Origin of the sequence: Mucilaginibacter limnophilus, from assembly GCF_004005815.1 — a bacterium.
Classification (GTDB): Bacteria; Bacteroidota; Bacteroidia; order Sphingobacteriales; family Sphingobacteriaceae; genus Mucilaginibacter; species Mucilaginibacter limnophilus.
The window spans coordinates 1-57,671 of record NZ_SACK01000006.1; the positions used below are offsets into that span (position 1 = coordinate 1).

51 protein-coding genes (1 of these 51 running past the window's edge) are annotated in these 57,671 nt (G+C 43.1%); 29 read left to right on the forward strand and 22 right to left on the reverse strand.

From position 1 onward, the window contains the following. Positions 1 to 477: 477 nt before the first annotated feature. Positions 478 to 1,617, reverse strand: a complete 1,140-nt coding sequence (locus tag EOD41_RS13460; protein ID WP_127705763.1) for a TlpA family protein disulfide reductase — start codon at positions 1,615 to 1,617, stop codon at positions 478 to 480. Positions 1,618 to 1,782: 165 nt separating this feature from the next. Between EOD41_RS13460 and EOD41_RS13465 the strand changes: the two genes are divergently transcribed. From EOD41_RS13465 to EOD41_RS13500, 8 genes are all read left to right on the forward strand, one after another. Next, entirely contained in the window at positions 1,783 to 2,577 is a 795-nt protein-coding gene (locus tag EOD41_RS13465; RefSeq protein WP_127705765.1) for a succinate dehydrogenase cytochrome b subunit, read from the forward strand. 61 nt (positions 2,578 to 2,638) lie between these two features. After that, complete coding sequence (locus EOD41_RS13470; RefSeq protein WP_127705767.1) at positions 2,639 to 4,573, forward strand: fumarate reductase/succinate dehydrogenase flavoprotein subunit; 1,935 nt, start codon at positions 2,639 to 2,641, stop codon at positions 4,571 to 4,573. Between the two features lie 73 nt (positions 4,574 to 4,646). Beyond that, entirely contained in the window at positions 4,647 to 5,000 is a 354-nt protein-coding gene (locus tag EOD41_RS13475; RefSeq protein ID WP_127705768.1) for a four helix bundle protein, read from the forward strand. A gap of 39 nt (positions 5,001 to 5,039) precedes the next feature. Next, positions 5,040 to 5,825 (forward strand): succinate dehydrogenase/fumarate reductase iron-sulfur subunit, encoded by a 786-nt coding sequence (locus EOD41_RS13480; RefSeq protein ID WP_127705770.1) that lies wholly within the window; start codon positions 5,040 to 5,042, stop codon positions 5,823 to 5,825. 225 nt (positions 5,826 to 6,050) lie between these two features. Continuing rightward, the gene (locus EOD41_RS13485) at positions 6,051 to 6,731 is read left to right on the forward strand and encodes a DUF4397 domain-containing protein (protein WP_127705772.1); all 681 of its coding nucleotides are present in this window, start codon (positions 6,051 to 6,053) and stop codon (positions 6,729 to 6,731) included. Positions 6,732 to 6,965: 234 nt separating this feature from the next. After that, complete coding sequence (locus EOD41_RS13490; protein ID WP_127705774.1) at positions 6,966 to 8,426, forward strand: circularly permuted type 2 ATP-grasp protein; 1,461 nt, start codon at positions 6,966 to 6,968, stop codon at positions 8,424 to 8,426. 76 nt (positions 8,427 to 8,502) lie between these two features. Beyond that, complete coding sequence (locus EOD41_RS13495) at positions 8,503 to 9,438, forward strand: alpha-E domain-containing protein (RefSeq protein WP_127705776.1); 936 nt, start codon at positions 8,503 to 8,505, stop codon at positions 9,436 to 9,438. Between the two features lie 10 nt (positions 9,439 to 9,448). Next, entirely contained in the window at positions 9,449 to 10,417 is a 969-nt protein-coding gene (locus EOD41_RS13500) for a transglutaminase family protein (protein WP_127705778.1), read from the forward strand. Between the two features lie 2 nt (positions 10,418 to 10,419). Here EOD41_RS13500 and EOD41_RS13505 read toward each other — a convergent pair whose 3' ends face one another. The 3 genes from EOD41_RS13505 to EOD41_RS13515 all read right to left on the reverse strand — a co-directional run bounded on the left by EOD41_RS13505 (position 10,420) and on the right by EOD41_RS13515 (position 12,720). After that, positions 10,420 to 11,019: a TlpA family protein disulfide reductase gene (locus tag EOD41_RS13505; protein ID WP_127705780.1), complete on the reverse strand. Its 600-nt coding sequence runs from the start codon at positions 11,017 to 11,019 to the stop codon at positions 10,420 to 10,422. A 4-nt stretch (positions 11,020 to 11,023) separates the two neighbouring features. Further along, entirely contained in the window at positions 11,024 to 12,040 is a 1,017-nt protein-coding gene (locus EOD41_RS13510; protein ID WP_127705782.1) for a Gfo/Idh/MocA family oxidoreductase, read from the reverse strand. Positions 12,041 to 12,123: 83 nt separating this feature from the next. Continuing rightward, complete coding sequence (locus EOD41_RS13515; RefSeq protein WP_127705784.1) at positions 12,124 to 12,720, reverse strand: DUF4142 domain-containing protein; 597 nt, start codon at positions 12,718 to 12,720, stop codon at positions 12,124 to 12,126. A 183-nt stretch (positions 12,721 to 12,903) separates the two neighbouring features. On the opposite strand from EOD41_RS13515, the gene gcvH reads away from it, so the two are divergent. The 4 genes from gcvH to EOD41_RS13535 all read left to right on the forward strand — a co-directional run bounded on the left by gcvH (position 12,904) and on the right by EOD41_RS13535 (position 15,133). Continuing rightward, positions 12,904 to 13,284 (forward strand): glycine cleavage system protein GcvH, encoded by a 381-nt coding sequence (gene gcvH / locus EOD41_RS13520; protein WP_127705786.1) that lies wholly within the window; start codon positions 12,904 to 12,906, stop codon positions 13,282 to 13,284. Next, positions 13,285 to 13,677 (forward strand): VanZ family protein, encoded by a 393-nt coding sequence (locus tag EOD41_RS13525; RefSeq protein WP_127705788.1) that lies wholly within the window; start codon positions 13,285 to 13,287, stop codon positions 13,675 to 13,677. Between the two features lie 83 nt (positions 13,678 to 13,760). Next, positions 13,761 to 14,108 (forward strand): PadR family transcriptional regulator, encoded by a 348-nt coding sequence (locus tag EOD41_RS13530; RefSeq protein WP_127705790.1) that lies wholly within the window; start codon positions 13,761 to 13,763, stop codon positions 14,106 to 14,108. Next, a complete protein-coding gene (locus EOD41_RS13535; protein WP_127705792.1) occupies positions 14,078 to 15,133 on the forward strand; it encodes a hypothetical protein in 1,056 nt (351 codons plus the stop codon). Before EOD41_RS13530 ends, EOD41_RS13535 begins: the two co-directional genes overlap by 31 nt. A gap of 198 nt (positions 15,134 to 15,331) precedes the next feature. Here the strand turns inward: EOD41_RS13535 and ispG are convergent, their stop codons facing one another. Then, positions 15,332 to 17,350: a (E)-4-hydroxy-3-methylbut-2-enyl-diphosphate synthase gene (gene ispG, locus EOD41_RS13540; RefSeq protein ID WP_127705794.1), complete on the reverse strand. Its 2,019-nt coding sequence runs from the start codon at positions 17,348 to 17,350 to the stop codon at positions 15,332 to 15,334. An 80-nt stretch (positions 17,351 to 17,430) separates the two neighbouring features. Between ispG and EOD41_RS13545 the strand changes: the two genes are divergently transcribed. Next, the gene (locus EOD41_RS13545; protein ID WP_127705796.1) at positions 17,431 to 17,646 is read left to right on the forward strand and encodes a hypothetical protein; all 216 of its coding nucleotides are present in this window, start codon (positions 17,431 to 17,433) and stop codon (positions 17,644 to 17,646) included. Continuing rightward, positions 17,643 to 17,921, forward strand: a complete 279-nt coding sequence (locus EOD41_RS13550) for a type II toxin-antitoxin system RelE/ParE family toxin (RefSeq protein ID WP_127705798.1) — start codon at positions 17,643 to 17,645, stop codon at positions 17,919 to 17,921. The genes EOD41_RS13545 and EOD41_RS13550 overlap by 4 nt, the downstream gene beginning before the upstream one ends. A 62-nt stretch (positions 17,922 to 17,983) precedes the next feature. Here EOD41_RS13550 and EOD41_RS13555 read toward each other — a convergent pair whose 3' ends face one another. From EOD41_RS13555 to EOD41_RS13565, 3 genes are read right to left on the reverse strand one after another with little or no spacing between them, the layout of a single operon-like run. Continuing rightward, positions 17,984 to 18,970, reverse strand: coding sequence for a LiaI-LiaF-like domain-containing protein (locus EOD41_RS13555; protein ID WP_127705800.1), 987 nt, complete (start codon positions 18,968 to 18,970; stop codon positions 17,984 to 17,986). A 5-nt stretch (positions 18,971 to 18,975) separates the two neighbouring features. Next, positions 18,976 to 19,584 (reverse strand): PspC domain-containing protein, encoded by a 609-nt coding sequence (locus tag EOD41_RS13560; protein WP_127705802.1) that lies wholly within the window; start codon positions 19,582 to 19,584, stop codon positions 18,976 to 18,978. Positions 19,585 to 19,604: 20 nt separating this feature from the next. After that, positions 19,605 to 20,309: an SDR family oxidoreductase gene (locus EOD41_RS13565; RefSeq protein WP_127705804.1), complete on the reverse strand. Its 705-nt coding sequence runs from the start codon at positions 20,307 to 20,309 to the stop codon at positions 19,605 to 19,607. Between the two features lie 112 nt (positions 20,310 to 20,421). On the opposite strand from EOD41_RS13565, the gene EOD41_RS13570 reads away from it, so the two are divergent. After that, positions 20,422 to 21,303 carry a PfkB family carbohydrate kinase gene (locus tag EOD41_RS13570; RefSeq protein ID WP_127705806.1) on the forward strand — a complete coding sequence of 294 codons (882 nt, stop codon included), beginning with the start codon at positions 20,422 to 20,424 and terminating at the stop codon, positions 21,301 to 21,303. A gap of 33 nt (positions 21,304 to 21,336) precedes the next feature. Beyond that, complete coding sequence (locus EOD41_RS13575; protein WP_127705808.1) at positions 21,337 to 21,966, forward strand: hypothetical protein; 630 nt, start codon at positions 21,337 to 21,339, stop codon at positions 21,964 to 21,966. Between the two features lie 59 nt (positions 21,967 to 22,025). Here the strand turns inward: EOD41_RS13575 and EOD41_RS13580 are convergent, their stop codons facing one another. Next, positions 22,026 to 24,098: a glycoside hydrolase family 97 protein gene (locus EOD41_RS13580; RefSeq protein WP_240663407.1), complete on the reverse strand. Its 2,073-nt coding sequence runs from the start codon at positions 24,096 to 24,098 to the stop codon at positions 22,026 to 22,028. A gap of 446 nt (positions 24,099 to 24,544) precedes the next feature. Between EOD41_RS13580 and EOD41_RS13585 the strand changes: the two genes are divergently transcribed. The 8 genes from EOD41_RS13585 (at position 24,545) to EOD41_RS13620 (ending at position 30,755) form a co-directional block, all read left to right on the forward strand. Then, positions 24,545 to 25,276, forward strand: coding sequence for an MlaE family ABC transporter permease (locus EOD41_RS13585; RefSeq protein WP_127705812.1), 732 nt, complete (start codon positions 24,545 to 24,547; stop codon positions 25,274 to 25,276). Continuing rightward, a complete protein-coding gene (locus EOD41_RS13590; protein WP_127705814.1) occupies positions 25,273 to 26,025 on the forward strand; it encodes an ABC transporter ATP-binding protein in 753 nt (250 codons plus the stop codon). Before EOD41_RS13585 ends, EOD41_RS13590 begins: the two co-directional genes overlap by 4 nt. 128 nt (positions 26,026 to 26,153) lie before the next feature. After that, positions 26,154 to 27,041, forward strand: coding sequence for a class I SAM-dependent methyltransferase (locus EOD41_RS13595; RefSeq protein ID WP_127705816.1), 888 nt, complete (start codon positions 26,154 to 26,156; stop codon positions 27,039 to 27,041). A gap of 62 nt (positions 27,042 to 27,103) precedes the next feature. Beyond that, a complete protein-coding gene (locus tag EOD41_RS13600; RefSeq protein ID WP_127705818.1) occupies positions 27,104 to 28,153 on the forward strand; it encodes a hypothetical protein in 1,050 nt (349 codons plus the stop codon). A gap of 123 nt (positions 28,154 to 28,276) precedes the next feature. Continuing rightward, positions 28,277 to 28,840, forward strand: a complete 564-nt coding sequence (locus EOD41_RS13605) for a PPC domain-containing DNA-binding protein (RefSeq protein ID WP_127705820.1) — start codon at positions 28,277 to 28,279, stop codon at positions 28,838 to 28,840. A 98-nt stretch (positions 28,841 to 28,938) separates the two neighbouring features. Continuing rightward, a complete protein-coding gene (gene sucD, locus EOD41_RS13610; RefSeq protein ID WP_127705822.1) occupies positions 28,939 to 29,811 on the forward strand; it encodes a succinate--CoA ligase subunit alpha in 873 nt (290 codons plus the stop codon). An 81-nt stretch (positions 29,812 to 29,892) separates the two neighbouring features. Next, entirely contained in the window at positions 29,893 to 30,150 is a 258-nt protein-coding gene (locus EOD41_RS13615; RefSeq protein WP_127705824.1) for a hypothetical protein, read from the forward strand. Next, positions 30,150 to 30,755, forward strand: coding sequence for a zeta toxin family protein (locus EOD41_RS13620; protein WP_127705826.1), 606 nt, complete (start codon positions 30,150 to 30,152; stop codon positions 30,753 to 30,755). Before EOD41_RS13615 ends, EOD41_RS13620 begins: the two co-directional genes overlap by 1 nt. Here the strand turns inward: EOD41_RS13620 and EOD41_RS13625 are convergent. The 7 genes from EOD41_RS13625 to ftcD form a co-directional block, all read right to left on the reverse strand. Further along, a complete protein-coding gene (locus EOD41_RS13625; RefSeq protein WP_205780563.1) occupies positions 30,710 to 31,321 on the reverse strand; it encodes a SprT family zinc-dependent metalloprotease in 612 nt (203 codons plus the stop codon). The two genes, EOD41_RS13620 and EOD41_RS13625, sit on opposite strands and share 46 nt — an antisense overlap. A gap of 33 nt (positions 31,322 to 31,354) precedes the next feature. Then, positions 31,355 to 33,469, reverse strand: coding sequence for a ferrous iron transport protein B (gene feoB, locus EOD41_RS13630; protein WP_127705828.1), 2,115 nt, complete (start codon positions 33,467 to 33,469; stop codon positions 31,355 to 31,357). Next, positions 33,466 to 33,693, reverse strand: coding sequence for a FeoA family protein (locus EOD41_RS13635; RefSeq protein WP_127705830.1), 228 nt, complete (start codon positions 33,691 to 33,693; stop codon positions 33,466 to 33,468). Before EOD41_RS13635 ends, feoB begins: the two co-directional genes overlap by 4 nt. A gap of 64 nt (positions 33,694 to 33,757) precedes the next feature. Further along, complete coding sequence (locus EOD41_RS13640) at positions 33,758 to 36,580, reverse strand: TonB-dependent receptor (RefSeq protein WP_127705832.1); 2,823 nt, start codon at positions 36,578 to 36,580, stop codon at positions 33,758 to 33,760. Between the two features lie 95 nt (positions 36,581 to 36,675). Continuing rightward, positions 36,676 to 38,565 carry a DNA topoisomerase IV subunit B gene (locus EOD41_RS13645; RefSeq protein WP_127705834.1) on the reverse strand — a complete coding sequence of 630 codons (1,890 nt, stop codon included), beginning with the start codon at positions 38,563 to 38,565 and terminating at the stop codon, positions 36,676 to 36,678. A gap of 75 nt (positions 38,566 to 38,640) precedes the next feature. Next, positions 38,641 to 39,297, reverse strand: a complete 657-nt coding sequence (locus EOD41_RS13650) for a hypothetical protein (protein ID WP_127705836.1) — start codon at positions 39,295 to 39,297, stop codon at positions 38,641 to 38,643. Between the two features lie 184 nt (positions 39,298 to 39,481). Beyond that, on the reverse strand, positions 39,482 to 40,468 hold the full coding sequence (ftcD, locus tag EOD41_RS13655; protein WP_127705838.1) for a glutamate formimidoyltransferase: 987 nt from the start codon (positions 40,466 to 40,468) through the stop codon (positions 39,482 to 39,484). Positions 40,469 to 40,563: 95 nt separating this feature from the next. On the opposite strand from ftcD, the gene pdeM reads away from it, so the two are divergent. Further along, positions 40,564 to 41,229, forward strand: a complete 666-nt coding sequence (gene pdeM / locus EOD41_RS13660; protein ID WP_127705840.1) for a ligase-associated DNA damage response endonuclease PdeM — start codon at positions 40,564 to 40,566, stop codon at positions 41,227 to 41,229. 221 nt (positions 41,230 to 41,450) lie between these two features. Here the strand turns inward: pdeM and EOD41_RS13665 are convergent, their stop codons facing one another. After that, positions 41,451 to 44,009, reverse strand: a complete 2,559-nt coding sequence (locus EOD41_RS13665; RefSeq protein ID WP_164849938.1) for an outer membrane beta-barrel family protein — start codon at positions 44,007 to 44,009, stop codon at positions 41,451 to 41,453. Positions 44,010 to 44,118: 109 nt separating this feature from the next. Further along, positions 44,119 to 46,908, reverse strand: coding sequence for a leucine--tRNA ligase (leuS, locus tag EOD41_RS13670; RefSeq protein ID WP_127705844.1), 2,790 nt, complete (start codon positions 46,906 to 46,908; stop codon positions 44,119 to 44,121). Between the two features lie 178 nt (positions 46,909 to 47,086). On the opposite strand from leuS, the gene dctA reads away from it, so the two are divergent. The 4 genes from dctA (at position 47,087) to EOD41_RS13690 (ending at position 52,361) form a co-directional block, all read left to right on the forward strand. After that, positions 47,087 to 48,334, forward strand: a complete 1,248-nt coding sequence (gene dctA / locus EOD41_RS13675) for a C4-dicarboxylate transporter DctA (protein ID WP_127705846.1) — start codon at positions 47,087 to 47,089, stop codon at positions 48,332 to 48,334. Between the two features lie 49 nt (positions 48,335 to 48,383). Beyond that, entirely contained in the window at positions 48,384 to 51,137 is a 2,754-nt protein-coding gene (locus EOD41_RS13680) for a hypothetical protein (protein WP_127705848.1), read from the forward strand. A 104-nt stretch (positions 51,138 to 51,241) separates the two neighbouring features. Then, positions 51,242 to 51,649, forward strand: coding sequence for an RrF2 family transcriptional regulator (locus tag EOD41_RS13685; RefSeq protein ID WP_127705850.1), 408 nt, complete (start codon positions 51,242 to 51,244; stop codon positions 51,647 to 51,649). A 61-nt stretch (positions 51,650 to 51,710) separates the two neighbouring features. After that, the gene (locus EOD41_RS13690; protein ID WP_127705852.1) at positions 51,711 to 52,361 is read left to right on the forward strand and encodes an NAD(P)-dependent oxidoreductase; all 651 of its coding nucleotides are present in this window, start codon (positions 51,711 to 51,713) and stop codon (positions 52,359 to 52,361) included. Between the two features lie 35 nt (positions 52,362 to 52,396). On the opposite strand, the gene EOD41_RS13695 is transcribed toward EOD41_RS13690, so the two are convergent. From EOD41_RS13695 to EOD41_RS13710, 4 genes are all read right to left on the reverse strand, one after another. Continuing rightward, positions 52,397 to 53,014 (reverse strand): RDD family protein, encoded by a 618-nt coding sequence (locus EOD41_RS13695; RefSeq protein WP_127705854.1) that lies wholly within the window; start codon positions 53,012 to 53,014, stop codon positions 52,397 to 52,399. A 45-nt stretch (positions 53,015 to 53,059) separates the two neighbouring features. Then, positions 53,060 to 54,067 (reverse strand): glycosyltransferase family 4 protein, encoded by a 1,008-nt coding sequence (locus EOD41_RS13700; RefSeq protein ID WP_127705856.1) that lies wholly within the window; start codon positions 54,065 to 54,067, stop codon positions 53,060 to 53,062. Then, a complete protein-coding gene (locus tag EOD41_RS13705; RefSeq protein WP_127705858.1) occupies positions 54,068 to 56,344 on the reverse strand; it encodes a glycosyltransferase family 4 protein in 2,277 nt (758 codons plus the stop codon). Positions 56,345 to 56,579: 235 nt separating this feature from the next. Next, on the reverse strand, positions 56,580 to 57,671 hold the 3' portion of the coding sequence (locus EOD41_RS13710; RefSeq protein WP_127705860.1) for an aspartate aminotransferase family protein. The gene runs 96 nt beyond the window's last position; only the last 1,092 of its 1,188 coding nucleotides appear in the window; its start codon lies off the right edge, out of view; it ends in the stop codon at positions 56,580 to 56,582.

Here is a 57,671-nt window from a genome sequence, read left to right on the forward strand (position 1 = left end):
AAAACAAGTTCAGCAAGCAGCAGGGTCTTCAATCTTTTGATAGGCAGGCACGCCTTAAAAGTAACATAAGAACATCCTGCTGCTTTTGGTTACTACTTCTTTAACAAAATAACAAGTCTAAGGGAAAGTAACCAAAAGAAAACCTGCCGGCTGCACCTGGCCCTGTTTAAGTTAGTGCAAAGGCCTTGCCTGTGCTACCCGGCCCAGCTGATGCCGGAATTGTTAGCTGTACGTTGGGTTCTTCAGGCTCTTTCGGAGATTGCAGTTGCGTTCACAGGAATTTATAGCGTAGCTGTCATCCCGAGTTTGTCTCGGGATCTCTCAGGGCAATTACTTTGCATGAGAGATGCTGAAACAAGTTCAGCACGACTGTCTGTTTTTTACTGTATATCTGCACATTTACACATGTAAAATTGCACATATCCGCACATCTGCACATCCACACATCCGCACATTCACATACCCGCACATCCAACATTACTTCTCCAAATACTCCGTTACTTCGTACGAAACATCATCAAAAGCGACATCGCGTTTAATAATTTCCCAGTTGCCATCAACAAGGTAATAGGTAGGAATGCGCTGTATACCCCATGCTTCGGCGTTTTTTGATTCGTTGCCTTTCAGGTCTGAGTATTGCGGCCAGTTCATTTTATCTTCCACAACGGCTTTGGTCCACCAGTCGCTATTATCATCCAGGTTAATGCTAATAACCCCGAAATCTTTTTTATTGTTTACCTGGAAGAATACCTTGTCTTTAATCAGTAAATGATTGGTACGGCTAACCTGATTACCCGCGCGCCAGAAATCTACCAGAATGATTTTTTTATTGCCGACTGATTTCGGGTCGAACGCCTTGCCATCAGGTGTTTTGCCATAAATAGCCGGGGCGGCTTGCCCTTCAACCAGTTTTGATAGACCGCCAAGTTTCTCGCCAAGCGTTTTACCTTCTTCGGTGTTTTTCGCCGCTTCACTCATTTTTGTGTAAACGGCATAATAACGGGCAGGGTCGCTCTTATAATCAAGATTATATAACAGGTGCGCGGCAACGGTGCTTTCAGGATATTTCTCAACAAATTTTTCAATAACTGATGCCTCAATATCCTTCTCTTTTTGCTGCAGCGCTTTAAATTTATCAACCCGGTTTACATAATCTAAACCGCCTAAGTTTTTGCCTGCGTCGCTTTTAAAAAAGGCAGTTTCATCCTTTATCTTCTGTTGTACACCAGCCAGCATTTCATCGCGCAGCGTATAATATGCCGACAGCTCGTTTTGCGTTTTTGACTCGGTTACTATCTTAGGGTATCTGGTAATGTCTTTATTTATTTCGAAGGTGTATTTGCCGTTTTCAAGGTACACTTCATAAGGTACATGCTTTTGTTTAGTGTCAAGCATGTTGCTTACTTTTATCTGGTAAAAGCCGGGGTATTCCAGTTGCTCTGATATTTTAAAAGAGCCATTCTCCATATTTACACCGTAAACAGGTTTGCCAAGTACATCGGCAACGCCAAAAACACCATTTTTTATAGCAGGGGCGGTACCATCAATTTCAATACGATCAGGTTTATTGCAACTGGTAAATATCAGTGCTGTAATAACAATATATAAGTATTTCATGTATAAGATTTACGTTCGGGCTAATATAATATTATCAATGTTAACACCAAATGAAGCTATGCTGCTTAGATTGTTTCTAAATAAATATTTGCCCTTTATATTATTACAACCATTTACATGGTTTTGGCATTTAATAAATACTTTTGCCGAATAATCTATTTTGTAATGAGTGAATTTAAACAAACCTTTAACTCGTCGCTGGGCAAGAAGCTGATAATGGCTTTAACAGGCTTGTTTTTGTGTACCTTCCTGATAGTTCACCTTAGCGGTAACCTAGCTTTATTTAAGCATGACAACGGGCAGGCTTTTAATGCCTATGCCAACTTCATGACGCATTTTCCGCCTATCAGGGTTATTTCTTACATCCTGTACCTCACTATTCTGCTGCACACCATTTATGCGATAGTGTTAACCATCAGGAACCGTAGGGCCCGCCCCATCAGTTATGTTTCAGGCAATGATTCGCCTCAGGCATGGTCGGCAAAAAACATGGGCATACTTGGCTCAATCTTATTTCTTTTCATTGTAATCCACATGAAAGATTTCTGGTTTAAGTACCATAAAGACGACTGGTCGGCAAAAGGCGCTTACACCATTCCGTTTAAAGAATACAAAACCAACCTGGTAACGGGTGAGCAAATATCGGCACGCGACCTGCCTCCGGGTGATTATGAATACGCCGTATATAACGAAGGCAGTGTTGAAACCATGATTGCTAAGGACCTTAACCAAACCGTTGAGGTAGCATTTAAGCAGTGGTGGTATGTGCTGTTCTATGTAATAGCTATGGTAACCTTGTCGCTACACCTGCTGCATGGTTTTCAAAGCGCGTTCCATACAATGGGCTGGATACACCGTAAATACAAACCTATCATCTACTTTATAGGTACATGGCTGTTCGCGGTTATTATTCCGGTAGGCTTTGCCGCTATGCCGGTTGTATATTATTTTTTTAGATAGACTTAAGTTGGATTAAGTTGATCAGGTTAAATTGATCAGCCACTCACTAAATATAAAGAGCATGACTTTAGATGCTAAGATTCCCCAGGGCCCCTTGGCCGAAAAATGGAGCAAGCATAAATTTAACCTCAAGCTGGTTAACCCTGCCAATAAGCGTAAATACGATATTATTGTGGTAGGTACCGGCCTTGCAGGCGCTTCGGCGGCGGCTACGCTTGCCGAGCTTGGTTATAATGTTAAAGCGTTTTGCTTTCAGGATAGTCCCCGCCGCGCGCACTCAATTGCCGCGCAGGGAGGTATAAACGCAGCAAAAAACTACCAGAACGACGGTGACAGCGTTTACCGTTTGTTTTACGATACCATTAAAGGTGGCGACTACCGTGCACGTGAAGCAAACGTTTACCGTTTGGCTGAAGTGTCGGTTAACATCATTGACCAGTGTGTTGCTCAGGGTGTACCTTTTGCCCGCGAATACGGCGGTTTATTAGATAACCGTTCATTTGGTGGCGCGCAGGTATCACGTACCTTCTACGCACGCGGCCAAACAGGGCAGCAGTTATTGTTGGGCGCTTACTCGGCGCTTAACCGCCAGATACATCATGGTAAGGTGAAACTTTACACCCGTCATGAAATGCTTGATGTGGTTGTGATTGATGGCCACGCCAAAGGTATTGTTACCCGTAACTTAAAAACCGGCGAAATTGATACCCATTCAGGTCACGCGGTTCTGCTGTGTACCGGTGGTTACAGCAACGTGTTTTACCTGTCAACAAACGCTATCGGTTCAAACGTAACCGCTGCATGGCGTGCCCACAAGCGTGGTGCTTACTTTGGTAACCCTTGCTATACGCAAATTCACCCTACCTGTATCCCGGTAACCGGTGATCACCAGTCGAAACTTACGCTGATGTCTGAATCGTTGCGTAACGATGGCCGTGTATGGGCGCCAAAAACTGTTGAAGTAGCCGAGCAATTGCGTAAAGGCACTTTAAAAGCTAATCAAATTAAGGAAGAGGATCGCGATTACTTCCTGGAAAGAAAATATCCTGCTTTCGGTAACCTTGTACCGCGTGACGTAGCTTCACGTAACGCTAAAGAAGCGGTTGACGAAGGTAAAGGTGTTGGTGGTTCGGGCTTTGCGGTATTCCTTGACTTTGCCGACGCGATACAGCGTTTAGGTAAAGAAACTGTTGCCGCTAAATACGGTAACCTGTTTGATATGTACTATCAGATAACCGACGAGGACCCGTATTCGCAGCCAATGCGTATCTATCCTGCCGTACACTATACAATGGGTGGCCTTTGGGTTGATTATAACCTGAGCACTACAGTACCGGGCTTATATGCTTTGGGCGAGTGTAACTTCAGCGATCACGGCGCTAACCGCTTGGGTGCTTCGGCGCTGATGCAGGGTTTGGCCGATGGTTACTTTGTTATTCCTTACACCCTTGGCGATTACCTGGCGACAGTTGGTCCGAAACCTATAGATAAAAATCACCCGGCTTTTGAGCAAACTAAACAGGATGTTCTGGCTAACGTAAAAAAGCTGCTTTCGTTAAAAGGTACCAAAACCGTTAACGAATACCACCGCGACCTTGGCCACATTATGTGGGAGTACTGCGGTATGGCGCGTACCGAAGAAGGTTTAACAAAAGCTAAACAGCTGATAAAGGATCTTAAGGCTGATTTCTGGAAAAACGCCATTGTAACCGGCGAGAACGAAGAGATCAATGCTTCTTTGGAAAGAGCAGGCCGCGTTGCCGACTTTATCGAGCTGGGCGAGCTAATGGTTACTGACGCGCTGATGCGCAGGGAATCATGCGGCGGCCACTTCAGGGTTGAATCGCAAACAGAGGAAGGTGAAGCGCTACGTGACGACGAGAACTTTGCGTTTGCCGCTGCCTGGGAATTTAAAGGCGAGAACATTGAAGAAGAGTTGCATAAAGAAGAGCTGATATTTGAAAACGTTAAATTGACGCAGAGGAGCTATAAATAAGATGTGAGATATTAGATTTGAGATATGAGATAAGCTCATGTCTTAAATTAGTATCAGCTAAACTATAAAAGCTATGCATAATCTGACTGAACTAAAAATATGGAATAAGGCTATTGATTTAGCTGTTGAAGTTTATAAAGCTACAGCTACTTTTCCTGCCGATGAACGATTTGGATTAACAAGCCAATCTCGCAGAGCCGCGGTTTCCATTCCTTCAAATATTGCAGAAGGAGCAGGCAGAAACTCCAATAAAGAATTTTGTAATTTTTTAGGAATAGCAAATGGTTCATCTTATGAATTGCAAACACAACTGGTGATATCCAATAAACTGAATTTATTATCAGATAATTTGAAAGAAGATCTGTTGCAACAAATAACTGAATTGCAAAAAATGAATTATGCATTTCAGCAAAAGCTAAAGCAATAAGTCTCAAATCTAATATCTAACATCTCATATCTAAAGAAAATGAGTAACGGAAATATGAACCTGACGCTGAAAGTATGGCGCCAGAAAGATGCAAAAACACCGGGTAAAATGGTTACCTATAAAGCCGAGAACATTTCGCCGGACATGTCTTTCCTTGAAATGCTCGACGTGGTGAACGAAAGCCTTACCCTTAAAGGTGAAGAACCTATATATTTTGACCACGATTGCCGTGAGGGTATTTGCGGTATGTGCTCGTTGTACATAAATGGTCGTCCGCACGGACCAAAACGCGCTATTACCACTTGTCAGCTGCATATGCGCAGCTTTCACGACGGGCAAACCATTACCATTGAGCCATGGCGCGCGGCTGCTTTCCCGGTTGTAAAAGACCTTGCAGTTGACCGCTCGGCGTTCGACCGTATTCAGCAGGCCGGTGGTTATGTGTCAATCAACACCGGTGGTGTACCTGATGCAAACGAGATACCTATTCCTAAAGTAATTGCTGATGAGGCGTTCAACTCAGCTACATGTATCCAATGCGGTGCCTGCGTTGCTGCTTGTAAAAATGCTTCGGCAATGTTATTCGTAGGCGCTAAGATCACACAATTTGCATTGTTACCACAAGGGCAAACCGAGCGCTGGAGCCGTGTACAGTCAATGGTAGCGCAAATGGACAAAGAAGGTTTTGGTAACTGTACCAACACCGGCGCCTGTGAGGCCGAATGCCCTAAAGAAATCACGCTGATGAACATTGGCCGTATGAACAATGATTTCTTCAACGCTAAATTCTTTAAAGAAGAAAAAGCACACGAAGGAGTTGAGTAATCAGCCGTCGTTGATCAATATTAAGCCGCTTAGTTAAGCGGCTTTTTTTGTGTAATTAAATTTCACACTTGCACAGATTTCTATACAAGTATTAACATTGTACAATGTCTTAATCTTCTGCTAAACAGTAATATTCTTGTTTGGAATGCGGTTTGCCTGTAAAGTTTCATCAAAACCTGGATAGTCACATCTATTAGTTTTTGTTTAATTAATTATTGAAGAATTATGAAATTTTTTGCACAAACCGGAAAACTTAAACACCTATCACTATTTGCATTATTATTCACTACAATAGCGTTTACTTCATGCAGTAAGGATGACGATGAAAAAGTAGACGCACAGGCACGTATTAAAGTGGTAAACGCGGTACAGGGCTCAGGCGATATTAACCTTTACCTGGATAACCAAGCGTTAGAGGGATCAGCAGTAGCCTATAACGAAGCTTCGGGTTACCTTTCAACCAAAGAGGGCGACCGCAAGGCACAGTTCAGGGCAGGCAGCGATGTTAAAACTAATTTCAATTTAAAGCTTGATGCAGGTAAATATTACACTGTATATTATACCGGTACTGCGGATGCTTCATCCAATCTGGTTACCGAGGATGACATGAGCAATCCGCCGTCAGGCAAAGCTAAAGTGCGCTTTGTGCATGTAAGCAATGCTGCTTCGGCTGTCGATCTTGGTGTATTAGGCGCAAGCAGCCGTTTGGCAACTGACCTTGCCTATAAAGCGTCAACATCATATCAAACCGTCGACCCAAATACTACATTCGTGCTTTATTCGGCAGGAACGGCTAATGTTGCTTTAACTATGCCTACAGAGATACAGGCCGGTAAGGTTTACACAATTTTTGTAAGCGGCGCTACAAATCTTACATTGAATTATAAAATCGTAGCACAAAATTAATTGTCATTTACTATTTGGATAAAAGGCCGGATTGACATATCAATCCGGCCTTTTTGTGTTTAATAGGATTATTAAAATTCTATTTAAAAGTGCCTAACAAATAAAATTCGTTGCATTTTTTTTAATAAATTTATAAATATTGAAATTTAACTTGTTTTTTACTGTAATATGTTGTTAAATTACAATTGTTAAAATAAGACGTACAAAAAAATATAGTATCGAGGCAGTAATTTTATGGAAGAACCGGCTTATTTTGAAAAATATTCCCCAATAAATGGTGTTTGGGATGAGATGTATGGTGAAAACAGCACTATTCGTGATCATTATCAAAAGGTGATCGAATATGTTTCGCGTGAATCAGCCGATGATCTGAACAAAAAAGAAGAATTAGCCAAGCGCCTGTTCATGAGCCAGGGTATAACCTTTACGGTTTACAATAGCGGCGAGGGTATTGAAAAGATATTTCCGTTTGATATTATTCCCCGTATTATTACCGCTGCCGAATGGGCCTTTGTAGAAAAAGGTATTAAACAGCGATTAACTGCGCTTAATCTTTTTTTAAAAGACGTTTATAGCAACCAGTTCATTATAAAAGATGGTATAATTCCCATAGATATCATTTACTCGTGCCCGCATTTTCTGCGTGAAATGTACAACCTGCAGGTACCGCATGATATTTATATCCATATTTCGGGTATCGACCTGATACGCGACCATGACGGTACTTTTTATGTACTTGAAGACAACCTGCGCACGCCATCAGGTGTGAGCTATATGCTGGAAAACCGTGAAATAACCAAGCGTTTGTTTCCTGATCTGCTGCCGCAGTGTGGTGTACGCAGCGTAACCGAATATCCAACTATTTTATACAAAAACCTGCTGGCGCTATCGCCAAGGCAAATACATAACCCAACCATTGTACTGTTAAGTCCGGGTATTTACAACTCGGCGTACTTTGAACATACCACGCTTGCGCGGCTAATGGGTGTTGAACTGGTTGAGGGCCGGGATCTGGTGGTGAATAACCATAAAGTTTATATGAAAACTACTACCGGCCTGCAGCAGGTAGATGTGATTTACCGCCGGGTTGACGATGATTTTCTTGATCCGTTGGTCTTCAATCCGGCGAGCATGCTGGGTGTAGCCGGTATAATGGGTGCGTATAGAAAAGGTAACGTTGCCATCGTGAATGCCATCGGTAATGGTGTTGCCGATGATAAGGCTGTTTACGCTTATGTGCCGCAGATGATAAAGTATTACCTGAATGAAGAGCCTATACTCAAAAATGTACCGACGTATCAATTGGGTAATGCCGATGAGCGCGAGGAAGTATTCTCCAGTATCAACAAAATGGTGGTAAAGCGTACCAACGGCAGTGGTGGTTATGGTATGCTGATGGGCCACGCGGCGCAGGAGCAGGAAATTGAAGATTACAAACGTGAGATATTGAAAAACCCGCGCGACTTCATTGCCCAGCCAACCATCAACCTTTCGGCGGCGCCATGTTATATGCAGGGATCGTTACAACCACGCCGCATCGACCTTAGGCCGTATGCGCTGTACGGTCCGGGTGGTATAGAGATAGTACCGGGTGGATTAACCCGTGTGGCGCTGAAAGAAGGCTCACTGGTGGTAAACAGTTCGCAAGGCGGGGGAAGCAAGGATACGTGGGTGCTTAACCCCCCAACCCCCTAAAGGGGGAGTAAAAAGGATTATATATATATGATAGGAATATTGAATACATTCCCCCTTCAGGGGGTTAGGGGGCTATATGTTAAGTAGGGTAGCAGCAAGTTTTTATTGGTTAAGCCGTTATATCGAGCGCAGCGACGGTATTTTGCGCATGCTGAAAATCAATTATGCCTCATCGCAGGACACCATACAGGAATTTACCTGGGAACCCGTTATACGTATTTTTGCCGGCTTGGGTGATGATGAAGCCCAAAAATTGGAGAACGACAGCCGTGCTGTACTGAAGTATATGGTTACGGGTAAAACCAACTCTAACAGTATTTTAAATATCATTACTCTGGCCCGCGAGAATGCGCGCAGCGTTCAGGAACATATCACCAAAGACCTTTGGCAATGCCTTAACGAGTATTATCATACGGTAAAAGATAATAAGCTTGAGCGTTTATTACAGCGCGAAGACCCCATAAGTGCACTGGATGTACTGATAAAACAGGTGATGCTGTATTATGGCACGGTTGAAATTACCATGGAGCGTGGCGAAGGGCGTGCGTTTATGAATATTGGTAAATACCTTGAACGGGCTATACAATCGGTGGATATATTGGATATGAAGTTTGGGTCGATAAGCGACAATCCTGACTTATTAACTGATACCAGTTACTGGAAACATCTGTTGCTTTCGTTAGGAGGATACGAACTTTACCTGAAAACATATCGTGAAGGCTTTGAAGCTGAAAATGTACTGGAACAGGTGGTGCTGAATGTGGATTTTCCGCGGTCGGTTATTTATTCAGTTAATAATATACAACGTTATTTTGACAGGCTGAAGAATGACAATAACCTGGAAAATTACCGGGAAATGTCTTTCCAGATAGGCAGGTTGCAAAGCCGCATAAAATACAGTTCGGTACGCAGTATAAGGCAGGAAGGGCTTCACCTGTTTCTAACACAAATACGCAGCGAACTATACGGGATAGGCAACGCGCTGAACGAATACTATTTCGCAAATTCTTAAATTTAACATTATGCCTGAATTTCAGATACAACATATCACCAAATATATATATGCGGGCCAGGTGCGCGACAGCGCCAACCAGATCATTCTTTATCCTATTGAAGATGATTACCAGGAAGTAGTGCGCCAGGAGGTAGTGATAACAGGTAACCCGGTGGTTGATATCCACACCGATTATTTCGGCAACAAGGTAGGCAGCTTTACTTACAGCGACCGCCATAATGTGCTGATGATAAGCTCAAACGTAGTGGTAAATACCCGGCACAGGGTACTACCGGTAAATGATATTTTCCCATCGCATCAGTGGGAAGACTTGAAACGCCTGCAGCATATGGTGCCGTACATCGATTTTTTAAAGCAGGAATATTTTGAAGGGCTTGATGAACTGAAAGTTGTAGTAGAAAATGAGCGAAAAAGCGACGATACACCCTACCAGATTGTTTTACGCTTTTGCCAGTATGTGTTTGATAACTTTGAATACATAAAGGGAGTAACCACTGTAGATACCACACTTGATGAGATATGGAAACTGCGGGCCGGCGTTTGCCAGGATTTTGCCCATATCATGACGGAAATGCTGCGTATTGTACAGATACCGGCACGATATGTAAGCGGATACATTTGCACCAACAGCAACGGTATGCGTGGCGAAGGCGCTACCCATGCCTGGGTTGAGGCCTACATTCCGGATTATGGCTGGCTGGGAATAGATCCTACCAACAATTGTATAGCAAACGAAACACATGTGCGCCTGGCTGTAGGGCGTAATTTTTCAGACTGTTCGCCGGTGAAGGGCGTTTATAAGGGCTCTTCAAATCACAAGTTAACGGTATCCGTAATGGTTGACGAAGAAAGTTTTAACAACCCCCACCAGATAATTGAAGTGCCCATAGCCGATCAGGTGACCGAATTCAGTAAGAACAGTTACCAGCGTTACATGGAAATGATACAGATGCAGCAGCAACAACAGCAGCAGTAATCTTAAGCTTTCCTGATAGATGACATCAGTTCGGCAACGGTAGGCGCCTTAGGGTATGCTTTAACCAGCTTGCCTGCATGATTATATACAGCTATGTAAGGTGTCTCTTTAACCCGAAAGTATTGCTGTAGCAAGTAAGTATAGTTGCCTTCGGTGCCAACAATAAAGTTTGGGTATTTCTGCAGCTTAAATGTGTCGCAAAAAGGCTTTAACGCCTCTACACGTATCCATGTCGCCATAACTATTTGTACGTCCTTCAGATTCTTAAATTCAGGTTCAAGATCATGCATAAACTTAGTGCAATGGCTGCAATCAGGAGAGAAGTAAATGATTAAAACCGATTTATTCTTTTTCAGATCACTTTGAGTAACCACCTTGTTGTCAACAGTAAGCAGTTTAAATGGCGGCAAATTTTCAATATCAGGCTGCGGCTCACTTTCTTCTTTCGTTACATATTTATTATCAACCTGCTGTTTATACGCTTGTTCCATAGCCGCGCTATCAGCGTTAACAATATTTATCTCAATATTTTTGTCGCTGTTTTTTGCTTGTGAGCAACCAACTGTCGCTATAATTAAAAGTGATGCTAATATCTTTTTCATATATCTATTGTTCCAGCATTTCTATTTGCCAGGTTATATGTTCTTCTGTTACCGGGAATAACGCGCCATTACGAATGGTATTATTAACAGCCTCAAACAAGTGGCGGTAATCGCCTTTTTTTGATGTAATATACTCCACTGTTTTCTGCTGATTTTCATCATAGGTTATCAGCCTGCCCTCGCTGTTTGCGGGTTCAATGCCGTATGCTTCATCGGTTGGCATCATACCGGCAATCAACTGATCTTCCTGCACGTCGGTACGGTTCTTTATAAAACTTCCCAGCTTGCCATGTAACACAAACGCAGGTAAAGCTTCGCCTATAAGCAACCCGGCCGTTAAATAAACATTTAACTGATTGGGGTAAATCATGTGCAGGTGAAAGTAATCAGCCACTTGCGAACCTTCACGGTACGAACCCAAGGTTTTATGGGAGCTTACAGGATTACCGAATAAAGCAATGGCATTATCTATAAGGTGTGGCCCTAAATCATAAGCGGTACCATTTGCCGGGTAAGAAGCCATTTCTTTAAACGCTTTTGGCCCTATCACCGGTTTATACCTGTCGAAACGGAAATGTACCTCGATCAAATCGCCCAGACGGCCGCTTTCTACAATTTCTTTAACAGAAAGAAAACCACTATCCCAGCGCCGGTTTTGGTACACCATCAGGTGCAGGCCTTTTTGCCGTGCAAGGTCAAACAGTTCCTTAACCTCGGCGCTTGTGGCTGCTGCAGGTTTTTCAAGCAGTACATGCTTGCCCGCGTTAAGCGCCTGTTTAGCTAACTCGTAGTGTGTATAGCTGGCAGTATTAACCACTACCAGTTCTATCTCATCATCGGCAAGCAGTTCATCAACACTGTTATAACTTATAACATCAGGGTAGATATCATTTGCCTTTTTCTGGCTGCGCTCAACAACCGCTTTCAGCCTGAAATCAGGACTGGTATGAAGAAACGGTGCATGAAATACCCTGCCCGACATGCCGAACGCCATTAGTCCGGCGGTAATAGGTGCTGCCATACTGCAATATTACAATTTATGCCATAAAAAAACAGGGGAAACAAATTGTTTCCCCTGTATAAATAATTTGAATAAGCAGTGGCTTATTTCATTTTATCCTTAATAGTTTTGATGTGAGCCTGATGCGCCTTTAAAACAGGAAGTGTTTTAGCAGCCCAAGCTTTAAGGTCGGCATTTTTAGCGTTTTTGGCGGCATCCTCAAACATAGATACGGTTTTGTCGTGGTCGGTAACCATTTGGTCAACATAGCTTTTGTCAAAGTCAGCACCCATTTTTTTACCAAGGTCAGCAGCAATCTTTTGGTTCTCTTCACCCGGAGCAGCTGGTAAAGTAACGTTGTTTGCAGTAGCCCATGCGGTAAGTTCGGTATTTGCTTTAGAGTGGTCTTTTACCATTTGAGCAGCAAATGCTTTTACATCAGCATTGGTTGCTTTTTGCTCAGCAAGATTACCCAAAGCAACTTCGGCCATACCGCCGTTTGCCGCGTCAACAGCAAATTTTGAATCATAATCTTCAATAGCTGCAGCACCCGCTGTGTCGGCGTTAGCTGCTGTCGAGCTGTCTGTAGCTTCATTTACGCTGTCAGCAGTTTCAACAGTGTCTTTAGTGCCCGAACCGCCGCATGCATATAGTGCAATTGCTGCAAATGCTGTAACGGCCATAATCTGTAGTTTTTTCATGGTATTTTGTGATTTTGTTTTATCCTGATTAAACACAATATTTTATATAAAGTTTGACACCGTTGTTAGTACAACTTTTAGTGATATGACTTTTAAGATAAGTATGAGTGAGAAAATTGCTTTTGTAAACAAACAGATTAGTAAAAGTTTTCTTTATTTTTGAGCACATAAAAATTAACTGATATGGAATTTCCGGCTGAATTAAAATATACCAAAGACCACGAGTGGATAAAAGTTGACGGCAGCGATGCTGTGATAGGCATTACCGAATTTGCACAGCGTGAGCTTGGCGACATTGTTTATGTAGACATTACCACCGTTGGCAGCGAGGTTGCTAAAGAGAGCGTTTTTGGTACAATTGAAGCCGTTAAAACCGTGTCGGACCTGTTTATACCTGTAGCAGGTACCGTGCTTGAAGTAAATCCCGCGCTTGACAGCCAGCCCGAATTAGTAAATACCGACCCTTATGGCGAAGGCTGGATAGTAAAGATAACCCCTGAGAATGTAGCTGATATTGATGACCTGATGTCGGCAGATGAATATAAAGCGCTTGTAGGCGAATAAATGAACACTACTTTACGATACTTTTGGCCCGCTGCGTTGTGGGCCATTTTTATTTTAATTATTTGCAACATCAGCCTGGGCAAAGTTGGCGGCTCGCCGTTATTTTTTGCCGGCTTTGATAAGTTTACCCACTGCGGATTGTTTTTTGTAATGACTGTGCTTTACTGCAGCGGTTTCCTGCGGAAGTATAATCTTGCTTATATACCGGTTGGCAAAATCATTTTAATTGCAGCAGCCATAATTTTATACGGCGGCATTATTGAAATACTGCAGGAATATATTTTTACTTGGCGCAGCGGCGACTGGAGCGACCTGTTTGCTGACACTGTAGGCACTTGCATGGGTGTTTTTAGTTTAATAGCAATTACTTCTTCTATAAAAAAGACTTACTAATCTATTTCCGATTGATACAATAAAGCGTGATATACCTGCGTTTTACTGATACATAGAATTTCTATGTATGTTATAAACCAATTATGGCTACTGTATCAAAAGAATTGCTGGCAGCTTCGTCAATTCCGCTTATACTTTCGGTATTGAAGCGTGGTGAAAGTTATGGGTATGAACTGATAAAGGAAGTAAAAGCGGCTTCGGGCGGAAAACTTCAGTTTTCAGACGGTACTTTGTACCCCATACTTCGTAAGCTTGAAGAAAAGGAGCTGATAACATCTGAATGGCGGATAGCGGAGAACGATAAGCGCAGGCGGTATTACCGCATCACCGAAAAAGGCAAAGATCAGCTGAAGCAGGAAAAAAAGAACTGGGAATTTTTAACCACCTTATTAAATACATTATGGGCACCATCAACAACCAGCTTGAGTTAAAAATGCGTATTAACCGCTGGAAAGAAAGCTTCGCCAATACCGCGCTTACCTCTGAGGATATTGATGAATTATCACTTCATTTAACTAATGTTTACAATGAAATGCAGGCACTGGGCCTAAGCGATCAGGAAGCCTGGATGGTTGCAACCAATCGTGTGGGCAAACCCGAGGCGCTGCATGAGGAATTTAAAAAGGTAAACAGCGATTTCGGCCTTAACCGTAATTGGATGCTGCTGCTTTGGGGCGCTGTAAGTTTGCTGATACTACAGGCCATTTTTATTGTATTGCCTTTGCTTTATAGTGGTGCCTTGTCAGATAAGTTGAAAACAGCTAACGAAAGTCAGTTTATAACAGGGTCATATTACGCTATTTCAATAGTTCTGGTAGTGTTGTTCATTTTTGCCATCGCGCGTAGCGGTTCAATTATCAGCCGGTTCACCAGTTCGTTAACCAAATATGCTTCGATATATGCCATAGTTGCTGTGGTGGCAGGTTTATGGGCAGCGTTTTTCAGCTATGTATTATTTGCCAACTATATGGCTTCAGATGGCGGGGAATATACCGAAGAGCGCCGCAGCCTGAGTTTCCTGATGTTCGGGTTTTATTTTCCGTTAATAGCTATAACAGCATTTGCAACATTGAGGTATTTTTCGAGCGAGATAACCTCATTTAAAGTGTTTAATAAAAACATCAACTGGAAACGCGCCTTAATAATCGGGTTGATCGCCCAAACACCTATCCAGTTCAGTCATGCTTTTCCGGGTGATGATAACACACGTGCAGGCATTGTTATATTGGTGTCATTAGTACTGTTCTTAATTATCGGATGGATGATCAGTTATTCGCCAAACGGCATATCAAGCTTAGTTGCTGCCCAGGTTGCGCCAATGGGCATTTTTATAATGGGAATAATTGTAAATGAGCAGGCAAGGTTACTGTTCTTCGTGTTTTACGTTGTTAAACTGATTGCTCTTGCCGCAGGGTATTATTTTAACAAACGGAAATTGATGCAAGCTGCTTATTGAGCTTCTAAAAACTTTACGGACGTTTTTACGTAAAACATATAAAGCTGAGCCCTGAGAGAATGAAGAATACTGTATATATAATTTCCGCCTGTTTAGTTGTTACCCTTTCATCATGCGGAATATTCAAAAAGAAATGCGATTGCCCGCACTTTGGTTATAAACAAGTGCAGGTTATTAAACATGTAAAAAGTTAAGCTATCAGTTTTGCGACGGCTCAATCCAGTTGCCGTCTTCTTTTATAATGCAAATCAACTCGTCGAGCGCGTTATCGGCATGTACATTCTTTTTCACCACCTCTTTGCCACGGTAAAGGGTAATCTTGTCGGTACCCGAACCTACGTAACCGTAATCGGCATCGGCCATTTCGCCCGGCCCGTTAACTATACAGCCCATTATACCAATTTTTAAACCTTTTAAATGACTGGTGCGGCTACGGATCATTTGTGTAGTAATCATCAGGTCGAACAACGTGCGCCCGCAGCTTGGGCACGAGATGTATTCGGTTTTAGATATCCGCGAACGTGTCGCCTGCAAAATGCCGAAAGCGGTTGAGGTAATGATATTTACCGGCATGCCCGGAGCGTCTATCCAAATACCATCGCCAAAACCGTCAACCAATAAAGCCCCAAGATCAGTAGCAGAGAATAATTGTAGGTTGGTTATTTGTTCATGGTCCATGGTCCATGGTCTATGGACTTCTTCAAACGCATAACTCCTTTTCACTATCACCGGCACATCCAGCCCAAACTCATTCAGTTTAAAGAAAAATGAACGCTGATCGGCCATGCCATGCAGTTCATCTGTTTCCAGCACAAACACCAGCGAATGGTCGAATGGCAAGGCGGCGAATTCATCTCTTTCAATATCGTTTGCCTTTATGCGCACCAGGTTTAAAGCTGATGAGCGGTTGGCATCTGCGGCAATATATTGCTGCAGGGTAAACAGCGGATGGGACAGTGTTTTGTTAGCCAGTTTCAGCCATGTATCGTAATTGTAAAGTTGCTTTAGGTTGCCCGGCAGCGTAAACGAAGGTAAATTATCGCCAAAGTACACAAAGTCAACTGACTGCTCGGCCATATTATATTTATCCAGTACAGGCGAATACAGGTAACCGGCATCATTTAGTATCGATGGGTCTTTCAGATTAGACTGCGACAGGTCGATCACCACACGCGGTACCATATGCCCGCCTATAAAAGCATTGGCCTCGTAAGTATCGCGTTTTTTGTATTCATATGGTGAGTGGCTATGGTCCATGGTCCATGGTCCATGGTCAATAGTCTTTTCTGTAGCTTCCTGTGCCTCGCTCCTTGCACTATACCTTTGCACCAGCGCCATAGCTACCGGCGCTTCGGCTTCGGGTTCTTCGGTTAGTGAAACACGTACGGTATCGCCAAGGCCATCTTCCAGCAATGTACCTATGCCTACGGCCGATTTTATACGCCCGTCCTCACCATCGCCTGCCTCGGTTACCCCAAGGTGCAGCGGGTAGTTCATGCCCTCGGCAACCATGGTTTCAACCAGTAAACGGTAAGCCTGCACCATAACCTGCGGGTTGCTCGATTTCATGCTGACAACCAGGTTGTAGTAACCCAGGTTTTCGCACATGCGGATAAACTCCATTGCCGACTCCACCATGCCATGCGGCGTATCGCCGTAACGGCTCATAATACGGTCGGACAGTGAGCCGTGATTAGTACCGATACGCATAGCGGTGCCATACTCCTGGCAAACTTTTACCAGCGGTGCAAATTTTTGATAGATGCGCTCAAGCTCGGCACGGTATTCAGCATCGGTATAATCTATCTGGTCGAAACGTTTTTTGTCAGCATAGTTACCCGGGTTAACACGCACTTTTTCCACTATCCGGGCGGCTACCTCAGCAGCGTTGGGGGTGAAGTGTATGTCGGCTACCAGCGGCGTGTTATATCCGCGCATGCGCAGCTGTTTTTTTATCTCTGCAAGGTTTTGCGCTTCTTTAATGCTTGGCGCTGTTATGCGCACATACTCGCAGCCGGCCTCTATCATGCGTATCGACTGTTCGACTGTGCCAATGGTATCCATGGTGTCGGTTGTCGTCATGCTCTGTATGCGTATAGGGTTATTGCCGCCCAAAGGCACATCGCCAATTTTTACCTCGCGGGTAATAAATCGCGAATATTCAGTTAACGAATTACAGTAACGGCCCGGCAGCACCTTAACAGCATCAGCATTCATGCAGTGGATAGAATTAATTTTATGCAAAAATACAAAATATGTGTTGGTATGCAGTTGACATAAAATTGTTAAATTTGAATATGGCTACTCAATTCATCACTAACGATAAAGGCGAACGTACCGCAGTGATAGTTCCGATAAGTGAATACGAAAACATGCTGCACTTACACCATGCCAGCCTGGAACTTACCGAAGACTATAAGTCAATGATGGATAGAATGCTGGAGCAGGAAGTTAATGATGAAGCCCAATACGTATCTGCGGATGTTATAAAAGAACGTTTCCGGAAAAAATGACTTATCAGCTAATATTTACAGTTGAGGCTGAAAGGGATTTAGAGGATATTCAAGACTATTACAATAAGATATCACGTGCTATTACTGATGATTTCTTTGAAGAGTTCTTTTATACAACTGATTTTATAGAGCAGGAACCACAATTATTTCAGGTTAGATATAGGGGCATTCGCATAGCGCCTCTTTATCGCTTTCCATATGGAATACATTATCGTGAGAATGGTAATCGGATTGTTGTTTATCGAGTTCTTCATACCAAACGCTACTTCAGATAAAAAAATGCCGGCTCGTAAACGAAACCGGCATTCAACTGACCAAAACTATTATAAACTAAAAACTAATATTTATTTACATTGAAGTCGGATATACCACCGCTCATTTTAATGTAGATCTTATTTTTTGCTGCTGCGAAACCGGGTGTTTCATAATGGTTGTCGCCAACTTTTGTAAAGCCGTTTACATCTACTGATGAAAGGCCCGATTGTGTGGTAATACTGCAGGCTGCATTTTGCGGAACGTTAATGTTTACTTCCGACGCGCCTGTTGATACTTCTATGCGTGTTTCGGCTAATGGCTGGCCAACTTTCAAATCAATTGATGCAGCGCCGCCATTCAGTTTGAATGATTTCAGCTTGAATTTGGTAAGGTCAAACTCGACGCTTGACGCGCCGGTGTTCATATTTATGTCCCACACCGGGATAGTGCTAAGCTTTAATTCGGCTGTATTGCTTTTGTTCTTGTCGTTATCATCCCAGTTGAAACGGAACTTGCCATGGCGGTCTCGCATTTTAAAGTCGATCACGCTTAACGAGTCGGTTTGTTTATTAGTAAGGTCATAACGGCCTGTAAATTCTTTAGTTGACGCGGCAAACAGGTTGGCGGTAGTGTCTTTCAGCTCATATGCTGTACCGCCGCCCGAAATGTTTAACAATGCTACCTTAGTGCCCGGGGCAAAAACTTGTTTGTATTCGCTGTTGCCCTGTACTTTAACCACGCCTTTGCTGTCGGTAACTTCGTCATCATCGTCGTCATCATCATCATACTGATAATGAAAATCACGTGGCATCCAGAAGAAACTACGGTTGCCCAGATCAGCAAACAGGATGATAGCGAAACCACCCACAATTACCAGTGCCTTTACTACTGTTGCCCATGCTTCGCGCTGGTTAGCCAGCACCATGCTTACACCTGCCATTACCAGGAACACGGGCCATAAGCGAAATACATTACCCCAGTGAAAATCTATATACCCTAAGTTGTTCAGCAAAAAGGCTGCTCCAATTAAAACAAGCACTAAGCCTGTTATCCATTTATCGTTTCTCATGATGATTATATAGTTGTAGGGTTATCGTTTTTGTTATCTTCTGATTTTGGCTCTTCGGCTATGGGCTGCTCGTCTGCAGGTGCGGTGGTTGTTGTATTATCCCACTGTTGTTTATCCCATGGCTTACGTTTTGCGCCCGACATGATGAAGGCTATACCTGCGCCCACCAGTATCATCGGCCACATTATATCAAAGTCTATATCAGGTATCAGGTTAAAGTTTTCAAGCAGGAAAGCGAAACCGCCTATTATCAATATTGTGCCCACAATCACACCCGCTTTTGAAGGTTTTTTAGCAGGAACCTGTCCGAATGGTTCTGCAGGCTTGCCATAGTTAGGCATGGTAAAGTTTGGCTCGCTGGTACTTTTAAATGGATTGAACGGATCCATTGGCGGTACCCTGTAATCTACTTCAGGATTGTTAAAGTAAAAAGGTTTTTTAGGAAGCACTATCCATAATATGCCGTAGAGCACTAAACCAGCCCCTTTAAAAATAAAGGCGGCTAAAAATATTACCCTTACAATTGATACATCAACGCCGAAGTACTCGGCTACACCTGCGCATACACCGCCTATTTTTTTGCGTTGCTCGTCGCGATAAAGTTTCTTTTCCATTTTCTGTCAGTTTTAATTTTTTACAATTGGCCGCCTGCCGGTTTGATGATCATCTCATCGACATTTGCGCCTACACTCATGTTTAATATCATTGTAATGGCCTCGGCAATGTCTTCGGGTAATACCATCTGGTTGGGGTCAACTTCCATCCCTTTCCACGAATCGGTATATGTCGATCCGGGGATGATGGCTGTTACTTTTACTCCGTGTGGTTCCATTTCAAGTTTCATTACCTTATTAAGACCTAACAGCGCATACTTTGTTACGCTATACACACCTGCCACAGCTATGGGCTGAAGCGAGGCTACTGAGCATATATTGAAGATATGCCCTTCACCGGCAGAAACCATCTTTTTACCGAAGAAACGGTACAGTTCATAGGCAGGCATCAGGTTTGTATTCACCTGTTTTTCGAATGAATTTTCATCATCTTCAAGTATGGGAAGGTGCCTGTACATACCCACATTATTCACTATAATTCCGACGAAACCCATGTTTTTCTCGGTGAATTCGGCAAAATTTATTAGCTCGGCTTTGATACTGCAGTCGGCAACAGCGGTTACTACCTTAATTTGAGGAGCAATTTCATGTAATTCGGCTTTAAAGGCTTCCAGTTCATGGGCGTTGCGGGAGCAAATGGCAACGTTTATTCCCTGTTTTGCTAAAGCTATGGTGATGGCACGGCCCATGCCTTTGGTGGCGCCGGTTATAAGAGCATTTTTCATGTATGTGATGTGTTGATAATTATCGGATAGTTCTGTTTAAAATTAACCCAAATATGATAACTATGCCGGTTATTGTTAAAAGAAATTACCTTTAAGGTTTACTTAACATTAAATGAACGAAAGTGTATTTGATATCTGCTGTATCGGCCACATTACGCAGGATAAAGTGATCAACCCGCAGTCGACGGTATATATGCCCGGCGGTACGGCGTTTTATTTTTCGCAGGCTATGCAGCATCTGCCGGTTAATTACGGACTGGTAACTTCTGTAGCGCAAACAGAGATGGTATATGTTGAGCAATTGCAAGGCATTGGCATCAAAGTACAGGCATTACCCGGCAGCGGTACTGTTTATTTTGAAAACAGTTATGCCGAGGATTCTAATAATCGCACGCAACGCGTGTTACAAAAGGCAGATACTTTTGATGCCGAACAGTTAAAAAGTATTAATGCAAAAGTGTTTCACTTAGGACCTTTACTGGCCGATGACTTTGCGCCGGACTTAATAGAGGCGCTTGCATCACAAGGCAAGATATCGCTCGATGTGCAGGGTTTATTAAGAAGAGTAGAGGATACGCAGGTACTGGCTACCGACTGGCAGCATAAGCGCGAACTTTTACCTTTTGTGCACACACTAAAAGTAAATGAACACGAACTTGCTGTACTAACCGGCCAGGAAGATATACAAGTTGGTGCAGTGCTGCTTGCAGGCATGGGCGTGAAAGAAGTGGTGGTTACCCTTGGTAGCGAGGGGTCACTTATTTATGCCGATGGAGAGTTTCATACCATCCCTGTATTCAAGCCAGATGTATTTAGAGATGCAACCGGTTGCGGAGATACTTATATGGCGGGTTATCTGTACAAGCGTGTAAAGGGCGTTCCGGTTACCGAGGCCGGGCTTTTCGCATCGGCAATGGCAGGGTTAAAGTCGGGCATCTCGGGGCCGTTTACAGGTACAGAAGATGAGGTAAATAGTTTTATCATGAGAAATTAACAGCTTATATTTAGGAACTCAATTCAAAGCAGCATGAAACGTACCCTCATCACATTAGCCTTTATTATTGCCTGTATAGTTACTTATGCGCAGTCGTTTGAAGGTTATATCGTTTATAAGAACAGTTACAAAAGCAAAACAGATAACTTATCAGACAGCATGATGACCGCCATGATGGGCGATACTCAAAAATGGTATACTAAGGGCGGCGAGTATAAGTCGGAAATAAACGGAACTTTTATGCAATGGCAGATCTATAACAAAGCTGACAACAAGCTTTATACAAAAATCGCTACTTCAAATGATGCGCTGTTTAATTACGCTGATGTTAATACTGATGAAATTCAAAATGTTCAGCTCAATAAAGGGGTTACTGAGGTATTGGGTTATAAATGCGATGAACTGATATTAACATGCAAAAGCGGCATTCAGAAATACTACTTCAGTTCAAAGCTGCCGCTTGACAGCAAATTATTTGAAAAGCATAAATACGGTAACTGGTATGAGTTTTTAAATCGTACCAATGCCGTACCGTTAAAAATTATACTGGATAACCCCCAGCTAAGCCTCGAGTCTGTCGCCACTGAAATAAAAAAAGTACCATTGGATAAGAATCTTTTTGTATTACCGGCCGGAATGAATGCCACAATAAATCCTTATTAATAAAAAAGCGGCCATGGATACCCCTATCCACGGCCGCAACCAATTATCAAACCTAAAACTTAGTTCTTAGTATCTTCTTTTATACTTATCGCCGCGCCACCACTTGATGCCAGCCACTGTTTCAATACAGTTTTGCTGTTCACCTTCATGGTGCGTATAGTATAGCTTTGCGGGTTTTTATCATAGCTGGCATCTTTGCCATCGGCATAAATGGTAGCAATATAGTTTTTGCCTTTCGGCAGATAGTCAAACTTAATAGTAGCCGTACGCGGATTCTCATCAGTAATGGCGCCTACGTACCATTCGTTTTTGCCTTTTGCTTTGCGCGCCATAGTGATGTAATCGCCAGGCTCAGCTTCAATAACCCAGGTATCGTCCCAATCCACAGCTACATCCTTTATAAACTGGAACGCGTCCATAAACTTGTTATAAGTTTCTGGCAGGTCGGCAGCCATTTGCAGCGGACTGTACATGGTTACGTATAGTGCAAGCTGTTTGGTAAGAGTAGTGTGTACAAACGAAGTGTTTTGCGGGTTATATGCGCTGATTTTGGTTTGGAATATACCCGGGGTATAATCCATCGGGCCACCTATCTGGCGGGTAAACGGCAGTATGGTTAAATGGTCGGGATTGTTACCACCAAACGACTCATACTCCATACCACGGGCGGCTTCATTAGCCATCAGGTTAGGGTAAGTACGATTTAAACCAGTAGGACGGATAGCCTCGTGCGCGTTCACCATAATTTTGTATTTGGCAGCCTGTGTAACGGCATACAAATAATGATTTACCAGCCACTGTCCATAGTGATGCTCGCCGCGTGGTATCATGTTACCCACATAGCCACTTTTAACGGCGTTGTAGCCATTTTCAACCATAAACTTGTAAGCAGTATCTAAGTGACGCTCATAGTTACGTACCGAGCCTGATGTTTCGTGGTGCATAATAATCTTCACGCCTTTTGATTCCGCATAGCGGTGAAGCTCTTTTACATCAAAATCAGGATATGGGGTTACAAAATCAAATACGTAGTCTTTGGTTTTACCAAACCAGTCTTCCCAGCCCACGTTCCAACCTTCAACTAATACCGCGTCGAAGCCGTTTTTGGCAGCAAAGTCAATATATTCTTTCACATGCTCGGTAGTAGCGCCGTGTTTGCCGTTTGGTTTCAGTTTTGAATAGTCGGTTACACCCAACTGAATATTCTCAGCATCGGTATAGGCCCATGTACTTTTGCCCGTGATCATTTCCCACCATACGCCAATGTATTTTACCGGTTTAATCCACGATACATCTTTGTATTTGGTAGGCTCGTTAAGGTTATAAACCAGTTTTGAAGTTAAAATATCGCCCGCTTTATCGCTTACAATAACGGTACGCCATGGCGACTGCGTAGGCGCCTGCATATAGCCTTTATCACCAATAGCGTCTGGTGTTAAAAATGATTCGAACACCATATTCTTGTCGTCAAGGTTAAGCGACATACATGAATAATCAACAAGCGCCGCCTCGTGCAGGTTAATGTACAAGCCGTCTTTGCTTTTCATCATCAGCGGTGTTTGTACACCTGTTGGCGAGAAGGTGGTTTGCGAAACATTTGGCGTAACGGCCGCTTTCATTTTACCGCGAATTTCTGACAGGTTTGACGTTGTCGTGTTATATTCCTGCGTATCGAAATCGCCCGGCAGCCAGAAAGCCTTATGATCGCCGGCCATGGCAAACTGCGTATGTTCTTCTTTAATAATAAAGTAGTTCAGGTTTTTTTGTGATGGAAACTCATAACGGAAACCCAAACCATCGTCAAACACTCTGAAACGGATGTTCAGCATACGGTTATCAACCGCTTTTTGTGTAAGCGTAACCAGCAGTTCGTTATAGTGGTTGCGGATATTTTTTTGCTCACCCATTACCGGGCTCCAGGTTTCATCGAAAGTCGATTGCCTGGTATCACTTATAGTAAAACCTTCTATAAACGAAGGCACATCTTTAGTTTCGAGGCCTAATTTGCTGGTTTTAATAACGGGCTTGTTTTTGTAAGTAAGCTCATATGTAGGGGTGCCCTTGTCATTAAGCGCGAACTTTAAAACGATGTTCTTATTTGGCGACGTTATGGTTTGCGCCTTTCCGGCCATAGCACAAAGTAATAGTCCTAAAAAAATTAATAGTTGAGGTTTACGCATAGTTTGGTTTTATATAAACTTTTTTTTGAATACGATTTAAAAAGTGGTGTATGCTACAATACAGCAGCACGGGTTTATTATGGTATGTCAAAAATGCGATAAATAGCACAAGGCTATATTTAGTATAGAAATTTTTTAAACTGTCTTGTTTGACAATCAAATACTTAGGTAAAATACAGGCGGTTTTTTTTAAATGTTTTTGGGTTGAATTAATATGCGGGCAAATGTTTTGAGCAGGAATGAATGGCATTTGAACAGATATGCACACTTTGCTCACAAACAATTTATGCGTTTTGTTTATTATTGATTTGCATTCGGTAACAAAATCATTGGTTTGGCCTGTTTAACACTATTAAAAGGTAAAAAATGTATTTTTAACCGGTTTTACACGTTTGCTAATGTTTTACAGCTTAGGGAAATATATACTCTTACTTCGATTAAGTTTTAAAAAGCCTGAAAAGTTCAGTGTTTACTGGAGCGAGGTAATGCGCGAAATGGTATCAATAGGTATCGGCTCGCTGGCTATTATTGCCATTATATCAGTGTTTATCGGCGCAGCTACTACTATCCAGGTTGCGTTTCAGTTAAGCGGGCCGTTGGTTCCTCAATCAGTGGCAGGTACAATTGCCCGCGATTCAACCATTCTTGAATTTAGCCCAACCATATCAGCGCTTGTGCTTGCAGGACGTATTGGCTCAAGCATTGCCTCGCAAATAGGTACCATGCGCGTAACCGAACAAATTGACGCCCTTGAAATTATGGGCGTTAATGCTCCCGGCTACCTCATTGCGCCAAAAATTATTGCCGGGATGACAATGGTACCTATATTGGTAGTATTATCAATTGTACTGGGTATTTCCGGCGGTTACATAGCCTGCGTTGTTTCGGGCGACATCTCTCCGGCCGACTACGTAATAGGTTTACGTGAGGGTTTTATCCCGCTTACGGTAAGGGTGGCTATGGTTAAGGCGATAACTTTTGGGTTTTTGATCACTTCTATCTGTGCGTATCAGGGCTTTTATACCTCGGGAGGCGCATTGGAAGTAGGCCAGTCATCAACGTCCGGTGTAGTATATAGCTGTGTTATGATATTATTTGCCGACCTTGTTATAACCCGTTTGATGCTATGATCGAAGTAAAGGACATATATAAAACATTCGGTGATAACGAGGTGCTTAAAGGCATCAGCGTAAAATTTGAAGCCGGGAAAAACAATCTGATCATAGGTGGCTCAGGCTCCGGTAAAACTACCTTGTTGAAATGTATAGTAGGCCTGCACGAACCAACCAAAGGGCAGGTATTTTTCAATGGTGAAAACTTCACTGAAATGAACTTTGAAGAGCGTGTGCCTATTCGTACAGAAATAGGTATGCTTTTTCAAAACTCAGCCCTGTTTGACAGTATGACGGTTGAGGAAAATATCATGTTCCCGATGAACCTGTTTACCAATCAAACAAAAGCGGAAAAACTTGATCGTGCAAACTTCTGCCTTGAGCGGGTAAACCTGAAAGGTAAAAACAAATTGTTCCCTGCAGAACTCTCGGGCGGTATGAAAAAACGTGTTGGCATTGCCCGCGCTATTGCTATGCAGCCCAAGTATTTGTTTGTTGATGAGCCAAACTCGGGCCTCGACCCAAAAACATCCATCCTTATAGATGAACTGATAAACGAGCTGACCGATGAATACAACATTACCACTGTTGTGGTAACCCACGATATGAACTCAGTAATGGGTATTGGTGAGCACATCGTATTTTTGCATCAGGGGCAGAAATGGTGGGAAGGATCAAACCACGAGATAGCACATACCGATAATAAAGAGCTTAACGACTTTGTATTTGCCAGCAAGTTTATGCAGGCGGCAAAAGATAGGTTGTAAGTTTTAGAGATTAGTTAATTAGAGATTTGAGATTAGTTTCGGAAAACCCGTTATCACTAAATCTGAATTGTTAAGTTTGCAAATTGTTAACTAAGCACTGGTTTCTGATCTCTAATCACTAATAAAAAATGATCCAACTACTCACCCCCACGCACTGGAAAGATTACGAGCTGATTGATTGCGGCGACTTTGAGAAGCTGGAACGTTTTGGGAATGTTATATTGATTCGCCCCGAGCCGCAGGCTGTGTGGAGCAAGACCTTACCCGAAAGCGAGTGGCAAAAACAATATCATATCAAATTCAAGGGCCGCTCGGCAACATCAGGCGAATGGCTGAAAAAAAATCCTAAAACACCCGACAGGTGGCACGTTGAATACAGGAACAACGAGGCTGCGATAAAATTCCGCCTTGGGCTTACTTCATTTAAGCATGTGGGCATTTTTCCCGAGCAGGCCGTTAACTGGGATTACATCAGCAGCACTGTGCGGAAATTTAAAACGCCTAACCCGAAAGTACTTAACCTGTTTGCCTATACCGGCGGCGCATCACTTATTGCTAATGCTGCCGGCGCCGAAACCACGCACGTGGATTCGATAAAGCAGGTGGTAACCTGGGCGAATGAAAATCAGGAGATATCTGGGCTTAAAGATATACGCTGGGTAGTTGAGGACGCGCTGAAATTTGTTAAACGTGAGCTAAAGCGCGGCAAAAAGTACAACGGTATCATCCTCGACCCGCCGGCTTACGGCCACGGCCCTAACGGTGAAAAGTGGAAACTGGAAGATCACATAAACGAGATGATGCGTGATGTTGTGCAACTACTCGATCCTGAAGAGCATTTTCTGATTTTAAACACTTATTCTCTTGGATTCTCATCAGTAATTGTTGAAAATCTTATAAGGAGCTCATTCCCTAAAGTACAAAACCTTGAAACCGGCGAGCTTTATTTGCAGGCTACTGCAGGTACTAAACTTCCTTTAGGTGTGTTTGGAAAGTTTTATAAAATAAAAGATTAACACACGGTTCATTCCATTATATTTACAACGGTAACAAACTAATTACAACTGCCCGTTTCTGCATGAGAACAACAAAATTTCTATCCTTACTAATTCCATCTCTTTTATCACTTGTTTTATTTACTAACTGCACGCAAACCGGAAAAGCCGGCAAACCGGGCGCTAAAACCGCTTCAGGTACTGAAGCTGCTGAAGGTGATACCGCCGTTAAAGAGTCGGCCTATAAGCCAATTGATACCGCCCAATACGATTCGCTGATGAAGCGTTTGGCTAACGGTGATACAACCGGAAAATGGCCTGTAAAGAATACCGTATATCCCGGCCCCGGGGCTATTTTGCCATTTAAGCGTGTGGTGGCATTTTATGGTAACCTGTTCTCAAAAAGAATGGGTATACTGGGTGAATTGCCACCTGATCAGATGCTGGCCAAGCTAAAAGCCGAGGTTAAAAACTGGGAGAAAGCCGATCCTAAAACGCCTGTACAGCCCGCCTTGCATTATATATGTGTAGTGGCCCAGGGCGATGGTGGCAAAGATGGCAAGTACCGTTACCGAATGCCATTTAAACAAATTGATACCGTATTGTATCTGGCTAAAAAGATCGACGCGATAGTGTTTCTTGATATCCAGGTGGCACTAAGTACTATAAAGGACGAATTGCCGCTGCTTGAAAAATATATCGCTATGCCTAACGTACACATCGGTATGGATCCTGAGTTCTCAATGAAAGACGGCACCAAACCGGGGAAAAAAATTGGTACTTATGATGCTGCTGATATCAACTATGTAAGCGGTTACATGGCCGATTTGGTTAAAAAACATAATTTACCAACCAAAATATTAATAGTACACCGTTTTACCCGTAAAATGGTGACCAACTATCAAAACATAAAAACACGCCCCGAAGTACAGGTGGTTATGGATATGGACGGATGGGGCGAACCCGACCTGAAACTGGGAACTTACCGACATTTCATTTATGGCGAACCAGTACAGTTTACAGGTTTCAAGCTGTTCTATAAAAACGACTTAAAGAAAGCGCCTAACCGCATGCTCACACCTGCCGAATTGATGAAGTACAAACCGGTGCCTATTTATATCCAGTATCAGTAATATAATTATTCATGAAATATAATCCCTGCCGCATACCGGCAGGGATTTTTTGTTACATTTAATGTGTACCTGGTGTTATAAACTTTTTCAGAATTAAGCGGTTATTTTAACAAACATCAACCTATGAAAAAGATCGCTTATCAGATTATTTTCACCGTAATAACATTGCTGCTTTTAGGCTCGGCGGTATTTGCGCAGGAGTATGTAGCGCCTATAAAACCGATTGAAACAGGCAGGTCGCCTGGTGTGAAAGTCAAATTGATAGGACAAAACGGTACATCAAAAACCTACGCACTCGTTTTCGCTAAAGGCGATGAGATTTTATCAGGCTTAACAGAGTTTGCTCAAAAGAACAATGTAAAGAATGCGCGCTTCACTGCTATCGGCGATGCTATGACAGCCAGGGTAGGATGGTATGATAAGGGCAAAAAGATGTTTAAGGTTATCCCGATAACCGAACCGGCAGAAATTACTTCACTGGTAGGCGATATCGCCGTTTATAACAATAAGCCTGCAGTACACGCACATATCAACCTGGCAACACAGGATGGAATAGTACACGGCGGACATTTACTTGAGGCATTTATTTTTCCAACGCTTGAGGTAATGCTTACAACCGAAGATACGCCGCTGTATAAAAAGCTTTATGAAGAAGCCGGCGCCGGCATAATCGATCCGGAACTGTAAACGCAATGCCATATCCTGTAAAAAACAACGTTTTAGGTGACCACGTAGCTTGTTTTAACAAAATAATTTTAGCTTTGCGTACTTTAAAAATATAGCCAATGAGTGTTCTTGTAAATAAAGATTCAAAAGTAATAGTTCAGGGGTTTACCGGTAACGAGGGTACTTACCATGCCTCGCAAATGATTGAATACGGTACGCAGGTTGTTGGTGGTGTTACGCCGGGTAAAGGCGGGCAGCAGCACCTTGAAAGGCCTGTTTTCAATACTGTAAAAGATGCAGTTGACCAAACCGGCGCTGATGTTTCTATTATTTTTGTACCGCCCGCTTTTGCTGCGGACGCTATTATGGAAGCTGCGGAAGCAGGCATAAAAGTTATTGTTTGTATCACTGAAGGTATCCCAACCAAGGATATGATCACGGTGAAAGAATACCTTAGCGATAAAGATTCAACACTAATTGGCCCTAACTGCCCTGGTGTTATTACTGCTGACGAGGCTAAAATCGGTATCATGCCGGGCTTTATCTTCAAAAAAGGTAATGTAGGTGTGGTTTCAAAATCAGGTACCTTAACTTATGAAGCGGTAGACCAGGTAGTAAAAGCAGGTTTAGGTATTACAACAGCTATCGGTATCGGCGGCGACCCTATCATCGGTACAACAACCAAACAAGCGGTTGAACTGTTGATGAACGATCCTGAAACTGAAGGCATCATTATGATAGGCGAAATTGGCGGTGGCATGGAAGCTGAAGCTGCCCGCTGGATTAAAGAACATGGCACAAAACCAGTGGTTGGCTTTATAGCCGGCCAAACTGCGCCTCCGGGACGCCGTATGGGTCATGCGGGTGCTATTGTTGGCGGCGCTGATGATACAGCTGCAGCTAAGATGAAAATTATGGCTGAATGCGGTATCCGTGTGGTTGAGTCACCTGCTGAAATTGGTGCAGCCATGGCAGAAGAATTGGCAAAGTAATCTGGTCTCAGATTTTAGCATAATAAAGATCTCGGTCATTGGCCGGGATTTTTTGTTTGGAATTAACTTTGTAACTTAGTGATGATGATAACACTGGAAGAAATTTACGAAGAAGACCCAACGCAGCGTATTATTGACGAAGGTGCAGGCTATGGTGCTGAGGAAATGTTAAAAGCCGGTGTGCCCATCTATTACAGAGATGAAGCTTATCCTGAAACAATGAACGGTAATCTGTTTATTAAAGAATACCCTAATGGTGCCAAGTTTCTTATCAGAAAAGAACTGACTGATGACTTGCGTTTGCTTGAAGAGCAACTAAAATTGTTAAACGAACAATAATGCCTGATTTGATAGTAATTGCGGGGCCAAACGGTTCAGGCAAAACAACTCTTTCAACATATCTTATTAACAAGGGCAAAATTAAGGGTGCATTAATCAACCCTGATGAAATAGCGAAGCAAGAATTAGGTAGTTATTTATTTCAAATAAAGGCTTCAAAACTTGCATTGCAAAGAAGAAAAGAAGCAATTAATAAAGAATGCACTTTTGCTTTTGAAACTACATTTTCAGGGAATACCGAAATTCGGGATATTCAGGATGCCAAAGCAAAAGGATATAACGTTATTCTTTACTATGTTGCTTTAAATTCTGTTATCGACAACTTAATTCGGGTAGAAGAAAGGCGTTTAAGATTAGGACATGACGTTGTTAAAGATGATATTATACGCAGATTTGATAAGAGTCAAGCCAACTTGTTGAAGTATATAAGTTTATTTGATAAAGCTTACCTTTTTGATAATTCAGGTAACCAACGTTCAAGAGTTGGTATTTTTAACAACGGTACTTTGCTTTGGTTAAATAATAAGCACCAGTCACATCCTTTTTATAAAGAACTATTTCATTCCCCCACCAACTCTACCTCAGCTACCGGACTAAACAAATAAATGCGCCTTGTGGCTATCTCTACACATTTATAGCGTTTGCGCAACTTTTCTTCCTTGCGGAAAACACGACCGTCCTTAAGCTTAAATAATGCTTTAAAAGGTACTTTCTCTACCGAAAAAACATCTTCCTTAGGCGGATCATAACGGCGAAGAGAGCGGTACAAGTTCAAGTCAGAACAGCTGGATGCTGCCGGATTATTCAGGTATTTTGTTATGGCGTTTTTAATATCAGCAGGAAAAACATCCTTATCAAAAAAAGGCTGCATCATGCGTTTGAAGTTGTTTTTCCACTCAACGCCGTGCGGTTTTGCTTTATCCTTATGCTCATTCCAGGTATGCAGGTGCGCAAACTCATGCACCGTGGTTACCAGGAAAGCGTAGGGGTTGAGATTAAAGTTAACCGATATACGATGGCCCTTTCCACCGAATGGAGGGCGATAATCGCCAAACTTGCTGTCGCGGCTGCGCGAAATTTTGAACTCGCATTTAAAGTAATCTATCCACCTGCCAATAAGCGGGGCGGCTTCGGGGGGCATGTAACGCGCCAGAATTTGTACTTTATCCAATCTTACCTCTTACCCAAATATACAAAAACAAGGTTACTTTAACAGGGTATAAGTAATAAAGCTGGCAACGTAGGCAAGAGTAGTCATGTAAGCAAGTTGTATCACAGGCCATTTCCAGTTTTTGGTTTCGCGGTACACAACGGCTACGGTGCTGGCGCATTGCATGGCGAAGGCATAGAACACCATCAGCGAAAATGCTACCGCGACGGTAAATACCGGCTGCCCCGTTTGCGGGTTACGGGCACTGTCCATCTTTTCTTTAAGCGATTGCACATTATCCGTATCGCCTTCAACGCTGTAAATGGTTGCCATGGTGCCTACAAACACTTCGCGCGCGGCAAACGAGGTAATTAGTGCTATGCCGATCTTCCAGTCGAACCCCAAAGGCCTTATCACCGGCTCAATGGCATGACCAAGCATACCGGCATATGAGTTTTCCAACTTTTCTGAGGCTACCATCCTGCTGAAGGCATCGGGCGCAAGCGATTTGGTATACTCAGGTGAGCTATACTTCTGGTCGATCTGTTCAAACCTGTTTCCCGGGCCATATGATGCCAGCACCCATAAAATAATTGATACCGCTATGATTACTTTTCCTGCTTCCAACACGAAAGTTTTTGAACGGTCGTACATTGAAAACAGTACATTTTTCCAGCGTGGAGCACGGTAAACAGGCAGTTCCATAATGAAATAGCCACGTTCACGGGCTTTTAAAATGAATTTGAAAACAAAGGCTACAATAATGGCTGAAATAAGACTGAACAAGTACATGCCCGTAAGCACAAGTCCTTGCAAATTAAATATCCACCAAACATTGCGGTTAGGCACAACAAGTGCTATAAGCAGGGTATACACCGGTAATCTTGCCGAACAGGTAACCAGCGGCGTTACCATTATGGTGATCATCCGGTCTTTCCAGTTCTCAATGGTACGTGTACCCATTATTGATGGTACCGCGCAGGCAAAACCACCTATTAGCGGCACTACCGATTTTCCGCTTAGGCCAACCTTACGCATCAGCTTATCCATCATAAAGGTAACACGCGCCATGTAGCCGGTATCTTCCAGTATCGAAATAAATACAAACAGTATAGCTATCTGCGGAATAAATACCAGTACGCCGCTTAGCCCCGCAAGTACACCGTCAACAAGCAGGCTGGTTAGTATGCCTGCAGGCATTATGCTGCGTAAACCCTCTTCAGCCCAAACAAACAGGGCTTCTATCAGGTCCATAGGGTATGACGACCAGGCGAATATCGACTGAAATATAAACAGCAATATGCCCAGGAAAATCACAAATCCCCAAACGCGATGGGTGAGTATATGATCTATTTTATTGCTGAAGGTTTCATGATGAGCCGTTTCAGGCGTTTTAACCGTATCGTACAACAGGTCGTTTATGAAGTTATAACGCGCTATGGTTTCGGCTGCCTGTGCTTTTTGTGAGTGGAAAGAATGCTCCTGCTCAAGGCTTTCAATACGGTCGCTTTGGGCCGGGGTTAAAAAACTTAAATGCTCGTGCTGATGGGCAAGCTGTAAAGCATAGTAGGGGTGCTCAACTTCAATTTCCTCGCTTATCTGCGCTATCAGCGCAGGTGCGAAGGCGGTAACGTCGATAGTATCCTGCTGCAGCGCCACTTTATTGGCGTAGGCAATGGCTTGTTTCAGTTGCTCAATACCTTCGCCCTTTCGTGCAGCGATAGGTATCACCGGTACGCCGAGTTTTTTTGCAAACTCATCAACATTGATTTGAATACCAGCCTTGCGGGCAAGATCCATCATGTTAAGCGCAACTATAACCGGGATTTTAAGATCAGCTATTTGTGTGTAAAGCAGCAGGTTCCTCTTTAAGTTAGTAGCATCTAAAACTACAACCACCAGATCAGGCGTCGCCGTATTTGCTTTATCGGCCAGTACCGAAAATACTATCGATTCGTCCTTGCTTTTTGGGTACAGGCTATAAGTGCCAGGTAAGTCAATAATCTCGGCACGGCGGCCGTCGGGCAGAGTGCTGTAACCTATCTTCTTATCCACCGTAACGCCCGGGAAATTTCCTATTTTCTGGTTCAGGCCTGTTAAAATATTAAACAAGCTTGATTTACCCGTATTAGGATTTCCGGTAAGCGCTACTCTTATATCAGCCTTCAATTTTGTGTGCTATGTAAAATAATGGTCGACGCTTCGAGCTTGCGCAGGCTAAGCTGGTACCCCGAAACGTTAACGGCTATAGGATCGCCAAGCGGGGCAACGCGTACAACACGGATGGTTTCGCCGGGTAAACAACCCATTTCCATCAGCTTTACCGACATTTCCAGATCGGTAAATTCTTTTACTACGCCCGTTTGGCCAACTTCAAGTTGCGACAGATCCATTCGTACTTTATTGAAGCACAAATATAACTTATTTATATTGAATCCAAATAAGATGGTTGGTGATTTAGCGCATAATTATTAATCCCGGCGTGTTTTTTTGCTCGCCAACACGAGTGATCTTGTAGATAAGCCTGACATAAAAATAACGTCTTATTGTATTGCTCTCGGTATTGATAAGCTGTCCGGTTGGTGTTTGCTGCCATTGTACACCGGCGTTTTGATTAAGCAGATCGAATGCGTTTACTGATAGCGTCAGGTTTTGTTTTGGAAGTAAATACCGCTCAATACCGGCGTTCCATATATAAAATGAAGTATTAGCAGACGTTTCCTGGCTACGGTAAAGCCTTTGGGTAACATCGCTGTAAATACGCCAGTTTTTACCCGGCTTAACGCCTGCCTTTAATGTGTTGTAAAAGCTAAAGTAGCGTTGGTCGGCAGTGTGCTGGTATGAGTTGGTTGCTTTGTTGTATGATGAATATGTACGCAAATCGATGTTAAAGTTATCACGGTCAAAGCTTCCACCTACACCTAAAGAAGGAGAGAAGCGCAGCACGGCATTTTGGTTTCCGTTGATGATATTTACGTTCCGGTTAACGCCGCCGTTAAGATTAAGGCTGTAGCGCAGGCCTTTTATTTTTGTAGGCTTGCCGTAATTGGCACCAAACCATGAACTGAAGTTACCGTCGGTATTTATAGGTCTTGATGTGGTGATACCGTTTGTATCTACGCTGCTTTCAGTTGAAAAGCCATTCCATGTAGGGTTAAAGCTGCCATAAAAACTGATGTAGGTATTGTTCTTCATATCGAAGAAGTTGTAACTAAGTGAAGTATTTAACGACCGCGACATAACCAGGTCAGGGTTTCCCTGCCTGATGTATAATGGATTGGTATTATTGAAAACCGGCTGCAGATCTGTTGCTGATGGCAGATTAACATCAGTGCCTACGTTAAAATAAATATTATGTCCGTTCTTTTTACGGTATGAAAAGCTGGCGTTTGGCACCAGCGCGAAAGCATCACGTTTAACAGAGTTATACTGGCCATTGCTTGTAAAATCTCCTGAAAGACCAAGAGCTGCAACGGCCATGTTGATGTTTATGTTAAAGCGCTCGCTGTTTTTCGCTATGCCGGCGGTTGTAGTGTAACGCCAATTGCGGTTATCAATATCACCTGATAATAAAGAATTTATCAGCTCATATTTTCCGGTAACGCCATTGTAATCATAGGTAACCTGGTCAGACAATTGCTTACGGTAATCCATGCCTTGACTAAGCGTTAAATCTATCTTTTTAGCTTTACTTAGTGGCCGTATATATGACAATGTACTGTTGATAAATGTAGCATTGGCGCCTTGTGAAGCCTGTTGGTTCTGATTGTTTCCCAGTCCGCTAAAATACACTGCCTTGTAAATGTTAGTATAGTCGTAATCGGTTGAGGAGTAATTGCCGTTGGTAAACCAGTTTATTGAGCCGTTTCCACCGGTAAATTTTCGGTTGATACCTAATGAGCCGCCATACGAAGGCGAAAAAGTGTTCCCGGTTAAAAACTGATCAATGGTATTTACCGCGGTATCGGTAGATAATCGTGACGTGCCTGAGCCAGACGTTGATTCATTTTTGCGGTAATTAAGTGAAAAGTTAGGCTTAAACCTAATGTTTGTAAGCGTATCGGGCTTATAATCGAAATTAAAGTTAAACCGGTAGGTATTGTTACTGTTGTTACCACGTGAAAACTGGGATGTGAACAGGTCATTTGGCGAATCCTCGATATTGGTATTTTGTATAAGTTTGTTTGATGATATCAAACCCAACGCACTGACATTGAATTTAAACTGTTCTTTTTTGCCCAGAATGTCTGAGTAGTTGAGGCCCACATTATGGTTATTGATCAATCCATTATCAACCCCGCTGAAAGTACCATTTATATTAGCACGGCCACTGCTGTTTATCGATATAAAGTTACCACCGCCACCGCTCGAGAAGGCATCCCACACGTTGCCACCGGTAAAAGCGTTTAGGTCTTCATAGGTAAAGCCAACTTCGTTTACGTTATTGGTTAATGATATCAGCGCTATCTGTTTTTTATTGTCGAAACGGTTAAGGTTAAACTGGCCGAGGTAACGCTCGTCAGTACCGCCGGTTGTGGTGATGTTGCCGAACCAGCCTTTCTTTTTATCGTCTTTCAGCGTGACGTTTATCACCTTATCTCGCTGACCATCATCAATACCGGTGTTTTTGGTCTTTTCAGTTTTGTCGTCAATGAGCTGTACTTTTTTTATCGCGTCAGCAGGCAGATTTTTCGTAACCGCTTTCGGGTCGCCGCCAAAAAACTCCCGGCCATCAACCAATATTTTTTTAACGTCCTTGCCACCAGCTTTTATCTTACCGTCGGCATCAACATCAACACCGGGTAGTTTCTTCAGCAAGCCCTCAACGTTATCATTTGGCTGAGTTTTAAACGAACCTGCGTTATATTCAACAGTATCTTTCTTTATTGAGATTGGCGCCGCTTCAGCGGTTACGTTAACTTCTTTTAGTTCTTTTACATTGGTCTCCATTTTCATGGTACCAAGGTCGGCAACAGGCGCTTCCTTGCTTAGCGTTACATATTTAATCAGGCTTGTTAAGCCCATTTGCGCGATAATAATCTTATAACGACCTACCTTAAGCGAATTGCTCAATTCAAAAGTGCCATCATTACCTGTAACAGTATTCCCGGCTATGGTTGAGTCGGCAGCGTTAAACAAGGCTACAGTAGCATAATCAATGGCTTTGCCGGCAGTGTCGGTTACCCGGCCTTTTATTAATAGTTTTTGTTTCTGTGCATGCGCGGAGGTAAAAGCAGTTAATGCAATTACAACAGTGATAAGGCGTATCATCAATTTCATAATATTTGTGAGGTTATGTCACAAATATAAACTAAGAATTTAGTTTGAAAAATTGATTAACACTTTTTAACAAAATTGGTACAAAGCAGCAGCGATTATACCGCTACTGCCAGTTGTTCGCCTTCTTCTGCTACCAGCGGGTTAATATTTTCGTCATCCTTTTCAACCCGAAGGTTTTGTACAATGTGCTGCTGGCGTGCAGGGGTGTTCTTACCCATAAAGTATTCCAATAGTCCTTTAATGTTGGCGTCTTTCAATATCACGGGATCGAGGCGCATATCCTTACCTATAAACAACCCGAATTCTTCCGGGGATATTTCACCTAAACCTTTAAAGCGGGTGATTTCGGGTTTGTTACCAAGTTTGGCAATAGCGTTGCGACGTTCTTCATCGCTGTAGCAATATATGGTTTCCTTTTTATTACGAACCCTAAACAATGGTGTTTGCAGTATGGAAACATGTCCAGCTTTTACCAGGTCTGGAAAGAATTGCAGGAAGAAAGTCATCAGCAGCAGGCGGATGTGCATACCGTCAACGTCGGCATCGGTAGCTATTACGATGTTGTTGTAACGCAGTCCGTCCAAGCCGTCTTCAATGTTTAACGCATGCTGAAGAAGGTTAAACTCCTCGTTCTCATAAACAACTTTCTTGGTTAGTCCGAAACAGTTAAGCGGTTTACCTTTCAAACTGAATACAGCTTGGGTAAGCACATCACGCGATTTCGTTATTGACCCACTGGCAGAGTCACCCTCGGTGATGAATAGAGTGGTATCCTGCTTGCGTTCGTGGTTATCGTCAAAATGCAGTTTGCAATCACGAAGTTTGCGGTTGTGTAATGATGCTTTTTTTGCGCGCTCATTTGCCAGTTTTTTTATACCGGCAATATCCTTACGCTCACGCTCCGACTGCATAATGCGCTTTAATAAAGCATCAGCCGTTGCAGGGTTTTTATGCAGATAATTATCGAGCTCTTTTTTTACAAAATCATTTACAAAACCACGTACTGATGGGCCATCGGGGCCAACATTTAATGAACCCAGCTTGGTTTTGGTTTGTGATTCGAAAACCGGCTCCTGAACTTTTATTGAAATAGCGCCAACTATTGACGCGCGTATATCGGATGCATCAAACTCTTTTTTATAAAACTCACGAATGGTTTTTACCACCGCTTCGCGGAAGGCAGCCTGGTGCGTACCACCCTGGGTAGTGTTCTGTCCGTTTACAAACGAGTAATATTCCTCGCCGTATTGCTGGCCATGCGTCATGGCAATTTCTATATCTTCACCTTTGAGGTGGATGATAGGGTAGCGGATAGTTTCGGCATCGGTATTGCGTGAAAGTAAGTCATACAAACCACGTTCTGAGAAATATTTTTGACCATTGAAGTTGACAGTAAGACCTGAGTTAAGGAACACATAGTTCCATATCATATTATCAACAAACTCGGGTATAAAGCGGTAATGGCGGAAAATGCTGTCGTCGGGAATAAAGTTTATAGCGGTACCGTTGCGCTGCGTCGTTTCTTTTTCAGGCTCGTCTCGCACCAATTCCCCTTTGGCAAATTCAGCAATTTTGGTACGGCCATCGCGGTATGATTGTACGGTGAATGAGGTTGATAAAGCGTTCACCGCTTTGGTACCCACACCGTTCAAACCAACCGATTTTTGAAAAGCCTTGCTGTCATATTTACCGCCGGTATTGATTTTTGATACGCAATCAATCACTTTTCCCAGCGGAATACCACGGCCATAATCGCGCACGGCTACTTTATGCTCACTTATGTTTATTTCAATAGTGCGCCCGCTGCCCATTACAAACTCGTCGATAGAGTTATCCACTATCTCTTTCAGCAGTACGTAAATACCGTCGTCATGCGCCGAGCCGTCGCCCAGTTTACCAATGTACATGCCCGGACGCAGGCGTATATGTTCTTTCCAGTCGAGCGACCGGATACTATCTTCACTATAATTTGGAGTTTCTGCCATATCAATAAAAATCAGCTAATATGAGGTGTTTACCTCAACTAACAAAAATAACAATTTGAAATTATAGCCGCCCGCTTAATCTGTCAACTTATCAACATCAGCAGGTTCGGGCTTGAACTTAATGCTGCTTCCCGCCCGCTCGACATTCTTGTAAAATTCGGGCCCCTTTTGGTTGGTAAAGCATACCATCATAACGGTTCCGGTATGATATTTTTGCAAAGTAACAAGCAAAGCATACTGGTAATGCCTGGTTTCCGGCATATCAATCAAATTAAGCATATATGAACGGCCGGCATCGGCATTATAACGGCTTAATACGTTTGGCGGCAGCGTACGGGGAAAGACATCGCTGCCATCAGTAAACGCTGCAGCCTGTGCTTTGCCAAGTTCAGCATATACTGAATCGGGATTTGCTACCCGTGATTTAACATTCAAAAAAACACGCTCGTAACTTGCCCAGTTCTCTTTTTGCGAACGTACCATATACCACACTTCGAATCCTTTTCCGGCTATCTCCATGGCGTAATCAAAGGTGAAATCCTCGTTATCCAAAGCCGGAATCTCATTAAAACCTTTCGGCGTAGTAAAGGTGACATTAGCCTTAGCCGCTAACAGTTTAAACTTGTTGTATTGAGTAGTAACAGGGATAGGCTTCGACCTTGGCTGTGCAGAAACCTGTGTAAAGGCAAGCGCAAACAAAACAAGCAATAAGGGGGTTAATTGCCGGGGCATTGGTTTAAATATAATCACAGGTTACAATCCGAATTTAGGCTAAACAATCATCATATCAAAATTTGATATGAATTTAAAACTATAGCGTTTAAGTAATTGATGAGTAAAATTAAGAGTTAAGAATCAAGAATTAAGATGTTTCATCGTATACTTTATCTTGATTCCTGACTCTTAATTCTTGCATCTACATTAAAAGGTATTCAATAACCCGCTGTTTCGAATCAAACGGACCAAGACTATCAAGGCCTAATTCTTTCACAGCTGTTTCTACCAGTTCATCCTCTGCGGCATCAGCCAATAGACCCTGCTTTTGCTTGAAATATATCCCTGCTTCAAGTAAGCAGGTAAGCGGTATAAGTCCGATAAGTTCACTTCCTGTTACTTCAGTGCCATGTAAAACGGCCTGACGGGCAACTTCTTCAAAAACTACATGCACCGGAGTTTCCTCGATATTGGTAAGATTCATTGATATTTGGGCCGCATTGTATTCATCCATGTACCAGCCTATGGCTTTTACATTTTTCAATATTCCGGGAATGTCTTTATACCCGCTTTCACGTACGGTATAAGCAATCTTTTTCGCCAACGGAACCGATTTGGTATCGAGCGTAATGTTATACGCTACCAGGTAATTGCGCGCGCCTATAACCGTTGCACCACTTTTTGCATTCATTTCTGCCGGGCCAAAATCAGGCTGCCAGCCGGGTCGTTTCATCTTGTCAAAAAAGCCTTCATACTCCCCCGAACGTATGATGGATAAATTGCTTCGGCTTTTATCCGGCTGCGAATACTCATATAAATAAACCGGTATGCCAAGTTCGTTACCCACACGTTCGGCCAGGCGGTTAGCATATGTTACCACTTCGTGCATGGTGATACCTTTTACCGGTACCAGCGGACAAACGTCTGTAGCACCCATGCGAGGATGCTCGCCTTTTTGCGTACGCATATCAATCAGTTCGCCGGCAGTTTTTATTGCCTGAAAAGCTGCCTCAATTACGCCTTCAGGCTCACCGGCGAATGTGATCACTGTGCGATTGGCGTCTCTCCCAGGATCAACGTTTAGCAATTTAACGTTATTAACACTGCTTATGCTGTTGGCAATGGCAGCAATTACATCCGCATTAATGCCTTCACTAAAGTTTGGTACACATTCAATAATTCGGTTCATAGATGCGGTGAAGGTAGGCAGAGACGATACTAAAATGCAAATAAAATTAGCATTTAGTATTTAACATTTGGCTAAATAGTTAACTTTGTGTCCCTATGACGATTTGTGCGGGATTAGCATTTAATTTTTTAGAACAAGACCTTTTATTACTTCCTCAAAAAGCCATTTTCTGGCAGCAGGAAAAAACCTTAATTGCCGGTGATGTGCATCTGGGCAAGGTAGGACATTTCCGAAAGTCGGGTATAGCCGTTCCGCGGGACATGGAACAGAATGATCTGGCAATATTGTCAGACCTGATTGATGAGTATCAGCCGAAAAAGATCATTTTCTTAGGTGATCTTTTTCATAGCGATATGAACGCCGACTGGGACTGGTTTGCCATGTGGCGCGAGCGGCACAAAAAAATCGAAATGGTTCTGATCCGCGGCAACCATGATATTATTCACGACAGCCATTACCTCGAATTGAATTTTCAATTACATGAAGAATTGCTTGTAGGGCCGTTTTTAATGCTGCATCATCCTTTAACCCCGGCCAAGCTTAAGCAGGTTGAAGGATATGTTTTATGCGGGCATATCCACCCGGGAGTGGAAATGGTAGGCCGCGGCCGTCAGCGCATTACGCTGCCATGTTTTGCCTTCGGCGCTAAGCAATGCATATTGCCTTCATTTGGCAGGTTTACGGGTAAGGTGGCCATCCGCAATCAAAAAACCGACAGGATATTTGGGGTACTAAAGGATAAAGTTATCGCATTAGCGTAAGGAACTCACTCAAACCCTCTCCAAAGGAGAGGTTTAATGTACACTTACAACGAAAGTTCCCCTCTTGAGAGGGGTTGCACAATGTAGTTTATAGCACCAACATTAACGGGGTGTGTTATATACAAGTAAAGTTTATTAACACACCCCTGCCCCTCTTAAGAGGGGAGTCATATAAAAAGAGAAACGCCTGCTAATGCAGGCGTTTCTCTTTTTAATATTTCTTAACGTCCCCCGCCGGTGCCTGAGCCGCCGCCCATGCCGCCGCCCTGGTCGCCTTGTTTAAGGTCATCATTATTTACACCTTTTTTCTTTTGCTGAGGGTTGGTGAACTTCACTTTTCCAAAGCTGTAGCTAAAGGTTAAACCAAATGAACGGAAAGGTACCTTGGTTTTGCTCGACTGATCAAGCGTTGGCGTTTTAATGAACTGGTTAAACGACAAGTGCTCCTGGAAAGGCTGCACGGTGTTAAAGCCAAGTGAAGCTTTTTTATCCCAGAACTGTTTTTTAATACCCAGCACATACATGCTGAACGCAGGATTGCTGCCTTGTATGTTTCTTCTTGCTGAATTTTGAATCACAAAAGCTTCGGCGATAATATTTTTGCCAAAATCATACTGCGCGCTCAGGAAGGCGTTTAGCATAACGTAAGTACCGGTGTTTGTAGCAAACTGTACGCTACTTCCTTGTGGAACCGGGCTGTAAGTGTACGCGTTTACACTACCGCGGATGGTTAACGGCTTAAACGGATTAACCGAGCCAAAGAAACTTGCACCCCATGATTTATTTGAACCCACGTTTTGGAAAGTTGTACGTGTAACATCCACTTCATTGCCGTTGATCTCGTCAGTAACAGTTTCTGCTAAACCTTCAATTAGGCCGCTGGTGTGTTTATAATAAACTGATAAGTTGATAACCGATGATTTAATGAATGTGTTATAGTTCAACTCAACAGTTTGTGATACTTCGGGTTCCAGTTCGGGATTACCAACCTGCTGGCTGAAAATGTTGCTTCTGTTAATATACGGATTCAAAAACTGTAAGCTTGGGCGCTGAATACGTTTGCTGTAGCTTAGTTTAACTGTTTGCGTAGCGCTAAGTTTACGCTGTATAGTTAAGCTTGGAATAAAGGTATTATAATCTGAGCTGAATGGCACCAAACCTTCCTGCGGTGTACCGATAGGCTCACCGTCAATAGCGGTATGCTCGTAACGTAAGCCTGTTAATAATGAATACTTGTCAGACAGGTTGAATGTTAAAACCGAATAACCCGCATAAACGCTCTGGTCGTACTTGTAATCATTTGAGTTTGTGGCATCTAAAATAAAGCTGTTCGGATCAGCGTTTAAACCACCACCAGTAGGGTCATTAAAAATATTGTAATCGCTGCTCAACCTGCGGAAAATACCTTTACCACCTGCTTCTAACTTTAAAAGCTTTGATATTGGCAACGTATAGTCGGCCTGTATAGTATATTCATTATTAATACCGTCGTTGTCGCCACGCTGATTAGGATTAACAGCCGAATAACGGTACAGGTAGTTGTTCTTAATAGAGCTGTGGCTCCATTGTCCTGATACGGTGTACTCGTGGCCTTCTTTTTTAAACTTGTGTGTGTAGTCGGCGCTCCAGTCAAAGCCACCAAAAGTAGTTTTTGAAGTTGTAATGCCCTGAAAACGCACATCAGTGTCGCTAAGATAGTTTATCTGATGGTTGTCTGAATTTCCATCCAGATTAAAACCACCCTGATTAAACCTGAAAGTTGACGAAATGTTATTGTAGTTATTGATGTCGTAGTTTAGGCTTGCCGAATTCATAGTGCCGTAACGCTTAACAGTATTTTCGGCATAGTTGTCGTTCAAAAGGTCTTGCGGCCTTTCAGCATCAGGGTTTTGTATACGCTGATAGAAATCGGTTTTTGATGTTTGCGGCCAGGTATAGTTACCACCCAGGTTTAGGCTTAAGCTCAACCTGTTTTTGCTGAAGTTGATGTTGGCGTTGCCGTTGTTTTGACGTGTACCAACACCTCCGCTAACAGAACCGCTTACACCCGACATGTTTTTTTGCTTGGTAATGATGTTGATGATACCTGCCGAACCTTCAGCATCATATTTAGCAGATGGTGAGGTGATCACTTCTACCGATTTTACCTGATCGGCAGGGATGGTGCGCAAGGCGTCGGCTACGCTGGCTGCCATTGCGCCTGATGGTTTACCGTTTATCAATACCCGGATATTCTGGTCACCACGAACAGATACGTTACCGTCCATATCAACGCTTACTAAAGGTACCTTGCGTAATATGTCGCTTACGTTACCGCCTGCGGTAGTTATGTCTTTTTCGGCGTTGTAAACAATTTTATCGATGCGGTTTTCAACCAGCGGGGCAGCCGCTGTTACTTGCACCTCTTTAAGTGCCTGCGCACTTGGCGCTACCGACACGTCACCAATGTTTAAATCGGGCTTTGAAAGTGTGGTAGTAACCGGGTCGACAATTTTAGTTGGGTAACCGATATATGAAAAACCCAGCTTGTATGCGCCGGGCTTAATATTATCGAGTTTGAAGTTGCCTTTCTCGTCGGTAAGTACGCCGGTAATAGGCGCCGAACCGCCGCTGCGGTAAATGCTTACGGTAGCATATTCAAGTGGTTTTTTGGTAAGCGAGTCGATCACCTTACCTGAAATACGGCCTACAATTGATGAGCCGCCACCACCTAAACCAATCTGCGCGTTAGCAGCAAGTACTGAAAAACAAAAGAATAAGAGTATGTAAAAACGTTTCATTTTAATCATTTCACAATTTGAGGCGAAATTGATTAAAATGTTACAGCCTTACTGCTACAAATTGTAATAAAATCGCAATGTATTGAATTCGTTACAGCAGGTGTAATTATTACACCACAAGGTTAACAATACGACCCTTTACCACGATCACTTTTTTAGGTGTTTTGCCTTCCAGGTACTTCTGCACATCGGCATTTGCCAAAACAAACTCTTCAATTTGCTTTGGTTCTAAACTAAGCGAAATATTCAGGTTCAGTTTAGTTTTGCCGTTTACCGAGATAGGGTAAGCAAACTCATCCTCAACCAGGTAATCAGGGTTAAATACAGGGTATGCCGCGTACGATAATGTACCGTCCGGATTACCAAGCAATGCCCAAAGCTCTTCGCAAATGTGTGGCGCGTAAGCGGATAGCACGATAGTAAGATCCTGCAGAATGGCGCGCTTGTTACATTTCAAATCAGTAAGCTCATTAACGGCTATCATGAAGCTTGATACCGACGTATTGAATGAGAAACGCTCTATATCTTCTTCTACCTTGCGGATTATTTTATGCAGCGATTTAAGTTCGGCTTTGGTAGGTGCTTCGTTTGATACATTGAAGTTCCAATCAGCATCGTGAAACAAACGCCAGAATTTTCTTAAGAACTTAAACACACCTTCAATACCGTTAGTGTTCCAGGGCTTACTTTGCTCAAGCGGACCAAGGAACATCTCATACATCCGCAGGGTATCGGCACCGTAACGCTCAATAATATCGTCGGGGTTAACAACATTGAACTTCGATTTCGACATTTTTTCAACCTCAACACCGCAAATGTATTTGCCACCTTCAAGTATGAATTCAGCAGTTTCAAACTCGGGCCTGAACTTTTTGAATTTTTCCAGGTTCAGTGTATCGTTTTCTACAATGTTTACATCCACGTGCAGTGGTGATGTTTTGTAATCTTTTATCAGTCCATGCGATACAAAGGTGTTGGTGCCGCGGCCTTCATCATCTATCAAACGATATACAAAATTGCTTCGACCTTGTATCATTCCCTGGTTGATCAGCTTTTTGAACGGCTCTTCTTCAACCACCTTACCGATATCCTTCAAAAACTTGTTCCAAAAACGGCTGTACAATAAGTGACCGGTAGCATGCTCACTGCCGCCAATATACAGATCAACGTCTTTCCAGTACTCAATGGCTTGTTTTGATGCGAACTCCGCTTCGTTATGCGCGTCCATATAGCGGTACCAGTACCAGCTGCTGCCAGCCCAACCCGGCATGGTGCTTAATTCATATTCACCTTCAGTATGCTTCCAGCCTGTTGCCCTGCCCAATGGTGGCTCACCGGTTTCGGTTGGCAGATATTTATCAATTTCCGGAAGTAACAATGGCAGTTCTGCCTCACTTATCAAATTGGGCAATCCATCTTTAAAATAAACAGGAACCGGTTCACCCCAATAGCGCTGGCGGCCGAAGATAGCGTCGCGCATCCTGAAGTTAACCTTAGCCTTGCCCGCGCCAATTGATTCCAGTTTGGCAACAACAGCAGCGGTAGCTTCTTTATAGCTTAAGCCGTTTATAAAGTCGGAGTTGATGTATTTCCCTTCTTTAGTCGGGTCGGCTTCGGTTTCGATATTTTGTATGTCGATGATTGGTACTATCGGCAAATTGAAATGCTTCGCAAACAGGTAATCACGCTGATCACCGCTTGGTACGGCCATTACTGCGCCGGTACCGTATCCTGCCAGCACATAATCGGCTATCCAGATAGGTATGCGCTCGCCGTTTAACGGGTTAAGCACGTAGCTGCCGGTAAACGCGCCCGAAACCGTTTTGGTGTCGGCCATACGGTCGAGCTCACTTTTCTTTTTTGTCTGGGCGATGTACGCGTCAATTTCAGCCTGCTGTTCGGGAGTGGTTAACGCGTTCACCAGTTCATGCTCGGGAGCGATCACCAAAAAAGTAACACCAAAAATGGTATCAACGCGGGTGGTAAACACTTCAATATATTCGCCACGGTCTTCACCTGTAGCTAATGGAAACTTTACACTTGCACCAACGCTTTTGCCAATCCAGTTGCGTTGCATTTCTCTCAGTGGTTCAGGCCAGTCAATAGTGTCAAGGCCTTGTAACAGGCGTTCGGCATAGGCGGTGATGCGCATGCTCCATTGCATCATTTTCTTTTGCTCAACAGGATAACCGCCGCGCTCGCTAAAGCCGTCTTTCACCTCGTCGTTCGCCAAAACAGTACCTAAAGCCGGGCACCAGTTTACAGTGCTTTCACGCAGATAAGTAAGGCGATATTTTAACAGTTCTTCCTGCTTTACAGCATCCGGAAACGCCTTCCATTCATCAGCGGTAAAAGTTAATATATCTTCATCGGCGACAGCGTTGATGCCTTTTGAGCCTGACTTTTCAAAGTGCTGTACAAGAGTTTCAATGCTCTCAGCTTTTTCGGCCGATTTATTATACCACGAATTGAACAGCTGCATAAATATCCACTGTGTCCACTTGTAGTAATCGGGGCTGCTGGTGCGTACTTCTCTGCTCCAGTCGAACGAGAAACCTATCTGGTCGAGCTGCCTGCGGTATGTAGCGATGTTGGCTTCGGTAGTGATTGAAGGATGCTGACCGGTTTGAATGGCATACTGTTCGGCCGGCAGACCAAACGAATCATAACCCATTGGGTGAAGTACATTGAAGCCCTTTAGGCGTTTGTAACGCGCAAAAATATCACTTGCTATATAGCCGAGCGGGTGGCCAACGTGCAGCCCTGCACCTGATGGGTAAGGGAACATATCCAACACATAGTATTTGGGCTTTGCCGAGTTGTTCTCAGCTTTAAAAGTTTTTTTATCGGCCCAAAACTGCTGCCACTTTTGCTCAATATCCTTAAATTGATAATCCATATGCCTTAGCTGATAAATTTTGCGCTGCGAAAATAGTAAAGTTTAGCCGTAATGTTAAGCTAATAGCCCATTAAGTTGACTTGACAGGTAGGTTTTGTTGTTTTCGAGTATCTCGTTTAAAGTGGCCGTTACAAGTGCCGGCCGGTATATCTAATTAAAAACGTATAATTGTTTATCCATGCGTAAACTGTACACCAATCTTACTTTCCAGGTAATTGTTGCTATTATAGCAGGCGTTATTGTGGGTTTATATTTTAAGGACTTCGCACCGGCCGCGCAGATCATCAGCAGAACGTTTATCAACCTTATCAGCATGCTGATAGCGCCGATTATCTTTTTCACCATTGTATTGGGCATTGCTAACATGGGTGATATGAAAAAGGTAGGCCGGGTAGGAGGAAAAGCTTTATTGTATTTTGAGATAGTAACCACCTTCGCGCTGATTATAGGTTTGGCAGTGGCCAACTGGCTGCAGCCGGGCAAGGGCATCAATGTGCAAAAAGGCATTAACGCTGATAAGGTAGTACAGTATCAAAAAGCAGCCGAAGAAATGAAATGGGGCGAGTTCTTCGCGCACATCATTCCGCATAATATTTTTGAGGCCTTTGCCAAAGGCGATATTTTGCAGATACTGTTTTTCGCCATATTGTTTGGTTATGGCTTAAGTAAATTGGGCGATACCGGTAAATCGCTGCTGTTAACGTTTGAAAAACTTGGATCTGTTTTCTTTAACATTATGCGTGTGGTAATGCGGCTCGCGCCAATAGGGGCGTTCGGTGGAATGGCCTATACCGTTGGCACCTATGGCGCTGATGCATTGCATCCAATGCTTAAGCTGATGGGTTCGGTTTACCTTACCATGTTTCTGTTTATTTTTATTGTGCTGAACATCATTTGCCGCTTATACAAATTTAGCTTGTGGCAATATCTTAAATATATCCGCCAGGAAATACTGCTGGTGCTGGGCACATCATCGTCCGAGTCGGCGTTACCCAGCATGATGGAAAAGATGGAAAAGTTTGGCTGCTCGAGGCAGGTGGTAGGGCTGGTTATCCCGACAGGCTACTCATTTAACCTGGACGGTACTACCATTTATCTCAGTATGGCAGTATTGTTTCTGGCGCAGGTATTTAGTATTCCGCTTACATTCGGTCAGCAGCTTACTATACTGGCCATACTTATGGTGACATCGAAAGGCGCCGCGGCGGTTACCGGCGGCGGTTTTATTGTGCTTACGTCAACCCTGGCGGCTATAAAAGTTATTCCTGTTGAAAGTGTAGCTATTTTGCTGGGCGTTGATCGTTTTATGTCTGAAGCGCGGGCCATTACTAATCTGATAGGTAATGGTGTAGCGACGATAGTGATTGCTAAAAGTGAAGGTGAGTTTAAGGAGCCGGTTAAGATCGAATCTTCGGAAGAAATTTAAACGATTTCACCTCAATTATCACTATTTTGCATGAATCAACCACTAACCTATGCGTGCCTTGCTTTTTCGTATTTGCCTGTTACTTACATTTTTGCCGTTCAATAGTAATGCGCAACAGGCGGTAAATATTGCTGCCGCGAAACAGCTGATCACCAACGTTGATACATTCATGAGGCGTATGCCCCTTGAAAAGGTGTTTACCCATACCGACAGACCATATTACAGCAATACTGACACCATCTGGCTAAAAAACTATGTACTTGACGGCCTGCTGGAATATTCAAAGCAAAGCGGTATTGTTTATGCCGAACTGGTAAATGATACTGGCCGGGTAGTAATGCAGCAGGCCATGCCTGTTTTTACAGGAATAAACTGGGGGCAAATGGTGCTGGATAGTACGATAGTAAGCGAGGGCAACTATACCCTGCGTACCTACACCAACTGGATGCAAAACCTTGGCCCTGAAAGTTTTTATCAGCAACGCTTGTACATCAGCAGTACTGATGAAAGCAACCGACGTGTTAACGTTGGAATAAGGGCTGTTAAAGACAGCGTTGAAACCCGCTTACAGATACTTGAAGCTGATGGTAGTCCGCTGCGCCTGCAGGATATGCAGGTATCGCTTACCGAAGGACGCAAAACCTGGTTTCGTGAAAGGCGCCAAACCGACCTTGAAGGCAAGGTCAATCTTGAATTTATTCTATCAAATAATTCCGATGCAGGGAAGCTTACGCTAATAGCCCGCGACCGTAACAAAAAAGGTGGCGCACGGCAACTGGTTATACCTTTGCATATTGACAGGCCGGCGTATACCGATGTGCAGTTTATGCCCGAAGGGGGACAACTGGTTGCAGGGCTTACATCTATAGTTGGATTTAAAGCGGTTAGCGAAAGCGGGCGTGGCGTAAATATAAAAGGAGTGATACGCGACAGCCGTAAACAGTCGGTGGCTAAGTTCTCATCAACGCATAATGGCATGGGCTCGTTTCAGTTTACACCTTTGCGAGGCGAAAGTTATTCAGCTTTTATATCACTTTCTGACGGCAGCACGAAGCAATATGAGTTTCCGCAGTTCAAACAGGAGGGCATGGTAATCAATGTAAAAAATAACTATGCCGATAGCGCGCTTACGCTAACCATACAGGCAAGCGCGGGTTTGCCCGAACATGGCGCTTATGCATTGGTGGCCGAAAGCGGGGGAATAATGTGTTATGGGTCAGTGCTGCGCTTTAGGGATAGTGTTGCATTTGTGCGCACACGTATATCAAAAACAATTTTTCCAACCGGTGTAGTGCGTTTTACCCTGCTTACAATAAAAGGACGGCCCGTTGCAGAACGAATGGTGTTTATTGACCATGACGATCGGATAAATATAAGCATGATAGCAAATGATAAAACGCGAACGGCTGATAGTGTTTGCCTTTCCGTAAAAGCTACCGACAAATACGGTATGCCTGTGCAGGGCAGCTTCTCAATTGCCGTAACTGACGATAGCCAGGTAAAAATGGAAAATAACATAATGCCTGATATACATAGCCGCATGTATCTTACCTCCGCAATAAAAGGATATGTAGAACAGCCGGGCTGGTATTTTAGCGGAAAAGGTGAGGCCTTTAACAATGCAATTGACAATTTATTGCTTACGCAGGGCTGGACAGGCTACAACTGGGACGATGTTTTTAATACAAAGTTCAAACCAGCCTACAATGCCGAACGAAGTGTTGCAGTATCGGGTAGAGTTGTAAGGCTTAACAAGCCTCAGGCTAATATTCCGGTGGTGCTCATTTCAACTAAAAAGCCTATTGTGGTTCGAGATACCATAAGCGATAAATTTGGAAAGTTCACTTTTACTGATCTGCCACCATTTGATACAGCGGCTTTTGTGGTTGAAGCAAAAGACAAAAAGGGGAAAATATTTGCAGTTAATGTTGAGCTTGACAAATTTATACCTCCTGCGGCCACTGCATTCACTGGTGCTCTTATTGATCCATGGTATGTAAACTCAGACAGCACGATGTTGAGTTACCATCAAAAAAATATTCAGTATCAAAAACAGCTAAATGATATGCGGTATCCGGGTTCGGGTAAAATGCTGCAGGAAGTGGTGATCAAAGCAAAAAAAGTAGTTAAAAACTCACATAACCTTAACGGTAATGGTGAAGCCGATCAATTGGTGGATGAAGCCGAGATAATTAAAGCCGGTGATATTTCACTTATCGATTTATTATATAAAAAAATAAAAGGCTTTACTCAATATAGACTACATGGCAGGGCATTAAAATTTGTAATTGATGGTGTAGAACTCGATTTTCTTTATGATCCGGAAGTACAGCGCGATTACTATCAGTTTCTAACATTTAACTTGAATGCGCTAAGGGCTTCTGATGTTAAAGGATTGGAGTTGCTGGAAAACCCAAGATATAGTTCTAAATATGTAGGCAGTTATGATCCGGAAATACTTATAGCGTCATCTTCAATGGATTGGCCTGCATACATTGAAATAACTACATGGTCGGGCAACGGGTTATTTTCCAGGAACAATCCATCACTTTCAATTATCCGCCCGGTACCTGTTAGCTGGCCAAAGCAATATTATGTACCTAAATATACTCCCGAGCCGGGTACACTTACTGAGCTGCGCCCGACTGTTTACTGGAAACCAGATGTGGTTACCGATGCCAACGGCAATGCCGAGATAGTATTCTACACCAAAAAGAAAAGAACCAATTATACTATTGTAATGCAGGGTGCTAACCTTAACGGACTTGTAGGCACAAGTGCAATAAAACTGGCCGCTCAGTAGCATTACCATCACAAAACTGTCATCAAAATTAAATCAGTTGAAACTTTTTGGAAGTTTAACCAAAGAATAAGTAAGTTTGTACTGTAATGATTTTTATTACAGTTATGAACAACGTAAGGTTTGCTACTGCATTACATATTTTAACGCTTCATTATTACATGAAGGATGAAATGCTTACATCTGACCTGATTGCCGGAAGCATGAACGTTAACGCTGCTATTATCAGGAAAGAGCTTAGCAACCTGCGTAAACACGGATTGATAACCAGTAAAGAAGGTAAGGGTGGGGGTACGGCTTTGGCAAAATCTGCGAAGGAAATTCGTTTGAGTGATATATACAATGCTGTACGGCAAACGTCTCCTTTAGGAAAAAAGAATACGCCTAACCCGGCCTGCCCGGTAGGTAAACAAATAAACGCTGAACTGGACATCGTTTACAACGATGTAGAAGCTGCGATGATTAAAAAGTTATCGGCTATTACGCTGGCAGCTTTCTGTAAACCCATAAAGTAAATTTTTTAATTAATACTGTAATTAAATAGGTTACAGTTTTGTCAACATAAATAATATACAAATGAAAGTAGCATTAATAGGCGCCACAGGCTTTGTGGGTACAGCCTTGGTAAACGAACTTGAAAAGCGCGGGCATGAAATAACAGCTATTGCACGCCATCCAGAAAAGGTAAAAGCTGCGGAAAACATCCATCCGGTTAAAGCCGATGCTTATAACGCTGATGAAGTTTCCGAAGCGGTAAAAGGGCACGATGTGGTGGTAAGTACCTTTAATTCAGGATGGGATAATCCCAATATTTATGACGACTTTTTACGTGGCGCGCAAGCCATTCAGGAAGGTGTTAGGAAGGCTGGTGTAAAAAGATTCTTTTTAGTTGGCGGTGCAGGCAGTTTATTTGTGGCGCCGGGCGTTCAGCTTGTTGATTCACCACAGTTCCCTGCCGAATGGAAAGCCGGCGCACTGGCAGCACGTGATTACCTGGACATTCTTAAAAACGAAACAGAACTTGACTGGACCTTCCTGAGCCCTGCAATTGAAATGCATCATGGTACCGCCGGCATAATCAAAGGCACATACCGCGTTGGTCTTGACGAGCCTGTATTCGATGCCGACAACCGCAGTATAATTTCTGTTGAAGATATGTCAACAGCTATTGTTGACGAATTGGAGCAGCCAAAGCATATAAAACAACGCTTTACAGTGGCATATTAATTTGTTAACGGCTCCTTTAAGGATGAAGGGGGCCGTTAATATTTTTTCTTTACAACATATGCTTTCGCCATATGGTCGTGCCAACTCCGGCGTTCATTATCCCATAGCACACTTAAAAAACCAAAGCCGCATAACAGGCTCGATAGCCACTTTCCGGCGTTTCTGCCAAGCGCGTTTACGAAAGATAATTTTTCGCCGGCTACATTAACCACAACAAGCTTGCATATAATTTTACCTATACTGCCTTGTGTTGGCATAGCCTCGAATGTTGTATTGTACAATAACATTAGTGCTACAGTAATCATAGTAACTACACCGTTGGTTACATTACCAAATTCTGTATAACCAGTTAAACTACCTATCACACCAATTATTACAGCTACCAATACACTTGCTGTATATAGAAAAACGTAATCAATAATATAAGCTAGCAGGCGCCACCAGAAACCTGCCATATTCGTTGGGCCAGGTATGTAAAAGCCTTCACGTTCAAACCAGTTTTGCAATTCGGGCAAACTTGATGCATGCTGCCAGTCATTAGCTATTGGCGATAGCACAAGCGTATCAGGGTGAATACCGTTTTCAAATAATTCTTCGTGGGTAAAAGGGCCAACTTTCTCGTTGTCCTGTAAAATGTAATAAGCGTTTAGCATTCAGGCTTTATTTGCTGAAAGATAAAGAATGCAAGTGAATAACAGTTATCTATTTAATATCTGTTTGTACAATGCCAGGTAATCGCCTACCATTTTGTCGCATGAAAACTGTGAAGCTGCCCATTTATGGCAGTCGGCACGATTGATATTAGGCAACTGGTTAACCGCATCTATCGCCTCCTCAATGTTTTTTACAAGATATCCTGTTTCTCCATGCTTTATTAACTCCGGCATCGACCCTCGGTTGAATGCAATAACGGGCGTACCGCAAAGCATCGCTTCAGCCACGCTCATGCCGAATGGCTCATCAAAGTTTATAGGATGCAATAATGCCGCAGCTTTGCCTAACAGTTCTTTACGCTTATCAGGCCCGGCATGGCCAATGTATTGTATCTGGTCATTTAGTTCCGGCTCTACCTTTTCACGCCAGTAATTTTCATCCTGAATAATACCTGCTATCAGCAATTTGCGCCCTGTACGTTTGGCTATTTCAATTGATTCGGCTGTGCCTTTATGGTGATGTATGCGGCCGAAGTATAATAAGTAATCTTCCGGATCAGCATTAAATTCAAAATCTCTTGTATCGAGACCGTTATATACTGTTCCTATATAATTAAGTTCAGGGCTACGGTCAGAATTACTTATGGATACATAATACCCGCGTGAATTATATTTTTTATACACCGGGACAATCTTTTGCGACGAAAACCCGTGTATGGTTGTAATAACAGGGGTATCTACTAACTCCGAATAGGTAAGCGGCAAAAAATCAAAGTTATTATGTATCAGGTCAAACTGTCCGGCCTTTTCCATCAGGTTACTGATGTGCAGGCATTCCAACACTTTAGCGTCCTGATTGCGGTCCTCCTCGTAACCCTGTTCGCAAATACTTTCCAGCTTGCCTGCCGTGATTGAGTCGCCGGTGGCAAAAAGTGTTACATCAACGCCAAGTTTAATCAACCCTTCGGCAATGTTTGAGGCAACCTGTTCCCATGGTCCGTAATGCCTGGGCGGTGTGCGCCAGGCAACGGGAGCTAATACGGCTACTTTCATTTAGCAAATTTGCACGCTATGTCCAATTTTATTGTACTCGTATTCAAGCTCGAAAGCTTTCAGTACGGTAAGGTGCGATATCAGGTAAGCCAATGTACTTTCGGCACCCTGGTTACGGTTAATGCCTGTTGGCAGCAACCCGTCGCAGCAGCCTTTGGTTTCATGATCGTACAGCGGAGCACGCAGTGTATTTTCACCCAGGAACCATTTATAGCTCAGGAACATCTTCTCGATATATTCGGGCGTACGGAAAATCTTGTAAGCCTGGAAGTACATCAGCACCATAGCCATGGTTTCAATAGCCTGCTGATCGTAAGTAGGGAAGGTGCCGCCACGGTAGTACCAGCCATCGTTACCAACAGGACTTAAGTAGCCGTTTGAAAGTGTCAACTTATCTAAAAACTCCATTGATTTCATCGCTACTTCACGGGCTTCTTCGTTACCGGTGATCTCGCACGAATGCAGCAGCGCCAGTGGCAAAATGGCGTTATCGTAGGTCATGCCCTCTTCAAACCAGTGCCATTCATTATCTGAAGTATTTTTAAAAGCATCTATTAAAGGCTGAGTAAGGCGTATCAGTTCAGCCATCATGCCCTCATCTGTCGGCACCGCCTGTAGGTAAAGACTTATACCTATAATGGTGTTTGCCATACCACGCAGGTAACGCAGGTTTTTAAAGTGTGGATATGATTTTTGGAATAATTCAAGCGCAAACTCACGGTAAGAATTACTTGCAGCACAGTTAATCAGGTGTCCCAACGCCCAAATAGTACGACCGAATGAGTCTTCCGAACCAATATCATCAAGATACCTTCTGTCGAAACTCAAGAAGTTACGGAAGTTACCATCGTCGGTTTGCATGTAATGGATATAGCTCAGGTAAACTGGCAGCAGGTCAAAAGCTTCCTGGCTTTTGTTACGCTGATAGGCCATCAATGCCATTATTAAAGCACGCGAGTTATCATCAAGACAGTAGCCTTCTTTTAAGTTCGGAATGCCGTATTTGGCGTGTTGTACAATGCCGGTATCATCAGTTAAACGCAAAACATGCGCCAGGCTAAACTTCGGTAATATCTCAGGGTCAACTATACTGTTTTTTAGTATCTTGTCGCTAAAGTCATGTGACATTGCCGACTCTTGAGCAACTTTTATAAATTCAGCGCCTATTACCGGGTAACGCAGGTGTAAGCCATACTGATAAGCATTCTGCTTAAGTTGGTTAAGTGCATCATCATCATCAAGCAACTCATTTACAATGTCGGCCAGCATGTCCGAATTCTTAAAGTCGAACAACCTGCCACGATTATGAGCAAGCAATTCTTCGGCATGCCAGTACGGAGTTGATACCACCGCCGCGCCTGATCCCACTGCGTATGATAATGTACCACTGGTAATTTGTGCTTCGTTAAGATACGGCGTAACGTAAATTTCACATGCGGTAAGGTAATTTATTAATTCATCCTCGCTTACAAACTTGTTGATGAAAGCGAGGTTATTTGAAACGCCTAATTGTGCTGCCAGGCTTTTCAATGAGTCACGGTATTCTTCCCCCGAATGTTTTAAAACGCCCGGATGCGTGTTACCCAATATCACATAAGTTACATCGGGATGTTTTTCGACAATTTTAGGCAAGGCCCTGATAACGGTTTCCAAACCTTTGTTACGGCTTAATAAGCCGAAGGTTAACAATACCCGGCGATTTTTAAATGACGAAAGCCTTTTTACCGGGTTATCTAAAGGTGCCTCTAAATCAGGCACACCATGTTCAATTATTTGTATCTTTTCAACAGGAATATCATATATCTCAGTAAGAAACTCAACAGCCCTCTGGCTCATTACCACTACTTTTGATGATTGTTCGGCAATTTCACGAATGATGATACGCTGAACATAACTTGGTTCCTTAAGTACAGTGTGCAGTATTGAAATTAGCGGTTTTTCAAGTCTGTTTATAAGCGGAAGAATGTAAATGCCACTTTCGCCGCCATAAATACCAAATTCGTGCTCAAGTATGCAGGCATCAACATTGCTGGTGTTGATATAATTTGCTGCCCTTATATAGTCTTTTTGGTTGTTTTGCCTGATAATATATTTAACTTCTTCGGGATACTCATACTCATCAAGGCCGGTAGAATCATTAAGAGCTACCACATATCCGCCATCACCTGGCTTTTTCCTTTCAGGAAAGTTGGCGTTAATAGCACGCATTAAATTTTGATTGAAGGTAGCAATACCGCATTCGCGGGGAGGATAGGTTGATATATAAGCAATCTTCATCTTACTTTTTATAGTTAATTTTCTTAGTTAAACAGCAATTAATACAAAGTGTACAGGCCAGTGACTAAAAAACAGGACAGCTTTCGACTAAAAAGATAGCTGTAAGCACTTTGAACTATATTTTTGGCGTGTATGCACAAAATTGTACTAAAAGCATACCAAAAACCGCGTTTAAACGCTTTAAAGCAAATTTTTTACAATGAAGATGAATGAAATGAATACTATTTGTCAGAAATCAATGATGATAGTCAATCGATTGCAAAATAATTTGGCACGCTGTATTGATTTGTTCCAGAGAGATAATTAAAGGAGGAGCAATACGCATGGCGTTATCGCAATGCAAAAACCAGTCGGTTATTATACCGTTTTCTATACAGCGGTCGATTATTTTTTTGTTCAGGTCGAAATTCTCCAGTTCTATGGCCAGCATCAGGCCTTTTCCACGCACTTGCTTAATTGCCGGATGCACCAGCAACTGCTTGAACAAGGCTTCCTTTTCTGCAACCTGATCGATTAATTTTTCAGCAAGCAGGGCTTCTAAAGCCGCTAAACCAGCCGCGCAGCATACCGGGTGACCACCGAATGTAGTTATGTGGCCAAGTATGGGATTATCTTTTAATGCACCCATTATTTCGTTAGAAGAGATAAACGCGCCTATAGGCATGCCGCCCCCAAGCGCTTTAGCTAACAACAAAATATCAGGTACAATGCCATAATGTTCAAAGGCAAACAGTTTGCCTGTACGGCCAAGTCCTGCCTGAATTTCGTCAAGTATCAACAAAGTACCTGTTTGGCTGCACTTGTGACGCAGCGCCTGCATGTAAGTAATTTCCGGTACGCGTATCCCGGCCTCGCCCTGTATGGTTTCAATAATAACGCAGGCAGTTTCTTCGGTAATGAGGCTAAGATCGTTGATGTTATCAAACCTGATAAAATCAATATCCGGCAGTAACGGACCATAACCACGTTTAAATTCATCGTTACCCATTACGCTTAACGCGCCGTGTGTACTGCCATGATAGGCGTTATGACAGGCTATGATCTTGGTACGGCCGGTATAGCGTTTCGCCAGCTTTAATGCTCCTTCAACCGCTTCGGTACCCGAGTTTACAAAATACACCGATTGCAGGTTATCAGGCATTAACGAAACCAGCTTTTCGGCAAAGCGTACCTGCGGCGTTTGTACATATTCACCATACACCATCAGGTGCATGTATTTATCTACCTGGTTTTTTATGGCTTCAACCACTTTGGGGTTGCGATGACCGATGTTGCTTACGCCGATGCCTGATATTAAATCGATATAGGGTTTTCCTTCAGCATCATA

Coding starts and splice junctions, on each gene's coding strand:
- EOD41_RS13460 (WP_127705763.1), bottom strand. CDS start 1,617: ATGAAATACTTATATATTGTTATTACAGCACTGATATTTACCAGTTGC.
- EOD41_RS13465 (WP_127705765.1), top strand. CDS start 1,783: ATGAGTGAATTTAAACAAACCTTTAACTCGTCGCTGGGCAAGAAGCTG.
- EOD41_RS13470 (WP_127705767.1), top strand. CDS start 2,639: ATGACTTTAGATGCTAAGATTCCCCAGGGCCCCTTGGCCGAAAAATGG.
- EOD41_RS13475 (WP_127705768.1), top strand. CDS start 4,647: ATGCATAATCTGACTGAACTAAAAATATGGAATAAGGCTATTGATTTA.
- EOD41_RS13480 (WP_127705770.1), top strand. CDS start 5,040: ATGAGTAACGGAAATATGAACCTGACGCTGAAAGTATGGCGCCAGAAA.
- EOD41_RS13485 (WP_127705772.1), top strand. CDS start 6,051: ATGAAATTTTTTGCACAAACCGGAAAACTTAAACACCTATCACTATTT.
- EOD41_RS13490 (WP_127705774.1), top strand. CDS start 6,966: ATGGAAGAACCGGCTTATTTTGAAAAATATTCCCCAATAAATGGTGTT.
- EOD41_RS13495 (WP_127705776.1), top strand. CDS start 8,503: ATGTTAAGTAGGGTAGCAGCAAGTTTTTATTGGTTAAGCCGTTATATC.
- EOD41_RS13500 (WP_127705778.1), top strand. CDS start 9,449: ATGCCTGAATTTCAGATACAACATATCACCAAATATATATATGCGGGC.
- EOD41_RS13505 (WP_127705780.1), bottom strand. CDS start 11,019: ATGAAAAAGATATTAGCATCACTTTTAATTATAGCGACAGTTGGTTGC.
- EOD41_RS13510 (WP_127705782.1), bottom strand. CDS start 12,040: ATGGCAGCACCTATTACCGCCGGACTAATGGCGTTCGGCATGTCGGGC.
- EOD41_RS13515 (WP_127705784.1), bottom strand. CDS start 12,720: ATGAAAAAACTACAGATTATGGCCGTTACAGCATTTGCAGCAATTGCA.
- gcvH (WP_127705786.1), top strand. CDS start 12,904: ATGGAATTTCCGGCTGAATTAAAATATACCAAAGACCACGAGTGGATA.
- EOD41_RS13525 (WP_127705788.1), top strand. CDS start 13,285: ATGAACACTACTTTACGATACTTTTGGCCCGCTGCGTTGTGGGCCATT.
- EOD41_RS13530 (WP_127705790.1), top strand. CDS start 13,761: ATGGCTACTGTATCAAAAGAATTGCTGGCAGCTTCGTCAATTCCGCTT.
- EOD41_RS13535 (WP_127705792.1), top strand. CDS start 14,078: ATGGGCACCATCAACAACCAGCTTGAGTTAAAAATGCGTATTAACCGC.
- ispG (WP_127705794.1), bottom strand. CDS start 17,350: ATGAATGCTGATGCTGTTAAGGTGCTGCCGGGCCGTTACTGTAATTCG.
- EOD41_RS13545 (WP_127705796.1), top strand. CDS start 17,431: ATGGCTACTCAATTCATCACTAACGATAAAGGCGAACGTACCGCAGTG.
- EOD41_RS13550 (WP_127705798.1), top strand. CDS start 17,643: ATGACTTATCAGCTAATATTTACAGTTGAGGCTGAAAGGGATTTAGAG.
- EOD41_RS13555 (WP_127705800.1), bottom strand. CDS start 18,970: ATGAGAAACGATAAATGGATAACAGGCTTAGTGCTTGTTTTAATTGGA.
- EOD41_RS13560 (WP_127705802.1), bottom strand. CDS start 19,584: ATGGAAAAGAAACTTTATCGCGACGAGCAACGCAAAAAAATAGGCGGT.
- EOD41_RS13565 (WP_127705804.1), bottom strand. CDS start 20,309: ATGAAAAATGCTCTTATAACCGGCGCCACCAAAGGCATGGGCCGTGCC.
- EOD41_RS13570 (WP_127705806.1), top strand. CDS start 20,422: ATGAACGAAAGTGTATTTGATATCTGCTGTATCGGCCACATTACGCAG.
- EOD41_RS13575 (WP_127705808.1), top strand. CDS start 21,337: ATGAAACGTACCCTCATCACATTAGCCTTTATTATTGCCTGTATAGTT.
- EOD41_RS13580 (WP_240663407.1), bottom strand. CDS start 24,098: ATGGCCGGAAAGGCGCAAACCATAACGTCGCCAAATAAGAACATCGTT.
- EOD41_RS13585 (WP_127705812.1), top strand. CDS start 24,545: ATGTTTTACAGCTTAGGGAAATATATACTCTTACTTCGATTAAGTTTT.
- EOD41_RS13590 (WP_127705814.1), top strand. CDS start 25,273: ATGATCGAAGTAAAGGACATATATAAAACATTCGGTGATAACGAGGTG.
- EOD41_RS13595 (WP_127705816.1), top strand. CDS start 26,154: ATGATCCAACTACTCACCCCCACGCACTGGAAAGATTACGAGCTGATT.
- EOD41_RS13600 (WP_127705818.1), top strand. CDS start 27,104: ATGAGAACAACAAAATTTCTATCCTTACTAATTCCATCTCTTTTATCA.
- EOD41_RS13605 (WP_127705820.1), top strand. CDS start 28,277: ATGAAAAAGATCGCTTATCAGATTATTTTCACCGTAATAACATTGCTG.
- sucD (WP_127705822.1), top strand. CDS start 28,939: ATGAGTGTTCTTGTAAATAAAGATTCAAAAGTAATAGTTCAGGGGTTT.
- EOD41_RS13615 (WP_127705824.1), top strand. CDS start 29,893: ATGATGATAACACTGGAAGAAATTTACGAAGAAGACCCAACGCAGCGT.
- EOD41_RS13620 (WP_127705826.1), top strand. CDS start 30,150: ATGCCTGATTTGATAGTAATTGCGGGGCCAAACGGTTCAGGCAAAACA.
- EOD41_RS13635 (WP_127705830.1), bottom strand. CDS start 33,693: ATGGATCTGTCGCAACTTGAAGTTGGCCAAACGGGCGTAGTAAAAGAA.
- EOD41_RS13640 (WP_127705832.1), bottom strand. CDS start 36,580: ATGAAATTGATGATACGCCTTATCACTGTTGTAATTGCATTAACTGCT.
- EOD41_RS13645 (WP_127705834.1), bottom strand. CDS start 38,565: ATGGCAGAAACTCCAAATTATAGTGAAGATAGTATCCGGTCGCTCGAC.
- EOD41_RS13650 (WP_127705836.1), bottom strand. CDS start 39,297: ATGCCCCGGCAATTAACCCCCTTATTGCTTGTTTTGTTTGCGCTTGCC.
- ftcD (WP_127705838.1), bottom strand. CDS start 40,468: ATGAACCGAATTATTGAATGTGTACCAAACTTTAGTGAAGGCATTAAT.
- pdeM (WP_127705840.1), top strand. CDS start 40,564: ATGACGATTTGTGCGGGATTAGCATTTAATTTTTTAGAACAAGACCTT.
- EOD41_RS13665 (WP_164849938.1), bottom strand. CDS start 44,009: ATGAAACGTTTTTACATACTCTTATTCTTTTGTTTTTCAGTACTTGCT.
- leuS (WP_127705844.1), bottom strand. CDS start 46,908: ATGGATTATCAATTTAAGGATATTGAGCAAAAGTGGCAGCAGTTTTGG.
- dctA (WP_127705846.1), top strand. CDS start 47,087: ATGCGTAAACTGTACACCAATCTTACTTTCCAGGTAATTGTTGCTATT.
- EOD41_RS13680 (WP_127705848.1), top strand. CDS start 48,384: ATGCGTGCCTTGCTTTTTCGTATTTGCCTGTTACTTACATTTTTGCCG.
- EOD41_RS13685 (WP_127705850.1), top strand. CDS start 51,242: ATGAACAACGTAAGGTTTGCTACTGCATTACATATTTTAACGCTTCAT.
- EOD41_RS13690 (WP_127705852.1), top strand. CDS start 51,711: ATGAAAGTAGCATTAATAGGCGCCACAGGCTTTGTGGGTACAGCCTTG.
- EOD41_RS13695 (WP_127705854.1), bottom strand. CDS start 53,014: ATGCTAAACGCTTATTACATTTTACAGGACAACGAGAAAGTTGGCCCT.
- EOD41_RS13700 (WP_127705856.1), bottom strand. CDS start 54,067: ATGAAAGTAGCCGTATTAGCTCCCGTTGCCTGGCGCACACCGCCCAGG.
- EOD41_RS13705 (WP_127705858.1), bottom strand. CDS start 56,344: ATGAAGATTGCTTATATATCAACCTATCCTCCCCGCGAATGCGGTATT.